Here is a 54,261-nt window from a genome sequence, read left to right as displayed (position 1 = left end):
TCAGGCGAGGGTCGAGCTGGCCTCCACCTCTGATGTGGACATGGAGAAGGTCAACCAGATCCGCCAGGCCATCAGCGAGGGTCGGCTCGAACTGGACATGGATGCCCTGAGCCAGGCCATTCTGGACATGCATCGCCGATGAGTCTGCCTCCCAAACAACGGATCCAGCAGTTGATCATCGGCATCCGGCAGGATTGTGGCCGCTACGCCGACCTGCTGCAGTTGCTGCTCAATCAGTACCGTCTGCTGGCAAGCCACGACGTGGCCGGGCTGACGGAACACAACCGGCAACAGACCCGGCTCATGGGCGAGATCCAGCACCAGGTCAGGCTGCGCTGCGAACATCTCCAGGCACTGGGACTCAAGCCTGACGAACGGGGCATGACCATCCTCATCGGCAAGCTCCCCTCCCCGCTGCGCCAGCAAGTGGACGAGCAGTGGCAGCGGCTGGAGCAGTTGCTGCTACAGTGCCGCCGCCAGAACGAGCAGAACGGCCGCCTGCTGGCAGGCCAGATAGAGACCATCCACACCCTGCTGGGCCAGGAGTCATCCTATGGCAGGCAGGAGCACTTCCCCGACTGACCCTTTACGTTCCCTGCCGGGCACGATGACCCAGTGCGGCGAGTTCGTCGAGCTGCCGCTGCTCACCTGACTCCTGACGCTGACGGGCCGCCAGGGCCCGCTTGTCCAGCAACAGCTCCAGCCCCTTGACCCGACCGAACTGCCTGACGAGCTGCCCCTCGTGATGAGCCAGATCCTGGCTGGCGAGCGCACACTGCTGCAACTGGTGGGTCAGCAGGTGGCGAAGCTGCCCCTGCATCTGCTGCTTGTTCTGCCACAGCAGGGGATGAAAGCTCGACGAGCCCAGATGCATCGTCTCGATGACCTCCTGCAGCCTGAGGGCTCGGTGCTCCTCCTTCATCGCCACCTCGCGCAGACGCTGCCGCTCCTTGCCCATGGCCTCCAGGGCATCCTGCTGCAGACCGAGATAGGATTTCAGCACGCCGCCTCCTTACGCCCTGCCGAGCACATGCTTGAGACCGCCCAGCACCTGGGTGATGGGTGTCTCTTCCTGAATGCCCTGCTGCAGGAAGCTGGCGATGGCAGGATAGCGCTGGACCGCCTCGTCCATCTGGGGATCCGCCCCGGGCTGATAACCCCCCAGGGGCAGCAGCTCACGCACCTGCTGGTAACGGCCCCAGAGCTGGCGCAGATTCACCGCCAGCCCCTGCCATTCGGGAGAGACCACCTGAGGCATCACCCGGCTCACCGAGGCACCGATGTCGATGGCGGGATAGTGCCCCTCCTCCGCCAGGCGGCGGGTCAGCACGATGTGACCATCGAGAATGGCCCTGGCGGAATCCACCACGGGATCCTGCTGGTCATCCCCTTCCGCCAGCACGGTATAGAAGGCGCTCAGGCTGCCCTCGGGGTGCGTGCCGTTGCCCGCCCGCTCCACCAGCTGGGTGAGCAGGCTGAACACCGAGGGCGGATAGCCGCGGGTCGCAGGGGGTTCGCCGATGGCCAGCGCGATTTCCCGCTGGGCCTGGGCGTAGCGGGTCAGGGAATCCATCAGCAGCAACACATCCTGACCCTGATCGCGGAAATATTCGGCGATGCGGTGGCATAGCTGGGCGGCTCGCAGCCGCATCAGGGGGGACTGATCCGCCGGTGCCGCGATCACCACGGCGCGGGCAAGCCCCTCGCTGCCCAGGCTGTGTTCGATGAACTCCCTCACCTCCCGGCCACGCTCGCCGATGAGCCCCACCACCACGATGCGGGCGCTGGTATTGCGGGTCATCATGCCGAGCAGCATGCTCTTGCCCACACCGGAACCGGCAAACAGTCCCAGACGCTGACCCTTGCCCACCGTCAGCAGGCCATTGATGGCCCGGATGCCCACGTCGAGCGGCTCGCGTACCGGGGTGCGCAACAGGGGATTGGGAGGGGAGGAAAACAGGGGAACCCGTTCCCCTTCCTCTTTCAGGGGACGGCCATCCAGCGGTTGCAGCAGGCCATCCACGACCCGGCCAAGCAGATGCTCGCCGACCCGGATGGTCTCCTCTCCGTCGACAGGCAGCACCCGGGCGCCGGCATAGAGACCGCTCATGGGCTGGAGCGGCATCAGGTAGGAAATGTCCCGGTTGAAGCCGACCACTTCCGCCAGCAGGGCGGCGCCGGTGGCGGTCTCCACCTCGCAGCGCTGCCCCATGATGAGCTGGCACCCCACGACTTCCAGAGTCAGGCCGGTCACGCGCACCAACCTGCCATAACGACGATAGCCGGGCACCTCCTCCAGGCTATCGAGGGCACAGGTCAGCGCCTGTTGCAGCGCATCATGCATCCGAAGAGAGTTCCAGGGTCTGGTTGAGTTGTTCGATGCAGCGGCCGAGGCGCTCCCCCGTGTTGATCTCGACCACCGCGGCCCGTGTCTCGATGCGGGCGTCCCCCACAGCCAGTGCCGGGTCCACCTGCAACGGCCACTTCTCGCAGCGGGTCACCCCCTGCTCGGCCAGGCGCTGCCGGTCTCCTTCGTTGAGGTAGATCACCAGCTCTTCCGACTCGCTCGGCAGGCTGGCCATGGCCTGCTCCACCTGCTGGAGCACCTGCTGGGGATTGAGGGTGAACTCGGCCTGGATCACGCGCTTGGCCACCTGGGCCACCATCTGGGCGACCAGGGCCTTCTGTTCCAGCATCCGGGCCCGGGTCAGGGATTCCCACTGCTGCTGCAACGTTGCAAAGGGCACCATGGCCTCATCGAAGGCGGCACGTCCCTCGGCCAGCCCCTGGGCCAGACCACGCACCTGTCCCTGTTGCAGCCCCTTGGCTTCCCCCTCGAACAGGCCACTGGCCAGCCCCTGCTGGTAACCGGCCTGATACCCTTCCGCCTGCCCCTGCTCCAGCCCCTGCTGGTAGCCGTATTCGAACTCTTCCTGCTGGCTTCTGGCCTCTTCCCCGCTCTGGCCCAGCGCCGGGAAGCGGTAGACACGGGTGGCACCTGCCGCCAGTTTGCGCACATGCTGACTCATGCCTGTCTCCTGTTAACTGACGGTGGGCTCTTCGAACAGCTGGAACTCGATCTCGCCCTGCTCCACCAGCTCGCGCACCAGCTTCATGGCCTCTTCCCGGGCCTGCTCCACCTTGCGCAGGGAGACGCTGCCCTGATCCTGGATCTGGGCCTCCAGTGCCTGTGCCATCCGTTTGGGCATGGCGCCAAGCACCACCTTGCGGAAACCGGCATCGGTGTTCTTCAGGGCCAGGGCCAGCAGATCCGCCGGCAGCTCCTGCACCAGACGTTGCAGGGTATCGTCGCTCTGGCGACGCAGGGCCATGAAGTCGAACATGTTCTTCTCGATTTCGAGGGCCAGCTCACCATCGTGCTCCCGCAGCAGGGTGAGCATCTGCTCCTTGTTCCCCTGATAGCGATTGAGGATATCGGCCACCTGGCGCACCCCGTTGACCTTGGCGCCGGACTGATCGGCCACATAGGCGAGGCAGCGATCCAGGGTGAGCCTCAGCTCCCCCAGCACGTGTTCGCTGACCGAGCTGAGGCTCGCAACCCGCACCAGCAGATCGTCGTGCACCGACCCCGGCAGGGCATCGAGCACGGCAGAGGCGGTCTGGGGTGGCAGGAAGGCGAGCAAGACAGCCTGCATCTGGGGATGCTCATTGCGGAAGAAGCGGGCCAGCACATCCGCCGGCACCCATTGCAGACGCTGGATGTCCTGGCTCATCGCATCGCCATAGAGGCTGTCGAGCAGGCTGCGGGAAAGCCGCTGGCCCAGCGCCAGATCCAGGGTCTGTTCCAGATATTCCCGGGAGGCGCTGCCGATGCCGCTCTGCTCGCGATACTGGTTGAAGAACTGCTGCAGCGTCCACTTGGCTTCTATCGAACTCACGCCGGAGAGGCTGGCCATCTTGGAGATGAGGCGCTGCACTTCGTCGCGGGACAACTTCTGCATCACCTTGGCCGCCGCCTCGGTGCCCATGCTCAGCAGCAGGATCGCGGCTTTTTCCAGATTGTCGATGTCGATGTCGACCGCGTTCTGATTCAGATTAACGTTGCTCATTGCCACTCACCCATTGTCTGACCACTTCCGCCACCCGGGCCGTGTCCTTGTCTACCAGCAGTTGCAGGTGCTTGAGCTGGACTTCCAGCTCGGAACCCGGTTCGGGCAGCGCCTCCAGATCCAGGGAGGAGAACTGGGGCTCGAGCCGGAACTCGGACTGAGACTGGGACAGGCTCTTGCCCGTCGCAGACTCTTCCAGTTCCCCATCCCCTTCCCGGCGCATGGAGAGGCCCATGGTCGGCTCCTGCTCCTCGTCCGGCTCCTGTGCGGCATCAGTGTCGGGATATTGCTGGGTACGCACCAGGTGCTTCACCAGAGGACGGATGCCGAAGAACACCAGGGTCAGCCCCAGCAAACCACCCACCAGGTAACGCAGGGAGTCTTGCCAGTAAGGGGTTTCCAGCCAGCTCGACGCTGGCGGCTCCACCGGCACCGCACCGGTGAAATCGAAGACCTGCAGACTGATCTGGTCGCCACGGGTGCCGTCAAAGCCCACCGAGCGCTCCACCATCTGGCGGATCTGCTCGAGCTGTTCCGGACTCCACCCCTCCTTGGGGGCGCTCTGCTGATTGAGCAGGATGGAGACGTTCATCTTCTCCAGTCGTCCCTGCTGATAGCGGGTATGCACTATGGTGCGGCTGCTTTCATACTGCCTGCTGACTTCCTGCCGCTCGGTGCGGGTATCGTTCTTGGCAGGCTCCTGGGCAGCATTCCCCTCGGTGGCGGCCTGATCGGTCTTGGGAGCGGTTTCGGGCGGTCGATTGGAGAGCGCACCGGGGATACCGAGGGCCAGGGCATCGATGGTCTTGTCCGATTTGTTGGACTCCCTAGTCACCACGGCATTGGGATCGAGCTGTTGCTGGGTCTCTTCCACCGCATTGAAATTGACGTCCGCGGCGATCTGCACCCGGAAGTTGCCCGTGCCCAGCATGGGGGAGAGCATGTCGCTGGCACGCTGGCGAATGTACTGCTCCAGCTTGCGCACATATTCCATCTGCTGGACGCTCTGCTTGCCGAAACCGGCCTTGTCGCCGAGCTCGGCACTCAGCAGCTGGCCGCTTTGATCCACCACGGTGACGGCCCCGGGCTTCATGCCGGAGATACTGCCCGCCACCAGGTTGGCAATCGCCTCGACCTGGCCCGGCTCCATGGTCTGGCCCGGTTGCAGATCCAGCATCACGGACGCGCTGGGTTTTTCCTCGTCACGCCCCACGAACAGGGTCCGCTTCGGAATGGCCAGATGCACCCGGGCACTGCGCACCGCATCCAGGGAGATGATGGTTCTGGCCAGCTCCCCTTCCAGGGCATGGCGGTAGCGCGCCCCTTCCATGAACTCGCTGGTGCCAAGGCCGGTGACATTGTCGAGCCCCTCCAGGCCGGACGGCATGGCCGCCCTCACGCCCCGCGCGGCCAGCGCCATGCGGATGTGGGCCAACTGGCTTTCAGGCACCAGGATCTGGCCGGAACTTTTCTCCAGCCGGAAGGGTACCTGCTCCTTCTCCAGCATCTCCATGATGTTGGCGGTGTCGTAAAGCTCCTGCTTGCCGTAGAGGGGCACGTAATTCTTGCTGGAGGTCCAGAGGATGACCACTATGGTGGCGGCAACCACGGCGGCCAGCAGCGCGATGGTCAGAATGGATTTGTTGTCGCGAGACAGGGTACGCCAGTTGCGCACCCCGTCCTGCACCCGGGCCAGCAGGGAGCCCGATGCCCCCGGTGCGGAGGATACCAGTTCAGTCATGATCAACCTCAGAGCGGCATGCGCATGATGTCATCAAAACCCGTCATCAGTTTGTTGCGCACCTGCATCAGGGCGGAAAAACTGAGACCGGCCTTCTGGCTGGCCACCATGGCCCCCACCAGATCGTCGCTCTGACCCGCATCGACGGCGGTCATCAATCGGGAGGCGATGTTCTGCTGCTCGTTGACGCGGCCGACGACGTCGCGCATGGCGTCGCTGAACGAGACGCCTGACGCCTCGTTCGGTTCGATGGAAGGGGCTTGACTGGCGACTCGCTGCATTTCCTGCATCTGCTGCAGGAGCGTCACCTGTGATGACATGATCTCAATCTTCACTCGGTTATCCCTTAGTTTTGTATCTGCTGCTCGACATCGATGCCCTGCTCGCGCATGGCAGCCAGCTTGTATCTAAGTGCCCGGGTCGTCATTCCGAGGGCTTCGGCCGTGCGTGTCCGGTGACCACGGAAACGGCGCAACGTCTCAAGGACGAATTGAAATTCAGCATGCCGCTTGGTCTCGCTGAGCCCCTCGGGGGCCGCAAGCGCCTGCGGTTGCGGGGTGTCGGCTTCGGCGGCGTAATGGGGCAACATCAGATCGACGGCCTGAATATGCAAGCCGCGAGCCATAATTAGCGCTCGCTGAATCACGTTGTCCAGCTCACGCACATTGCCAGGCCAGTCATAGGAGAGCAGTTGCTGACGGGCACTCTCACCGAGGCGATACCCCTGCTGTGCGGCGTAGCGTTCGATGAAGTATTCCGCCAGAGGCAGGATGTCATCCCGCCTCTCCCGCAGTGCCGGCCAGCTCATGGGGAGCACGTCAAGCCGGTAGAAAAGGTCCTCGCGAAACGCACCCTGCAGCACCAGCTCCCTCAGGTCCCGGTTGCTGGCGGCGATGATCCGCACATCCAGCGCGATCACCTGATGACTGCCGAGGCGTTCCACCTCTTTCTCCTGCAACACCCGCAGCAACTTGGCCTGCAGCGCCAGCGGCAGTTCGGAGATCTCGTCGAGCAGCAGGGTGCCGCCCTGGGCCAGCTCGAATTTTCCCTGCTGGTTGGCGGTTGCCCCGGTGAAGGCCCCCTTGCTGTGTCCGAACAGGATGGATTCGAGCATGGCTTCCGGGATGGCCGCACAGTTGATGGCCACGAAAGGCTTGCCGGCCCGGCTGGACATCTCGTGGATGTAGCGAGCCAGTCGCTCCTTGCCTGTCCCGGATTCGCCACCGATGAGGATGGTGGCCGATGTCTTGGCTGCCCGCCGGGCAAGCTGCAACACCTGCAGGCTCTGGGGGGACGTGGCGATCAGATTGGGAATGGCCTGGCGCAGGCGCAGGGCCCCTCTCACCACATCGAGGATCTGGCGCTGGCTGAAGGGCTTGATGATGTAGTCGATGGCGCCGGCCCGCATGGCTTCCGCCGCCAGGTAGGCCTGATGCTCGTTGACCAGAATGACGCAGTCGGTCCCTGCCAGCGTCTGCACCATGGCGGGCCCTGCCTCGGTCATGACCGCCATGTCGAGCAGAATGAGATCGACCGCATGGTTCGAGAGAAATTGCTTGGCCAGCGACACGGAATCGACACAGGAAACACGATAACCGGCACTGAGCAATATACGTTCAACATCGTTTCCATTTGATAACGAAGCGGAAACTAATAATAAATGAGCATGCATTTCAATACCGGTCGGTATTGAATTTTCCTTGCTAGATAAATCAGAAAACATATATCCCGAACCTGTGATTGCACATGAATCAATCAACAGAACTGATGCGTGAAAAATAAAGACACACAAATAGAGACCGCACCCGTTATTGAGTGAATGGTCTATATCGGTATAAAAACAAGGCGGGAAATCATGGCCTTGGTAACCCCGCTATCATTAGCATCAATGCTGTTAGACCGGAGGCTTTGCGTCCTGACTTTTCAGTTCAGTTTGCCTTTATCATGCGACGACCCGTATTTGGATGGCATGGCTACGTTGTCCCTGAAGCCATGTGATACATCCGACTATTTCTATTTTTTTCTTAACTGTCAGTATGTATCGCGTCAAAAGTCGTCACATGATAGCGGCTTTATATGACAATTCAAGCAGATATGCGGAATAGGCGCTTCCTGTCCCTGTGACGCCAAGGCAATTCCACTTCAGCCCAGAGTCCCGATGACTTCGACTCGCAAATCTTCCGGTATCTCGTTATAGGAGAGCACCTTGAGGCCTTTCGAGAAGGAACGGGCATAACGGGCTATCAGCGGTCTGAGCTGGGGCATCACCACCAGCACGGGCGCATATCCCTGTTGCTGCAGTTGCTCCTTCACCAGCGGCATGTTCTGCTGCAACTGCGCCAGCAACTGGGGATCCACCGGGAAGCTGTCCAGCTGGATCTTGCCCTGCTGCTGTGACTGGCTCATGGCCGTCAGCAGGGTCTGCTCCAGCCGGTCATCCAGGGTGAAGGCCGCCAGCACGTCGCGGGACCCTATCGCCTGTCTGACGATCTGGCGCTTCAGTGCGCAGCGCACATCGGACGCCAGCAGGACGGGATCCTTGGTCAGCTCGCTCGCATCCAGCAAGGTGGTGGCGATGGTGCGGATGTCGGTGAGGCTGATCTGCTCCTTGAGCAACTGGCGGAAGACCCGCAGTTGCTGCATCTGGGTCAGGGCCAGATTGAGCTCTTCCGCAAGACGGGGGGACTGGGTCGCCAGATGCTGACCCAGCTTGCCCACCTCGTCATGACCAAACAGGCCGTCGAGCTGTTCCCTGAGCAGCTTGCTGGCGTGAGTCGCGATGACGGTGGCGGAATCCACCACCGAGTAGCCCAGATTGAGGGCCTTGGCCTTGTTGTCCGGCGAAATCCAGACCGCACTCATGCCATAGGCAGGATCCTGTGTCAGCTCGCCATCCAGGGCGCCATAGGTCTCACCGCTGCTGATGGCCATCAACCGCTGGCAATCCACATTGCCCGAGGCCAAAGGGATGCCGGAGAGCTTGATGCGGTACTGGTCCGGCTGCAATTGCAGGTTGTCCCTCACCCGGATCTCGGGCAGCAGGAAGCCGTACTGCTCGGAGAGTGTCTTGCGAATACCGCGCACCCGGGCCAGCAGCTCGGCCCCCTTATCCGCCTCCGCCAGCGGTACCAGGCGATAACCCAGTTCGATGGCGACCGCATCCACCGGGGGCAGGTCCTGCCACTCCAGCCCCTGGGGCTCCGGCTGCACCATCTGGCGCGTCAGCGCCTCGGCCGCATCCAGCGCGGGATCCTGCACCCGGCGCTTGCTGACGCTCCAGCCGGTCCAGGCCAGCACGGCCGCAAAGCTGAGGAAGGCCAGCATGGGCATGCCGGGAACCAGCCCCAGGATCAGCATGACGGTCGCCGCCGTGTAGATCACCCGAGGAGACGCCAGGATCTGCTGGCCAACCTGATCCGACATCTCCCCTTCGTCACTCACGCGGGTGACGATGATGGCTGCAGCCGTGGACATCAGCAGGGAGGGGATCTGGGCGACCAGACCGTCACCTATGGTGAGCAGGGCATAGATGCGGAAGGCATCGGAAACCGGCAGCGAGTGCTGGAAGATGCCGATGGCCAGGCCCCCGACGAGGTTGATGATGAGCACCAGCAGACCGGCGATGGCATCACCACGCACGAACTTGGAGGCCCCGTCCATGGCCCCGTAGAAGTCCGCTTCCCTGGCGATCTCCTCCCGTCTTGCCCGGGCCTGGTGCTGATCCAGGGTCCCCGCATTGAGGTCGGCGTCGATGGCCATCTGCTTGCCCGGCATGGCGTCCAGGGTGAAGCGGGCGGACACTTCCGAGATCCGCTCGCCCCCCTTGGTGATCACCACGAAGTTGATGATCATCAGAATGACGAAGACCACCAGACCCACCACGTAGTTGCCACCGATGACCACTTCGCCGAAGGCCTGGATCACCTTGCCGGCCGCTTCGTTGCCTTCATGGCCGTGCAGCAGCACCACCCGGGTGGAGGCGACGTTGAGGGAGAGCCGCATCAGGGTGGCCACCAGCAGCACGGTCGGGAAGACGGAGAAGTCGAGGGGCCGGCGGGCCGAGACGGAGACCAGCAGCACCAGCACCGCCAGCACGATGTTGAAGGTGAACAGGGCATCCAGCAGCCAGCCTGGCAGAGGCAGTATCATCATCGCCAGGATGGCCAGCAGCATCATGGGGATGGCTGTATAGGATTGGGTAAAGACACGCCAGTTCACAACTTACCTCTCAGGTTGACGTAATTCGGGCGGCACGTGCAGGGGGGCAAGGGGATTGGGTTTCCTGCCCTTGCCAGCCTCATAGGCCCGTAGCTGCAATACATGGTTCAATACATAGGCGACCGCGGTGTACAGACCCGCCGGCACTTCCTGATCCACCCGGGTGGAGTAGTAGATGGCCCGGGTCAGCTCGGGCAGGCTCATCACCCGCTTGTCATGGGCTTTGGCCACCTCGCGGATCCGCTCCGCCATGCCGTCCACCCCCTTGGCAATCACATAGGGGGCGTTGGCCCGCTCGGGATCGTACTTGATGGCCACCGCATAATGGGTCGGGTTCACTATGATGACATCGGCCTGGGGCACCCGCTGTTCGATGCGGGCCCTGGCCAGCATCCCCTGCACCTGGCGGATCCTCGCCTTGATCTCCGGACGCCCCTCGCTGTTCTTGTGCTCGTCCTTGACCTCCTGCTTGGTCATCTTCAACTGCTTGTTCAAGGACCAGCGCTGGTAGGGCACATCCAGCACCGCGATGAGCATCTGCACACTGCCTAGCAAGATGAATGCCTGGGAGAGGATCCGCAGCGCCTGTTCCATGGCCGCCTGGGGCGGCATGCGGTTCATCATCATCAGGGTGGGCCACTGGTGCTGGAGCATCATGGCCAGGGTGCCGCCGATCAGCAGCACCTTGAGCAGGGATTTCAGAAGTTCCATCAGACTGTGGGTGGAGAACATCCGCTTGAGCCCCTTGAGCGGGTTTAGCTTCTCCCCGCTTGGCATCAGCTTCTTCCAGACCAGCACCATGCCGCCAGGCACGCTACTGAGCAGCACCAGCAGCAGGGCCAGCACGCCGAACAGAGGCAGCAGCACCCACAGCATCCCGATCAGGGCGTCCGCGGTCCACTGGATCATCATCTGGGGATCCCGTGCCCCCTGCCAGTTGAAACGCTGAGGCTGCTTCATCAGCTCGGCAAAAAAGAGCCCGAAACTCGGCACCATCCACTGCATGACCAGACCGCCGACGAGCAGCAGGCCGGCCGAGCTCAACTCCCTGGAGCGTGCAATCTGGCCCTCTTCCCGCGCCTTGCGCCGTTTCTGGGAAGAGGCCTCTTCGGTTTTGTCCTGGGCGCTGTGCTGGCTCATGTCGGCGTCAATGCCCTGAGCTGGGTCAGCACGTAACCGACCAGATCCAGATAGCGGGCCGGGACGCCGCTGATGGAGATGGCCATGGTGAGCAGCCCCAGCAGCAACGTCATGGGGAAGCCCAGAGAGAAGATGTTCAGGGAAGGGGCCGTACGATTGAGCACCCCGAAGGTGAGGTTCACCATCAGCATGGCCACCACGGCAGGCAGGGTCAGGATGAGGGCGGCTCCGATGCTCCAGCCAAACAGGCCGATGACCCCCTTCAGATCGAGGACGTAGAGCGATGTTCCCGGCGGCCAGGTGCGCAGGCTCTGCACCAGGACATCCAAAGTCACCAGATGGCCGTTCAGACCGAGGAACAACAGGGAGCAGAATACCAGCATGATCTGGCTGACGATGGGCGCCGTGTCTCCGTTGGAAGGATCGTTCATCACCGCCATCCCCAACCCCATCTGCATGGAGAGGATCTGCCCCGCCATGGTCATCACCATGAACAGCATCTGTATGCAGAGCCCGAACAGCAGACCGAACAGCAACTGCTCCAGGGTCAGCACCATCATGCCGGCACTGAGGGGATCCAGCGCCGGCATGCCTTTCATCATGGGGGCGATCAGCAGACTGATGACGAAGGCCAGCAGGATGCGAACCTGTGCAGGCACCCGGCCGTCACCGAATACCGGCATCACCCAGAAGGCGGCCGCGATGCGAATGAAGGGCCACCACCACTGTCCCAGCCAGGCGGTCAGCTCGGCCGCACTGAACGACAGCAGGGAGTTCATCCGATAAGCCCGGGGATCTTCTGGAACAGGTCGGCGAACAGGGTGGTGATCTGCGACAGCAGCCAGTTTCCCGTGAAGATGAGGGTCAGCAGGGTCACGATGAAACGGGGCAGGAAGCTCAGTGTCTGTTCCTGGATCTGGGTCGCCGCCTGGAAGATGCTGACCACCAGCCCGACGATGAGACCGGGCACGATCAGCACCGAGACCATGATGACCACCAGGTTCACGGCCCCGCCCACCAGGGCCACACTCTGCTCGGGGGTCACGTCAGCCTCCCCCGCCGAAACTGGCCGCCAGGGTACCGACCGTCATGGACCAGCCATCCACCAGCACGAAGACCATCAACTTGAATGGCAGCGAGATGATGAGAGGGGAGAGCATCATCATCCCCATGGCCATCAACACGCTGGCGACCACCAGATCGATGACCAGAAAGGGGATGAACAGCATGAAACCTATCTGGAAGGCGGTGTTCAGCTCGCTCAGCACGAAGGCCGGCAACAGCACGCCGAACGGCACCTCGCTCTTGGCGAGGGTGGTCGGCTCTCCGGAGATGCGCAGCATCTGCTCGAGATCCGGCTCCCGGGTCTGGGCCAGCATGAATTGGCGCAGCGGTTTTTCGGCGCGGGCCAGCCCTTCCGTCAACGTGATTTCGTTCTGGTCGTATGGCACGAAGGCGTTCTGGTACATCTCGGTCCAGACCGGCCTCATGATCACCAGGGTCAGAATCAGGCTGATGCCGATCAGCACCCGGTTGGGTGGGCTTTGCTGCAATCCCAGGGCCTGACGCAGGATGGCCAGCACTATGATGATCCGGGTAAAACTGGTCATCATCAGCAGCAGGGTCGGCAGCAGACCCAGCAGGGTCATGAAAAAGAGGATCTGCAGCTTGACGCTGTAGTCCTCTCCCCCTGCTTCGCTCGGCGATACCGAGAACAGCGTCATGTCCGCGCCCCAGCTCGGCAACGCCAGCAGGAGCAGGGCAACCAGCAGGTAACGCATCAGTCGTTCATGCCGCCCAGCAATTTGGTGTCCACGACATCCACCAGCCGCAGCCCGTATTTGCCGTTCACCACCACCACCTCGCCCCTGGCCAGCAGGCGCCCGTTGACGCGGACATCCAGCGGCTCGCCCGCCAGCTTGTCCAGCTCGATGACGGCCCCCTCTTCCACCTTCATCAGCTCGCCCAGCGCCACCTCGGTGCTGGCCACTTCCAGCGTCACCTTGACCGGAATGTGGTGAAAGAAGGAGAGATCCCGCTGCTTGGTACTGCTGGTCGGCGCCATGTAGTCGGCCGCACTCGGCATGCTGATGTCGTCCCCAAACAGCTGATCCAGGCCATCCAGATCCAGCGGGTCATTCATGTTGTGCTCGTTCACGATTCGACTACTCCTCTACCACTGTTGCGACCTGGTACACCAGGCTGCCTTTATGTTCGGCAATGCGTCCATTGAAACAGGGGCGCTGGCCGATCAGGGCCGGCACCACCTCGGGTAAATCCAGCGAGAGCACGTCTCCCACCTTGAGGCATTCGAGATCCGCCAGCGTCATGGACATCTGCCCCATGACTACCCGCAGCCGCACCGGCACCTGGATCAGCGCCTCTTCCAGTTGCGCCACCTGCACACGCTGACCTTCAGCGATACCGGGCGCCTCTTCGGGGGGCGCCAGCCAGAACTGCCAATCGTGCTGGCTGCCACCGGCCAGCATACTGGCCTGCGCCTTCCAGAGCGGGCCTGCGGGCAGGGCCTCCCGGGAGATCAGATTCAACTGCCAGGAGAGGTCTCCCTGACCTTGACAGGTCGACCAGATTTCCACCTGGTACTGGCACAGCCGCAGCAGCAGTCGCTGTTCGGTGTCGGTCAATCCCCTGCCATGGGGTGCCGTGGCCCCCTTATGTTGCAGAGTGCCGCCGAAAAACAGCACGGCAAGCCGATAGATGACCGCAGGAGAGATGGAGAAAAAGGCGACACGCTGGGCATCCAGAGGAGTACGGGCTTCGACCCAGACCTGATGATCATCCTCCTCTTGCGGCAACGCAGAAGAAAAGTCCTGGTAACCCAGATCGCAATCCGCCGCATTGAACAACTGGGCCATGCAGCCCGACGCCTGCTGGGAAAAGACGCTCAGTTGGGTGTTGAGTTGCCTGAGACGGGCCTGATTGGCCCTCTCGACCCCCAGCAAGTCATATTGAGGCAGGGCTCTGCCCCGCTCGGCACAGATCAACCGGGAAGGGGTGTGCATTACGCCGCTTGATGACATTACAAATCCACCTTTGCCATTTTCATCTCGTCCTGCTGCATGGAGACATGCCGGCTCCATGATCGATACCGATAGCCCAGACGACACAGAGCGACCGAAAGGGGCGAGAACTTTATTACAAAACCCCAAAAGGCGCCACGCGACCGCGTGACCAGCCGAAAATAAAAATCCCGGCACCAAAAGGTGCCGGGATTTCGAGGTAATCACTTACCAGAAAGAGGTCGGAGTCGGCCTGTAAGCCGGGTTCTGTACCGGGTTGCCCCGGGTAGCAATCATTCCTCTAGGCCAGCAATCGCTCGCTGGCTCAAGCAACCTACCCGCCCCCAACGCGGGCCGCGCCAATAGGGGCCTATTTGGTCTTGCTTCGGGTGGAGTTTACCGTGCCACGAACTGTTGCCAGTCGCGCGGTGCGCTCTTACCGCACCCTTTCACCCTTACCTGATCCCTTGCGGGCCATCGGCGGTCTGCTCTCTGTTGCACTGGTCGTAGGCTCGCGCCCCCCAGGCGTTACCTGGCACCCTGCCCTGTGAAGCCCGGACTTTCCTCCCCTCCGCCCGTCTGTCCCGAGGGACACAACGACGAAGCAGCGATTGCCCAGCCAACTCCGAGGCGCGGATTATAGCCTCGCGAGACGGACGGGGTAAACCGTCAATTCCGGTTTACGGCAATTAATAGTGCTCGAGACCGTATTTGTAGAGGGCGTTCTTCTTCACCCCGTGGATCTCGGCGGTGAGGGCCGCAGCCTTCTTGAGGGGCAGCTCGCTGACCAGCAGGCCCAGGGTGCGGATCGCCTCCGCAGGCAACTCGTCATCCACCTTGCTGGCTCCGGCGACCACCAGCACGATCTCCCCGCGGCAACGGTTATCGTCCTCTCCGAGCCAGGCCAGCATCTCGGAGGCGGGCAGACCGTGGATGGACTCGAAGGTCTTGGTCAGCTCGCGGCACACCACCACCTGGCGCTCGCCAAGGATGCGAGCAATGGCTTCCACGGTATCCTGCACCCGGCGCGGCGATTCGTAGAACACCAGAGAGCGGGTGTCTTCGATGACGGCTTGCAGGCGATCATCCCGCCCCTTGGCCTTGGCCGGCAGGAACCCCTCGAAGGCGAAGCGGTCGGTGGGCAGCCCGGCGGCGGACAGCGCCGTGATGGCGGCGCAGGGACCGGGCAGCGGCACCACCTTGACCCCGGCTTCGCGACAACGGGTGACCAGGTGATAACCGGGGTCGCTGATGAGCGGCGTCCCCGCATCGGAGACCAGGGCCACGCTCTTGCCCTCCTTGATGCGGGCGATCAGCACATCCGCCTTTTGCTGCTCGTTGTGATCGTGCAGGGCAAAGGTCGATACCGAGATCTGGTAGTGGCTGAGCAGGATCCCGGTATGCCGGGTATCCTCGGCAGCCACCAGATCGACGCTGCGCAGCACGTCCAGTGCTCGCTGGGTGATGTCGGCCAGATTGCCGATCGGAGTGGGGACTATATACAGGGTTGGGATGTCACTCATGGGAGCTCCGAGTGTCCCGACAATTGTGTCGCCATATTGGCCCGTTTACACTATGGAGAATTTCAACACTGGTCGGGGAATGAACTTGAACCGGGTTATAAAGCAGCTAAGTGTAACACGACTCTTCGGCATCCTACTCGCGGCAGTCCTGCTCGCCGCCTGTGCGTCGGAGCCCAATCAATCTTCCGGACAACCCGGCATGCCGTCAGCCTTCTCGGATCTGACCAAAAATGCCCAGTGGTATCTGGAGCAGGTGGATCCCGCCAAACCGGCAGAGGCCTTCGTGTGGCAGATGATGGCAGCGCGCAGCTATCTGGCGCTCGGCCAGGCCAAACCGGCTGCCGCCCTGTATCAGCAGTTGCAGAAGCAGGCGAAGAGCCCGGAGCAGCAGGCGCAGTTGCAACTGCTGCAGGCACACCTGCTGCTCGCCCAGGGCAACGCCAACCAGGCGCTGATCCTGCTGGAAGGCAAGCCGGATGTGGTGCTGGATGCCGATACCCAGAAGGACTGGTACCGCCAGCGCGTGGTGCTGCAGCTCGACATCAACAACAAGTTTGGTGCGGCCAAGTCGCTGATCCTGCTGGAACCTTATCTGGCCAAGAATGAGCTGGCCACCAATCACCAGCAGATCTGGTCACTGCTGAAAAGCATGACCCCCTCCACCCTGCAGGCGCTCGAAGAGGAGCCAGCTCCCGATGTGACCACCGGCTGGCTGCGTCTTGCTGCGCTGGTGAACGAATTCGGGGCACAGCCGAGCCAGCTGGCCCGCCAGCTTGCCGGCTGGAAGCAGAGCTTCCCTAACCACCCTGCCCAGAGCGACATGCCGGCCGGCCTTGGGGATCTCGCTATCACGGACAACGGTTCGCTGCAGCAGATCGCCGTCTTCCTGCCGCTCTCCGGCAACCTGGAAGCCCAGGGCGCCGCCATCCGCAACGGCATGCTGATGTCCTACAAGGAAAATCAGAGCCAGTTCACCCTGAACTTCTACGATACCCAGGGCAAGGCGATGGGGGATCTCTACAAGCAGGCGATTCAGGAAGGGGCCAACATGATCATCGGCCCCCTGCTCAAGGATCAGGTGGAGGAGCTGCTCAAGTCGAGTCCGACCGTGCCGGTGCTGGCGCTCAACGAGCTGGACAAGCCGATCGTCAACGACAATACCTTCTATTTCTCGCTCTCCGCCGCTGCCGATGCGAGCCAGGCGGCCCAGTACCTCTATGGTCAGGGCTACCGCAAGCCGCTGCTGATCGCGGCACAAGGCCGGATTGGCTACAGCAGTATCAAGGCGTTTGAACAGGCCTGGGCCGGCGTCAGCCAGGAGAAGCCCGTGGTTGCCACCTTCGGGGCACGCAACGAAGTGCAGGGCATGGTCAAGAACGCTCTGAGCGGCCGTTCCACCGCACGAGCCGGGGAGATTGTCCAGCTGTCCGATGCCGCGCCGCGCAGCATCGACGCCGTCTATGTGGTGGCCAACAGCCTGGAAACCCGGATGATCAAGCCCTATGTGGACATCTCGGTCAATCCCATGGGCAGCCTGCCCATCTACAGCAGCTCGCGGGGCTACGACGGCGGGACGACCGAGGTGGCATCCGAGCTCAACGGTATGCATATCTCCGACATGCCACTGCTGCTGGGTGGCTTCGAGACGCAGCGTGAACAGATTGCCCTGCTCTGGCCCCAGACCCAGGGCGACCTGCTGCGCCTGTTCGCCCTCGGTTACGATGCCGTCAGCCTGGCAGGCAACCTGCCGCAAATGCGCAAGGTCAATGCCATGCAGCAACCCGGCATGAGTGGCCAGCTGAGCGTGGATCCCCAGGGCAACATAGTGCGCATGCTGGACTGGGCCACCTACCAGAATGGCAAGCTGGTCAGCGACAGCGCCGCCCCCCAGCTGGAGGATGCGACTCATGAAGAGGCTACTGACACAACTTCACCAGCAGTGGTTGAACCTGTTGCCGTCGGCAGCGACGAGCAAGGGACAACACTTTGAGCAAATAGCGGAACGCTGGTTGCAGGCCCGCGGCCTGCAACCCGTGACCCGCAACTACCGCTGCCGTGGCGGCGAGATCGATCTCATCATGCGCCAGGGAGAGACCCTGGTGTTCGTTGAAGTGAGATATCGCGCCAACGCCACCCATGGCGGAGCCGCCAGCTCGGTCACCCGGCGCAAACAGCACAAGATCGTGCTGGCCGCGCGCCACTATTTCAAGCAACATGCCATCAATGAGGCCAACCAGGCCTGTCGATTCGATGTGATCGCGTTCGAGGGCGACCAGCCGGACTGGATCCAGAACGCGTTTTAAGAGGACCCCATGACTGATCCCATCAAAGAGAATTACACCGAAAGCATCCAGACCAAGATAGCCGCCGCCGAAGCACTGCCGGATGCCATCCATACGGCAGCCCAGATGCTGACCATCTGCCTGCTCAATGGCCACAAGGTGATGGCATGTGGCAATGGTCCTTCCTCGGCATTGGCACAGCTGTTCATTTCCGAACTGGTGAACTGCTATGAAACTCCTCGCCCCTCCCTGCCCGGTCTCGCCCTGACGCCCGACATGGCGACCATCAGCGCCATCGCCACGGATCACGGTTTCGAAGAGGTCTATGCCAAACAGATACGTGCTCTGGGACAACCAGGCGACATCCTGGTGGTCATCACCACGACAGGCAACAGCCGCAGCCTCATCAAGGCTGCGGAGGCCGCCCTCTCCCGCGACATGACCATCATTGTTCTCGGTGGCGGAGACGGGGGAGAGATCGCCGGTCTGCTGGGCCCCAATGACGTGGAGATCCGCGTTCCTTCCGCTCGCCGTCCTCGTATTCTGGAAGTGAACCTGTTGACCCTGCACTGTCTCTGTGATCTCATCGACCAGACACTTTTCCCGCAACAGGAAGACTGAAACCATGAAGAAGCCTATTCTCGCTCTTGCCCTGCTGACCGGCGTCCTGCTGCTGCAAGGCTGTGCTGCCGTGGTGGTCGGTGGCGCGGCTGGCACCGCCAAGGCGAGCGGCGATCGCCGCACCCTGGGTGCCCAGTGGGACGATCAGACCATAGAGCTGAAAGCCGCCAACCTGTTGGCCGACAACAAGCCCCTGAGCGCCGCCAGCAAGATCAGTGTCTACAGCAACAACGGCCGTGTGCTGCTGGTGGGTCAGACACCCTCTGACGCTTACAAACAGGAAGCGGGCAGAATCGTGAGCCGGATTGAAGGGGTTCGCCATGTCTACAACGAGCTGCGCCTTGGCAAACCAGTCAGTATCGGCGTGCGCAGCAATGACACCTGGATCACCTCCAAGGTGCGGGCCGACATGCTGGGCACCAAGAACTTCGACAGCGCCAAGGTGAAGGTTGTCACCGAGAATGGCGAGGTGTTCCTCATTGGGTTGGTCACCCGCCAGGAAGGGGATCAGGCCGTAGAAATCGCCCGCCACGTCAGCGGCGTTAAGCAGGTGATCAAAGCCTTCGAGTTTGCCCAGAATTGACCATCTGGCAGGATGAAAAAACGCAGCCTTCAGGCTGCGTTTTTTATTTGATGACTTTCAGGGTCGGGCGACCGCTCGGGCGCGGTGGTTCCGGCTCGGGGTCAACCGGCGTGGGTGTCTGTGCCTGTTCCAGCCAGAGGTCATACCCGGGCTCCGGCGGGAACAGGGTGCCCACTCCGTTCTCCCTGGCATGGATGGCCAGTACGGCCGCCATGGGGATATAGACCTGCTGCGATACGCCACCGAAACGGGCGCTGAAGCTGACAGCGTCATTGTCCATGTGGAACTGGCCCACGGCCCGGGGGGCGATGTTCAGAACAATCTGGCCATCCTGCACGAACTGCATCGGTACCATCACATGGGGAATGTTGGCATTGACCACAAGATGGGGAGTCAGATCGTTATCCAGCAACCAGTCAAAAAACGCCCGCAGCAGATACGGGCGACTGGGTGTCATTGTCGGTTCCATGCTCATACGCCGGCACGGATCTCGCGCTCGGCCTCGGTCAGGGAAGCCTGGAAGGATTCACGCTCGAACAGGCGTACCATGTAAGCCTTCAGCTCTTTGGCGCCACGGCCGGTGAAATCGATGCCCAGGCTCGGCAGACGCCACAGCAACGGCGCCATGTAGCAGTCGACCAGACCGAACTCTTCGCTCATGAAGTAGGGCATCTCGCCGAAGATGGGAGCGATGGCCAGCAGGTTGTCGCGCAACTCGGCACGGGCGGCTTCGGTATCGGTGCCCGCCATGATCTTGTCGGCCAGAGAGTACCAGTCCAGCTCGATGCGGTGCATCATCAGACGGCTGTTGCCGCGCGCGACCGGATAAACCGGCATCAGGGGCGGATGCGGGAAACGCTCGTCCAGATACTCCATGATGATGCGCGAGGTGTACAACGCCAGCTCGCGATCCACCAGAGTCGGTACAGTGTTGTACGGGTTCAGCTCGGCCAGCTCATCCGGCAGGTTGGCAGGATCAACCTGGCAGATATCCACGCTAACACCCTTCTCCGCCAGGACAATACGCACCTGATGGCTGAACATATCGTTGGCACCGGAAAACAGCGTCATTACCGAACGCTTATTGGCAGCTACAGCCATTGAACCCTCCCGTCATTAAAAAGCAGAAACGGCAATGAAGCATGTCTGTCTTCATTGCCGTGCGTCATATTACTCCGATCTGGTCGCTTAGTGAACGTCGCGCCAGAATTCCTTCTTCAACAGCACAGTGAAGATGAAGAAGATAGCGATGAATCCGAGTACCCAGAAGCCCATGCGTTCGCGCTCCTGCTGCACCGGCTCAGCCGAGTAGACCAAGAAGTTTACCAGATCCAGTACCGTCTGATCATATTCTTCGTTGTTCATTTCACCGTTGCCGTCAGATTTGATGCTGACGACTTGCTGCATCTCCACGCCATCCAGGGTGTGCGTCTCGAACTCGGCGCGGGGCGTCCCCTGCAACGGCTCCAGCACATGGGGCATACCCACGGACGGGAAGACGGCGTTGTTCACCCCGAATGGACGGGTCTCGTCCACGTAGAAGGAACGCAGATAGGTGTAGATCCAGTCTGCACCACGCACCCGGGCAACCAGGGTCAGGTCGGGGGGCGGCGCGCCGAACCAGCGAGCAGCATCCTTCTCGGACATGGCGCTCTTCATCAGATCGCCGATCTTGGCGCCGGTGAAGACCAGGTTCTCCTTCATCAGATCGTCCGGAATGCCGATGTCGGCCGCCACCCGGTTATAACGCTGGTACTGGGTGGAGTGACAGCCGGCACAGTAGTTCATGAAGGTGGCGGCCCCCCGTTGCAGGGATGCCTTGTCACTCAGATCGTACTCCGCCTTGTCGAGGGGGAAGCCACCGCCAGAGGCCAACACCAGACCAGGCAGCAGGGCCAGCACTGCAAAAATTATTCTTTTCATTTGAATGTCACCCTCTCCGGCAGCGGCTTGGTGTTCTCATTCTTGCTGTAGAAGAACAACAGGACGAAGAATCCGAAATAACCCAGAGTACAGAGCTGTGCAATCAGCGTCAGGGTCGGGGTTGATGGCAGCACGCCCAGCACCCCCAGGATAATGAAGCAGACCACGAACTGGGCGATGTTCAGCTTGTGCAGGGTGCTGCGGTAACGCACCGAGCGCACCTTGCAACGATCCAGCCAGGGCAACAGGAACAGCACCACGATGGAGAGGCCCATCATGATGACCCCCAGCAGCTTGTCCGGCACCGCACGCAGGATGGCGTAGAAGGGGGTGAAGTACCAGACCGGGGCGATATGCGCCGGTGTCTTCAGGCCGTTGGCCACCTCAAAGTTCGGTTTCTCGAGGAAATAGCCCCACATATCCGGCTTGAAGAAGATGATGGCACAGAAGAAGAACAGGAAACCGGCTACCCCGATCATGTCCTTCACGGTGAAATAGGGGTGGAACGCGACCGCATCCAGTGGCCAGCCGTTCTCGTCCTTGTGCTTCTTGATGTCGATGCCATCGGGGTTGTTGGAGCCCACTTCGTGCAGCGCCAGGATATGCATGGCCACCAGCATCACCAGTACCAGCGGCAGAGCGATGACGTGCAGCGCAAAGAAGCGGTTCAGGGTCGCACCCGAGATGACATAGTCCCCCCGGATCCACAGGGTCAGATCGTCACCGATAACGGGGATGGCACCGAACAGCGAGATGATGACCTGGGCCCCCCAGAACGACATCTGCCCCCAGGGCAGCAGGTAACCCATGAAGGCCTCGGCCATCAGCACCAGGAAGATCAGCATGCCGAAGATCCACAGCAGTTCCCGTGGCTTCTGGTAAGAGCCGTAGATCATGCCGCGGAACATGTGCAGGTAGACCACGATGAAGAAGGCGGATGCCCCGGTGGAGTGCATGTAGCGAAGCAGCCAGCCGTAATCCACATCCCGCATGATGTACTCCACGGAAGCGAAGGCACCTTCCGCCGAAGGGTTGTAGTTCATGGTCAGCCAGATGCCGGTGATGATCTGGTTGACCAGCACCAACATGGCAAGAGAGCCGAAGAAGTACCAGAAGTTCAGGTTCTTGGGCGCCGGATACTTGGCCATATGGTCGTTGTACATGGCCGTGAGCGGGAAACGATCATCGATCCAGCCCATGAGTTTGGCAAACATGGTCAGGCCTCCTTGCCATCGGCACCGACCAGAATGGTGGTGTCGCTAAGAAATTGGTATGGCGGAATGACCAGGTTCAGCGGTGCGGGGACGCCCTGGAACACTCGACCGGCCATGTCGAATTTGGAGCCATGGCAGGGGCAGAAGAAGCCGGAAGTTACCCCTTGAACCTGCTCGCCGAAGCTGTCGGGCAGATAGGAGGGGGAGCATCCCAGATGAGTGCAGATGCCAACGGCCACGAAGATTTCCGGTTTGATAGATCTGTAGCCATTGTGGGCATAGTCCGGTTGCTGTGGCTCGTCTGACGCAGGATCCCGCAGCTTGTCATCGTGTGCAGCCAGAGCATCCAGCGTCTGCTTGGTGCGCTTCACCACCCAGACCGGTTTGCCACGCCACTCGACGCGGATCAGCTGACCCGGCTCCAGCTTGCTGATATCCACTTCAACCGGGGCCCCTGCCGCCTTGGCTTTGGCACTCGGATTCCATGACTTAATAAACGGCACTGCGGTAAAAGCAGCTCCTACACCGCCAACGGCAACCGTTGACCAGGTAAGAAATCTGCGGCGACCGGTATCAACTGGCGCATTGCTCATCCAAAAACTCTCCCATGTGGACTCCGCTCATTCTTATAGTGTCCCTGTTTACTTCTCCTCTCCCTCTGACAACTGCGATGGAAGCGGAGTGGCAATTGACACAGAAAGACCATGGAAATTTTAAAGAAAAGATAACAATTTGACAAGAAAGGGAGTCGATGGGCAAAAACAATAAATACACAATTTTTTGTCTTTTGTGACGTATGCTTAGCATTGTCACATGTAACATTACCAATAAAAAAAGCCTGGCAAATTGCCAGGCTTTTTTGACACTCCTGAGAGTGCGTACCAAAAGCGAATTAACGCTTGGAGTACTGCGGACGCTTACGCGCTTTGTGCAGACCGACTTTCTTACGCTCAACCTTACGGGCATCACGAGTAACAAAGCCAGCTTTACGCAGTTCGGAACGCAGGGTCTCGTCGTACTGCATCAGAGCACGAGTGATACCGTGGCGGATCGCACCAGCTTGACCGGAGATGCCACCACCGTTAACGGTGATGTACAGATCCAGTTTCTCGGTCATCTCGACCAGTTCCAGCGGCTGACGAACTACCATGCGGGCAGTCGGACGGCCGAAGTATTGCTCCAGGGAGCGCTGGTTGATTACGATTTTACCGCTACCCGCTTTGATGAATACGCGAGCAGTGGAGCTTTTGCGACGGCCGGTACCGTAGTATTGATTTTCTGCCATGTTGCCAGTTCCCGTTAGATATCCAGTACTTGAGGTTGCTGAGCAGCATGAGCGTGCTCTGCGCCTGCGTAAACTTTCAGCTTACGGAACATGGCACGGCCCAGCGGACCCTTCGGCAGCATGCCCTTGACGGCAGCTTCGATTACCATTTCCGGCTTACGCTGAATCAGCTTGTCGAAGCTGATGGACTTGATACCACCCGGGAAACCGGAGTGAGCGTGGTACATTTTGTCGGTAAATTTCTTACCGGTTACGTGTACCTTCTCAGCGTTTACAACGATGATGTAGTCACCGGTGTCAACGTGCGGAGTGTACTCGGCTTTGTGCTTACCACGCAGACGAGCAGCGATCTCGGTTGCGATACGACCCAGAGTTTTACCTTCTGCGTCCACAATGTACCAGTCACGTTTTACGGTTTCTGGCTTGGCAACGAAAGTTTTCATTAAGTTAAACCCAATTACCTGTTACAGACCCAATTGCTTATGGGGGCTCTCCCACAAACAACAAACGATGGCCTACCTGTACCCCTTCGAATACAAGTAAAGCTTAAAGTGTTGCTGTCTTATCGACAGCTGTAACGTGGGCCGGGCGATTATAAGTGAAGTTGCCTTAAATATCACCTGCTAATTTCACTGCCATGAAGCTAGCAAATGTCGCCCGGCCCTACCTGCCGCAGATGCCCATCCGACTGGCAGGCGCGGTATTGTGACTAAGGAAGGTGCACTCTGGCAAGGTATTCGTGCGATTGCATCTCCTGAAGCCGTGAAAGGCAACGCTTGAATTCGAAATTCAGCAAGCCTTCGCCATAGAGCCCGGTCATGGGGACCGCCGCCGATATGATGAGCTTGACGTGCCGTTCATAAAACTCATCCACCATGGCGATGAAGCGGCGGGCCGCGTCATCCGTGCCGCTGCCCATGGGTTGCACATTGGCCAGCAGGACAGTGTGGAACTCACGGGCCAATTCGATGTAGTCGCCCTGGGAGCGTGGAGTACAGCACAGCTGTTCAAACTCCATATAAAGCACCCCTTCCCCCACGCCCAGTGCACTCAGTTGGCGATGGTTGATTTCCAGTGCGGCGGCAGTCACCTGCCCAATCCCGGTCAACTGGCTGAAATAACGATCCAGGTTGCTCCTGGCCTGATCATCCAGCGGGAAGTGATAGATCTCTGCCTGTTCCAGGGTTCGCAGCCGGTAATCGACACCGCCATCGACATTGATCACCTCGCAGTGGCGCTCGATAAGCGCGATGGCAGGCAGGAAGCGAGCACGCTGCAACCCGTTGCGGTAGAGATCCTGAGGGGGGATGTTGGATGTGGCCACCAGCACCACGCCATGGCCAAAGAGTTCCTGGAACAGAGTGCCGAGCAGCATGGCATCCGTGATATCCGAGACGAAAAACTCGTCGAAGCAGATGACGTCGGTCTCGTCGGCCAGCTTGCGGGCGATCAGCTTGAGCGGATCGGACTGACCGGTCAGCCCTTTGAGCTCATCGTGCACCCGGTGCATGAAACGGTGGAAGTGGATGCGCAGTTTGCGCTCCCCCGGCAGGCTCTCAAAAAAAGTATCCATCAGCCAGGTCTTGCCTCTGCCCACACCGCCCCACATATATAACCCCTGGACGGGGTCACGGGTTTTCGGCTTTTGCAGCCAACCCAGCAGGCCACGGGATCTGGTCGGAGTCGGGCTTACGCACAGATCCTGATAGAGTCGCTCCAGGCGGGCGATTGCCATGGCCTGGGCCGGATCGGCCACAAAGCCGGGGCGCTGCAAATCCTGCTGATATTTTTGCTGCGGGGTCATCCTGTAAACCGCCTCCAAGTCCCTGAATGAGGGACAAAATGGTATCACGCTCTTGGGGGGCACGGTATAGTGCCAACGAGGCGTTGCGGTCCATCCGACCGCTTCAAATTCATCGTGTTAGCTGTAACAAGGAGCTTCTATGACTCTGTTTAACGGGATCCTGCTGGCGATCGCCGCCCTGATCATCGGCGTGCTGATCGGCCGCTTCTCTGTCCGTAGCCGGGATGCCGGACGCCTGGAACAGGAGCTGAAAAAAGCCCACAAGGAGCTGGAAAGCTACCAGGGGCAGATCACCACCCACTTCGCCGACAGCGCCGCCCTGATGGAGCAACTGGCCGAACAGTACCAGACCCTTTATCGCCACATGGCGGAACAGAGCAAGTTCCTGGCCAAGGTACAGGAACCACTGTTCCGCGAACCCGAAGTGGAAGAAACAGGCGATGCTGCCAACAGCGAGGAGCCGGGCCTTCCTCCCCGCGATTACGCCGGTGCGTCCGGCCTGCTCAAGCAACCGGGCTGATCGTCGGTTGAACTAATTACGCTTTATCGTGGTCAGACCTTGACGATTGCACTGCAACTTTTTCTGGGAGCTGTTTCTCATATGCGTAAATCTCTTTCTGTATTCAGTGTCTTAGCCCTCAGTGTCGGTATCGCCATGTCCTCAGCACCGGCGCAGGCCGCACTGCCCCTGATGGCGAACAACCAGGAGATGCCGAGCCTGGCCCCCGTCCTCGAGCAGGTGACCCCTGCCGTGGTCAACATCTCCGTCTCTGGCAAGAAGATCACCCGCCAGCGCCTGCCGGAACAATTCCGCTTCTTCTTCGGCCCCAACATGCCTGACGAGCAGGTGAGCGAGCAGCCCTTCCAGGCGCTTGGTTCCGGCGTCATCATCGATGCCAAGAAAGGCTACGTGATCACCAACGCCCACGTGGTCCACGAGGCGGACGAGATCAAGGTCAACCTGAAAGATGGCCGTGAGTATGCGGCCAAGAAAATAGGGGAAGACAAACAGTCGGATATCGCCCTGCTGCAAATCAAGGCCGAGGATCTGGTGCAGATCAAGTTCGCCGACTCCGACGAGCTGAGAGTCGGTGACTACGCGCTGGCCATCGGCAACCCGTTCGGCCTGGGCCAGACCGTCACCTCCGGCATTGTCAGCGCCCTGGGTCGCAGCGGCCTCAACATCGAAAATCTGGAGAACTTCATCCAGACCGATGCGGCCATCAACTCCGGCAACTCGGGCGGCGCCCTGCTCAACCTGCGCGGGGAGCTGATCGGCATCAACACCGCCATCCTGGGCCCGAACGGCGGCAACATCGGCATCGGCTTTGCCATCCCGTCCAACATGGTGCGCGATCTCTCCGAGCAGATCGTGAAATACGGCGAAGTACGCCGTGGCCAGCTGGGGATCACCGGCACCGAGCTCACCAGCGAAATCGCCAAGACCTTCGGCTACAACAAGAAGGACGGTGCCTTCGTCAACCAGGTCATGCCTGACTCCGCCGCCGCCAAGGCAGGCATCAAGGCAGGTGACATCATCATCAGCATCGACGGCAAGCCCATCCGCTCCTTCGGCGAGCTGCGTGCCAAAATCGCCACCATGGGGGCCGACAAGCAGGTCTCGCTCGGCCTCATTCGTGACGGCAAGGAGCAGAGCGTCAAGGTCACCCTGAAGAAAGCGGATGACAGCGAGATCCTGGCCAGCGCCCTGCATCCGGCACTGGAAGGGGCCAAGCTGAGCACCATCACGGACCCCGTGACCGGCGTGGCCGTCTCCGACATCGATCCCCGCTCACCGGCAGCCGCCTCCGGCCTGCAAAAGGGCGACATCATCATCGGGGTCAACCGCCAGCGCATCAACTCCATGGGTGAACTGACCAAGGTGTTGAAAAACAAGCCGGAAGTCCTGGCGCTGAACATCCAGCGCGGTGACTCCTCGCTCTATTTGGTGATCCGTTAAGCCCCTCACACCCGCGGCAACCGCCGCGGGTGATTTTTATCCATCGATAATGTTATTCTCTGCCCGCAGCCTGTACGGACGAGAAAGACATGAAAATCCCACCTCTGATCAGCTACTTGGGCAAGTCCGTCGGCTTTGGCCTCGCCATGGCTGCGCTTTTGTTGCTGGTGTTTCCCAATTTTCGAGGCGGCGCTCCCCTGCCGGGCCTCATCACCAATGCCCGCGAGCTGAGCTTCTCCTACGCGGCCCATCGCGCCGGCCCTGCCGTCGTCAACATCTACACCCGCAGCTTCGCCGGCAATCGCGGTGAAAAAGCCGAACTCAGACCCCAGGGGCTGGGCTCCGGCGTCATCATGAACCAGCGCGGTCACGTGCTCACCAACTATCACGTCATCGCCGATGCGGACCAGATCATCGTCGCCCTGCAAGATGGCCGGGTGTTCAGTGCAGAGCTGGTCGGCACCGACAAACTGACCGATCTGGCGGTGCTCTACATCGAATCGGACAACCTGCCGGTGATCCCGCAGGACCCGGATCGTCTGCCGGACGTGGGAGACGTGGTGCTCGCCATCGGCAACCCCTACAACGTCGGCCAGACCATCACCCAGGGCATCATCAGCGCCACCGGGCGTATCGGCCTCTCCAGCATGGGGCCGGACAGCAACGGCCGGCAGGATCTGCTGCAGACCGATGCCGCCATCAACGAGGGCAACTCCGGAGGCGCCCTGGTCAATGGCCGTGGCGATCTGGTGGGTATCAATACCGCCGCCTACCACCTCAACGGCAATCAGGAGAGCTATGGCATCAGTTTTGCCATCCCCTACAAGCTGGCCAAGCGCATCATGGACGAGCTGATCGCCAACGGTCGGGTCATCCGCGGCTACCTCGGCATCTCCAGCGTCGAGATCAATCCCATCGTCGCGCGCATGCTGAACCTGGGGGACTTGCAGGGGTTGGTGGTGGAGAGCCTGGATCCCAATGGCCCAGCCACCAAGGCCGGTCTCAAACGTGGGGATGTGCTGCTCAAGATCAACGGAGAGGCCATCACCGGCGTGCGTCCCGTCATGGACAAGATCGTCGAGAGCCGCCCCGGCACCAAGCTCACCATCTCGGTGATCCGCAACGGCAAGCCGCTGGACGTCGATGTCATCATCGAAGAGGACCTGCGCTACCAGAATCAGACCCTGCCGACCAGCAGTGCGGCACCCGCCACCTGAGGGGCGGATCCTCGCAGGGCCCGACAGGGCCCTTTTTTGTGCCCGCTTTCCTCCGGCTCCCACCTGTGCGTGAGACAGCTCACACATTGCGCCAATGAGCAATCGGGCGAAGGCGACGTCAAAACGCGCCACCGATCACACTCCCTTGCCGCCAGTCCGCTCCTTTCCTCTTATTGATCGCCAAAAGGACTTCTTTGGATGCCTTTCCCTCCGGATTTCCACTTCGAATCGGAAAAAACCTGCCTCCTCCCGCACTCTCCTCCGCTTTATGGTGATCCCATCCTTTCTGCCAGCCTGGAGAGCAGACCTTGAATACCGACACCCATGACGCCCCCCTGACCCCGGACAGCCCGGCACTGCTGCGCAAGACCGACCTGACCCTGGCCCGCATTCACAACCTGCTGGCGGATCAGGGCATATGCCCCAACGACGTGCAGCAACAGATGCTGGCCTCCCACGTCAAGGCCATGGTGTGGCGCTCCTACAGCGGGGAATCCCTGCCGGAGGTCGACCTCAGCCTGTTCGAGGAGATCTCCCCCCTCTCCCTGCGCCTGGCAGAGCAGGTCGTCGCCTGGCTCGACCGCCTCGCCTACGAGGAGGCGCACCTCTTGTCCGTCCATTTTGAAGTGGCCAAAGAAAACGAACTCAGCTCAGTAAAAGGAGAAAGCTAAATGACTGCCATCAAACTCGTGATTGGAGATCGTCTCGGCAAGGGTCAGAAAGTGGGGGCGGGCGCAGAAGCCGCCGGCGCCACCGTGACCGTCATCCCCGGCATGGCCGCCGACATGAAGCTCGGTGATGTGATGAACAAGGAGCAGGCCGACCTTGGCATCTCCTTCTGCGGCAGCGGTGGCGCGGGCGCCATCACGGCCCAGACCAAGTACGGCTACAAGTGCCGCTACGGCATGCGATCCATCGAAGAGGGTGTCACCGCCATCAACGAGGGGTGCGTGGTACTGGGCTTCGGCTTCATGGACAAGGAAGAGCTGGGCCAGAAGCTGATCGAAGCCTTCGCCAAGAAACACGGACGCGCCTGATGAAAGAGCACTTCACCACCCGGATCACGGTCAACGGCAAGGGGGCGACTCGCCAGCAGGCGTTCGCCGCCGCCCTCAGCCAGGTGCAACCCAGCCTGCTCAAGGAGAGCCCCAAGGTGATGCTGCGCATCGAACCCCTCGAGGTCGAGGTGCTCGAGGCCGAGGAGTCGGTACGGGTGGAGAAGTTCCTGTTCTTCTTCCTGCCACGCCAGCGCCATGAGTTCCGGGTCCGGCTGGCGATCACCGTCAAGGTCACCAGCCTGGATGTCGACAAGGTGGATTTCACCCGGGCCTGACCCCACAACCAAAAGGACAAGTTGGATGTTTCTAATCATTTTGATGAAGTCACTCATCATCGGCGGCCTGGTAGGCGTCGGGGTGGGGGCTGGCGCGGCGCGGATGTTCCACGCCCCGACCGTGCAGGGGATGGGCGCGTTCCGCACTCTGGGCGAACTCAACTCCTGCGAAGGGGACCCCGCCTCCCACTTCTCGTTCGGTCTTGGCTTCTTCTTCAACGCCTGGGCCTCCACGGTCGCGGCCGGCGCCTTCACTCAGGACGTGGATCACCGCATCCTGCCGAACTGGGGCGCGGCAGCCCTCATGATCAAGAACCGGGATCTCGCCACCACCCTCCATGACCCCAAAAAAATGGCCATCGCCTGCGGCATCATAGGTGCCATCGTGGTCGCCTTCCTCAACAGCACGGCCGCCGCCGTGCCAGCCGCCCTGCAGGTCACCGCGGTCAAGGTACTGGTGCCCGCCGCCAACCTGCTGGTCAACACCGTCATGCCGGTGATCTTCTGGCTGGCCGCCATCGAGGCAGGCAAGAAGTCCGGCTTCTGGGCCACCATCTTCGGCGGTCTGGCCCAGCTCATCATGGGCAACGCGGTACCAGGCCTGGTGCTTGGCATCCTGATCGGCAAGGGGGTGGAAGAGAGCGGCTGGAACCACGTCACCAAGGTGATGATGAGTGCCATCGTCCTGCTGTTCGTGCTGAGCGGCTTCTTCCGCGGCTTTGACATGAAACTCATTGAATCCTTCCACCTGGGCGTTCCCCTGTGGCTGGAAAACGTCCACAACCTCATGAGCGGCAAATAAGGGAGCACACCATGGATGAGAAACTGAGAAACAACTTCTGGTATGCCGACTGGTCCTTCCCCATCTTTGTCGGTCTGCTCTCTTCCGGCGTCTTCGCCGGTACCCACATGTTCTACCTCTACGGGGTCGGCGCCTTCAACGAGGTGGCCTTCGTCGCCATGCTGAAAGCCGGCATGGACACGGGGGCCTATGGTGCAGTCGCCGCCTTCGGTGCCAGCTTCCTGTTCGCCCGCATCATCGAGGGCTCCCTGGTGGGGATCCTCGACATCGGCGGCGCCATCCAGACCGGAGTCGGCCTCGGGGTGCCCGCCCTGCTGCTGGGGGCCGGCATCGTCTATCCGGTGGAAAATTTCACCGCTTCCCTGATCACCGGCATGGGGATTGGGATGGCCATCGGCTACGTGATCATCTTGGCGCGCAAGTTCACCATCAACCAGAGCAACTCCACCTACGGGGCGGACGTCATGATGGGGGCTGGCAACAGCTCGGGCCGCTTCCTCGGTCCCCTCATCATCCTCTCCGCCATGGGCGCCTCCATTCCCATCGGGATAGGCTCCCTGCTGGGTGCCCTGCTGTTCTACATCTGGGAGAAGCCCATCACGGGTGGTGCCATTCTGGGGGCCATGCTGTTCGGGACCTTCTTCCCCATCGCCCTGGCTTAATCCAAGGCCGTCTCTTGGGCGGCATTCAAGAACCTGTTTGCGATCTGTCGCGAGAGGTCGTCAGCAAGGTGAAGAGCAACACATGAGCCTTGGAAGCGGCCTCGCAGTAAGAGCGCAAGCAGGTTACAAGAGGGATATCAGCATGTACGACATGATCATCAGGGCGGGACGCCTGGGAAACGGGCAGCTCGTCGACGTCGCCATCAAGCATGGCAAGATAGCGGCGCTGGGTTCGCTGCCAGAGAGCACGGAGGCGAAGCAAACCCTCACTCTGGGCGGGCAGGTCCATGTGAGCGCCGGCTGGATCGACGGCCATACCCACTGCTACCCCGCCTCCCCCCTCTATCACGATGAGCCGGACAAGGTGGGGGTGGCGTCCGGTGTCACCACCGTCATCGACGCCGGCAGCACCGGAGCCGACGATGTGGACGACTTCCAGCGCATAGCCGCCACCTGCAAGACCCGGGTGCACGCCCTGCTCAACATCTCCCGCATCGGCCTGCTGCGCCAGAACGAGCTGGCGGATCCGGCAGACATCGATCCCGCCCTCGCCCAGGCGGCCATCCGGCGCCATCCCGGCTTCATCGTCGGCATCAAGGCGCGCATGAGCGGCAGCGTGGTGGGTGAAAGCGGTCTGCAACCCCTGCGCATGGCCAAGCAGATCCAGCAGGCCAATGGCAACCTGCCACTGATGGTGCACGTGGGCAACACGCCGCCGGATCTGGACGAGATCGTCGCCCTGCTGGGGGAGGGCGATCTGCTGACCCACTGCTTCAACGGCAAGCCCAACCGCATCCTGACCCCGGCCGGCGAACTGCGCCAGGCGGTGCGCGAGGCGATGCGGCGGGGACTCTTGCTCGACATCGGCCATGGCGGTGCCAGCTTCAGCTTCGAGGTGGCAGAGCTGGCCATTGCCCAGGGCATCCTGCCCCACACCATCAGTTCAGACATCTACTGCAAGAACCGCATCAAGGGGCCCGTCTACAGCCTTGCCCACGTGATGTCGAAGTTCTTCGCCATCGGCATGACCCTGGAGCAGGTGCTCGCCTGCGTCACTCACCAGGCCGCTGATGCCCTGCGCCTGCCCGGCAAGGGGCGACTCGAGGTGGGCGCCGATGCAGACATCACCCTGTTCGAGGTGAGCTGCGGCCCCACTCTCTTTACCGATACCGAGGCCGGCGCCCGCAACGGTGACCGGCAACTGCTCCCTCTCGCCGCCCTGGTGGGCGGCGAACTGGTTCTGACTCACTACGGGAAATCACACCATGCCTTCTGTGTATGAGAAATACCGGCTCAAACCGGTGATCAACGCCTCCGGGCGCATGACCATCCTCGGCGTATCCACTCCCGAGCAGGAGGTGGTCGACGCGGTCAACTTCGGCCTCGGCCACTACTTCGAGGTGAAGGATCTGGTCAACAAGACCGGCGCCTACCTGGCCGATCTGCTGGGCGTTGAAGATGCGGTGGTGGTCTCCTGCGCCAGCGCCGGCATCGCCCAGTCGGTGGCCGCCGTGATCGTGCGCGGCGACCCCTATCGCCTCGAGCAGTTGCATGCTCATGCCCACGACGTGCCGAGCGACATCGTGCTGCCCAAGGGCCACAACGTGAACTTTGGTGCCCCCGTCGGCACCATGGTCAACCTGGGGGGCGGCAGGGTGGTGGAGGCAGGCTACGCCAACGAGTGTTCACCCGCCCAGCTGGCCGCCGCCATCCATGCCAATACCGCCGCCATCCTCTACATCAAGTCCCACCACTGCGTGCAGAAGAGCATTCTGTCGGTGGCCGAGGCGGCCGAGGTGGCCAAGGCCCACGGGATCCCGCTCATCGTCGATGCAGCGGCCGAAGAGGATCTGCGTCTCTACTACAACCAGGGTGCAGATCTGGTCATCTACAGCGGCGCCAAGGCCATCGAAGGGCCAACCAGCGGCCTGGTACTCGGCAGACGTCAGTATGTGGAGTGGGTCAAGCAGCAGGCTGGCGGCATAGGCCGTGCCATGAAGGTGGGCAAGGAGGGGATCCTCGGCCTGACCCACGCCATCGAGCGCTACCTGGCCAAAGAGAAGGAGAGCGGCACCGCCATGGTCGCCAAGATGACCCCCTTCATCGAGCGCCTCAACCAGCTGCCCGGCGTCACCGCCAAGGTGGTGTGGGACAGCGCGGGGCGCGACATCGCCCGCACCGACATCGCCTTCGACCACCAGCAGATCGGCATGACCACGGTGGAAGTGGTCTCCCGTCTGCAACAGGGCACACCTGCCATCTACTGCCGCGGCTACAAGGCCAACGAGGGGCACATCGAGATAGACGTGCGCAGCGTCACCCTGCCCCAGCTCGACCAGATCCACTCCGCCATTGCCCACCTCGTTCAGGAGAACAACTGATGTCTCTTACCCCCAATTACTACAGCGATCGGGTCTGCCTCAACGTGCTGGCTGGTTCCAAAGAGAATGCCGTCGACATTTATGAGGCCGCCGAGGGTCATGTGCTGGTCGGCGTGCTCTCCAAGAACTACCCGGACATTCCCTCTGCCGTCGCCGACATGCAGGCCTACGCCAAGCTTATCGACAACGCCCTCTCCATCGGGCTGGGAGCCGGTGATCCGCGCCAGTCCACCATGGTGGCCGAGCTGGCCCGCCAGCTGCAGCCCCAGCACGTCAATCAGGTGTTCACCGGGGTCGGGGCCAGCCGGGCGCTGCTCGGTCAAGCTGACACCCTGGTCAATGGCCTTGTCTCCCCCACCGGCACCCCCGGCATGGTGAAGATCTCCACCGGCCCCCTCAGTAGTCAGCAGCCCGATGGCATCGTCCCCATCGACACCGCCATCGCCCTGCTCAAAGACATGGGCGGCAGCTCGGTCAAGTTCTTCCCCATGGGGGGACTCGCCTGCCGCGCCGAGTATCAGGCTGTGGCCGAGGCCTGTGCCCGCCACGGTTTCTGGCTGGAGCCCACCGGCGGTATCGATCTTGAGAACTTCGAGGAGATAGTGCGGATCGCGCTGGAGGCAGGAGTCGAGAAGGTGATCCCCCATGTCTACAGCTCCATCATCGACAGCGAGAGCGGCCAGACCCGGCCGGAGGATGTGCGTACCCTCCTCGCCATGGTGAAGGCACTGCTGGCATAGCAACCCCACAGGCACCGGTCCGATCACTGGGCGGTGCCTAGCTTGTTAATGACACCCTTGTTAACATCGGCCCACCATCCGCGACAGGAGTCCCCACCCCCTCATGACCAAGCTGCCCCACCCCAGACTCCAGCAACTGCTCGCCCTGCTTCACGCCGAGCCTCTGCCACAGGAGGAGCTGGCTCGCCGTCTCAATGTTTCCACCCGCACGGTGCGCACCGACGTGGCGACCCTGAACGAGCTCATCGCCACCCGGGGCGCCCACCTGATCCATCAGCGGGGCAGCGGTTACCAGCTCAAGATCTACAATCAGGGACTGTTCGATGCGCTGCTGGCCGCCCAGGGGCAGGAGAGCCCCCTGCCTCGCACCAGCCGCGAGCGGGTGCTGCACCTCCAGGTCTTGCTGCTGACGGCGGAACAGGGGATCAAGCTCGACGAGCTGGCGGACACCTGGTATCTGAGCCGGGCGGCTTTGCAAGGGGACATGACGGAGGTGCGGGAGCGGCTCGCCCACTTCGGGCTCACCATCGACAGCAAACCCAGGGTGGGGATGCGCATTGCGGGAAGCGAGATGGCGATCCGCGCCTGCCTCACCCAACTGCTCTGCCAGGAGCTGCTACACCAACATCCGCTCCAGAGCCTGTTGCCCACCCTCTGCCCCAGCAAGACGCTGGAGGTAGTGGGCAACCACATTCACGAGCAACTCGGTCGCCATCAGCTGCGCCTGGCCGACGAGAGCCTGCAGCAAGTCACCGTCTACTGTGCCGTCGCCCTGCTTCGCCAAGCGTCTGGCCACGAGTTGCGCCAGTTTGCCAGCGACGACATCACCCCGCCCCTGGCAGTGGTGGCCCGCGACATCTATGCCGAGCTGCCGACCCTGACTTCACCGGTGCAGGAAGAGATCGCCTGTCTCGCCATCCAGATCCAGGCTCGCCTCACTGCAGAGACGCCCCTGCTCAGTCCGGCCATGGCGGCCGAGAGCGAGCAACTGACTGCACACCTGCTGGGTTACATCCACCAGCACTACCCCTATGACCTGCGCGGCGACCCGCAATTGCGAGCCGACCTGCAGACCCACATCGGCGCCATGCTGCTGCGGGTCAAATACCAGATTGGCAGCCACAATCCCCTGGCGGATCACATCAAGCAGTATTACCCCCTCGCCTACGACATCACCCTGGCGGCCATCTCTGAGTGGATCAGGCAGACCCCCTACCGATTGACCCACCACGAGATCGGCTACCTGGTGATCCACATCGGGGTAGGCCTGGAGCGCCACTACGACATCGGTTACACCCGGCGCCCCCAGGCGCTGCTGCTGTGCGATGCGGGCAACGCCACCTTCCGGGTGCTGGAAGCACGCATCCGGCGGGAATACCCCCAACTGCAGCTGACCACGCTGGAGTCGGTGCGGGACTATGAAGGACTGGTGCGAGTCGAGCAGGATTTCGTCATCAGCACCCTCAAGGTGAGCGAGAAGAATGCTCCCGTGGTACAGGTCTCCCCCTTCCCGACCCAATACCAGCTGGAGCAGCTCGGCAAGCTGGTGCTCGTCGATCGCACCCGTCCCTATCTGCTCGACAAGTATTTCGATGCCGACCACTTCATGGTGCTTGATGAACCCATCAGCCAGGGGGTGCTGTTTGATCGCATCTGCAGTCAGCTTGAGGCGGAGGATCTGGTGGAGAGCGGATTCCGGGGATCCTTGCAGGAGCGGGAGCGGATCGTCTCAACCATGCTGGGGGACGGCATCGCTCTGCCCCACTCCCTCGGCCTGCTGGCGCGCCGCACTCTGGTCTATACCGTGCTGGCCCCCCAGGGGATCGACTGGGGCAACGGCGAGAGCGCTACCCTCATCTTCGTGCTGGCCATCGCCAAGGCGGATTATGAGGAAGCCATGGGACTTTATGATCTGTTTCTGGCACTGATGAACGAAAAAGCCAGCAGAAGTCTGCTGGCTTGTCGGGATTTTGCCGCTTTCAAGGCGCTGGCTCGCAGCGCACCTTGAGCACGCCGAGGCGTATTACTCCTCATTGAAGCCCGAGGTGAACAGCGCCACCACGGCGGCCAGGGCCTCCACCTCTTCGGGGCCCTCCACCTGCACCTCCACCTGTTTGCCCTGGGCGGAGTCCAGCATCAGCAGGCCGATCACGCTGTCCGCGTCGGCCTCGACCCCCTCTTCGTTGCGCAGCAACACGTGGGCATCGAACCCCTGCACCAGCTCGAACAGCATCATGGCCGGTCGCGCGTGAATGCCTAACTTGTTTTTGACTTCTACCGAGGCGGAAACGGTCATCTGAGCATCCTGTGGATCTGTCAGGCGGGGTTTGAACGCTTGTCCAACGTGCGATGGCGGATCTGCACGTTCTTGCCAAGCAACCGGAATGCGCTGGCCAGCCGCTCGGCGATGAACACCGAGCGGTGTTGTCCGCCGGTACAGCCGATCCCGACGGTCACATAGCTGCGATTGTTGCGCTCCAGGTGGGGCAACCAGGTCCCCAGCATATTCTCGATCTGCTGGATGAACAGCATGACATCCGGCTGGCTGGAGAGGTAGTTGGCCACGGGCTCATCCTTGCCGGTGAAGGGCTTGAGCTCCGGGATCCAGTGCGGGTTGGGCAGGAAACGGGCGTCGAACACGAAGTCCGCATCCTTGGGAATGCCGTACTTGAAACCGAATGACTCGAACACCAGCACCAGCTCGTTCTCTTTCTTGCCGAGCACCCGGGTTTTGATGAGCTCGCTGAGATCGTGAATGCTGAGGTTGGTGGTGTCGATGCGCAGGTCGGCGGTCGAGGAGAGCGGTGCCAGCAGATGGGTCTCTTCCCGGATCGCCTCGTCCAGCGAAAGCTTGTTGCGGGACAGAGGATGCAGACGGCGGCTCTCACCGTAGCGTTTGAGCAGGGTCGCGTTGTCCGCATCGAAGAAGAAGCTCGAAAACTTGACTCGCCCCTCGTTGCGCACCTGGCTCAGCAGGTTCTCCAGCCTGTCTGCCTGGGCAGGCAGGTTGCGCACGTCGATGCTGACAGCCAGCTTGTCATACTGGCTCTCCACCGACACGATCAACTGGGGCAGCAGGTTGACCGGCAGGTTGTCCACGCAGTAGTACCCGAGATCCTCGAGCACCCTCAGGGCCACCGTCTTGCCGGAGCCCGAACGACCGCTTACTACTATTAACTGCATCTTGTCCCCTCACGCCAACGTGGCAGTGTCAGACCCGGCCTCAGGCCGACGTCATGATCTGATAGAGTTCTTCGTCGCTGGTCGCCTGGCGCAGCTGGCGGCAGACGGCCTTGTCACCCAGTTTGGATGCCATCAGGGAAAGAGTCTTGAGGTGCTGCTTGCACTCGCTTTCCGGCACCAGCAATGCAAAGAGCAGGTCAACCGGTTGATTGTCGATAGAATCGAAAGGGATGGGCTCGGAGAAGGTCATCAACACGGCGGTCGGCGCGAAGGCGTCGTCAATCCGGCCGTGGGGGATGGCGATACCGGCTCCGATCCCGGTACTACCCATCTTTTCTCGCGCCAGCAGGCTTTCAAACAGGACCTGGCGGGAAGCGCCAAGGCGCTCTGCGGCCAGTTCACTGATGATCTCGAGCGCGCGTTTCTTGCTGGTACAAGGGACCGCACTCTTGGTGCAGTCCCGACTCAGTATGTGTTCAAGTTGCATAGTTATTTTTGGTTTAACTTATCTTTGTGCTTGATGATCTGCCGATCCAGTTTATCCAGCAGGGTATCAATCGCCGCATACATGTCGGCATGCTGCGAATTGGCGAACACCTCTCCCCCGCTGACATGCAGCTTGGCTTCGGCGATCTGGTTCAGTTTTTCGACGCTCAACACCACGTGTACGTTGTTGATATGGTCAAAGTGACGCTCGAGTTTGGCAAATTTGTTGTTCACATAATCACGCAGAGCTTCGGTAATCTCGACATGGTGTCCGGTCAGGTTAATTTGCATAACGTCTTCCTTTTGTTTGCCTAAACCAGGCGTTTGCGCTGATTGGATGGCGGGATCAACAAGGATTCACGGTACTTTGCGATCGTGCGTCTCGCCACCATAATACCCTGTTCGGCCAGCAAATCCGCGATCTTGCTATCACTAAGCGGCTTGGCGGGGTTTTCCGCCGTCACCAGCTTCTTGATCAGTGCGCGAATAGCGGTCGATGAGCACTCTCCTCCTCCCTCCGTATTGACGTGACTGGAGAAAAAAAACTTCAGTTCAAAAATGCCGCGGGGCGTATGCATGTACTTCTGGGTCGTGACCCGTGAAATGGTCGACTCATGCATCTCCACCGCTTCCGCGATGTCGTTGAGTACCATGGGTTTCATGGCCTCTTCGCCGTACTCGAAAAAGCCCTGCTGCTGCTCGACGATGCAGCTGGCCACCTTGAGCAGGGTGTCGTTACGACTCTCCAGGCTCTTGATGAACCACTTGGCCTCCTGCAAATGAGAACGGATGAACTGGGTATCCGTGCTGCTGCGGGCATTGCGCGCCATGGCCGCATAGGCCTCGTTGACACGGATGCGCGGAGCAGAATCCGGATTGAGTTCAACCACCCACTTGCTGCCCTTCTTGACCACGGACACATCCGGGATCACGTACTGGGATTCACTCTGGATGATGCCGTTGCCGGGTCTGGGCTCCAGTTGCTGGATGAGATCCAGCACCTCCTTGAGATCGCTCTCCTTGAGGCGGGTCTTGCGAGCCAGGGTGCGGTAGTCGCGATTGCCGAGCAGGTCCATGTGTTCGCGGATCACCTCTCTGGCTTCGTCGAGCCAGGGCAGGTCCGGCGAATACTGGCCGAGCTGGATCAGCAGACACTCTTGCACCGAACGGGCGGCGATGCCGACCGGATCGAAATGCTGCACCCGCTTGAGCACGGCTTCGATCTCATCCAGTTCGACTTCTACCTCCTCGCTGCTGACTGCAGCCTGAATATCCTCGAGGGTGGCAGTCAGATACCCGGATTCGTCGATGGCATCGATGATGGCAAGTGCGATGGCAGCATCCACATCACTGAACGGGGTGAGCCGCATCTGCCACAGCAGGTAGTCCTGCAAGTTTTCGGTGGTCTGCCCCTGATAGACGCTGTCTTCCCCGTCATGGATGGGGCCTGCGCTCTGGGCCGTACCGGCCGAGTAGACATCGTCCCAGGTGGTGTCCACCGGCAGTTCATCCGGCATGCTCTCCTGGGCCATGGCATCGCTGGAGTCGAGTTGACTGGCGTCCTGTGTCTCTGTCTGACTGGTTTCCTGCGCCTCGTTCTCCTCTTGCTCCAGCAAGGGGTTGTTGTCGAGCGCTTGCTGAATTTCCTGCTGGAGTTCCAGGGTGGAGAGCTGGAGCAGACGAATCGCTTGTTGTAATTGTGGCGTCATGGTCAGGGACTGACCGAGACGCAACTGTAATGTCGGCTTCATCTACGTCGGGATATCCTTATGTTCAGCGAGGCAGTCACCTAACAAAAATGAGGGGTGCCCCCTTACTATAGACTGAATTGATCGCCCAAATAGACGCGCTTGACCTGCTCATCGGCGAGGATATCGGCCGGCGCGCCCTCGGCAATCATCTTGCCGTGGCTGACGATGTAGGCCTTCTCGCACACATCCAGCGTCTCTCTGACGTTGTGGTCCGTTATCAGCACACCCAACCCGCGTTCTTTCAGATGCTGGATGATCTTTTTGATATCGATGACTGAAATAGGATCAACACCTGCGAAAGGCTCATCGAGCAGAATGAATCTCGGCTCTGCCGCCAGCGCCCGGGCGATTTCCACCCGGCGCCGCTCCCCACCCGAGAGGCTCTGACCCAGGCTGTCGCGGATATGGGTGATATTGAACTCTTCCAGCAACTGTTCGACCTTATCCTCCCGCTCTTCGCGGCTCAACCCCTTGCGGGTCTGCATGACCCCCATCAAGTTGTCGAACACCGACAGGCGCCGGAAGATGGAGGCCTCCTGGGGCAGATAGCCGATGCCATTGCGGGCACGGATATGCATGGGCTGCAGGCTGATGTCCTGCTCGTCGATGGTGATGAGGCCGGCATCTCGCTGCACCAGGCCCACGATCATGTAGAAGGAGGTCGTCTTGCCCGCGCCGTTCGGGCCGAGCAGGCCCACGATCTGGCCCGTACCCACCTCCAGGCTCACATCGCTGACCACCATGCGGCGCTTGTAGCTCTTTTGCAGACCCGTTGCTTTTAACACTGCCATGGCTGTTGTTTCCTACTTCTTCTGATCGGCGGGTTTGTCAAAGTTCTCCACCTGATCCGGCAGGAACACCGTCTTGACGCGCTGGGTGGGCCCCTTGCTCTCGGCAATCATCTTCTGCTTGACGATGTCGTAGCGAATGAGATCGCCGGTCACCTGGCTGTCTTCCTGCTTGAGCTGGCCATTGCCGGTGATGGTCACCAACCGGTTCTTAAGCTCGTAGCGGATGCTGTTGCCATGGGCATTGACCGGTTTGCCGTTGTCCAGTACCTGGAAGAAAGTGGCTGGGTTGCCATACGCGGTCATCACCTCGGCGCCCTTGTCGCCGGAGCGGATCACCACCACCTTGTCGGCCTTAATCTTGATGGTGCCCTGGGTGATGATGACATCCTCGCTGAAGGTGATGCGGTTGTCCTGCATCTCGGCCACCTGCTTGACCGCATCCACATAGACCTTATCGGCGAAATCGGACTCTTTGGCATTCAGGGAACCGCACAGCAACAGGGCCGTGAGGGCCAGATTAACGTTTTTCATTGAAATAAGTGGCATGGCCTTTATCCAGTAACTCGAAATATTTACGTTCCAGGTGACCCTTGAGGCCAACGCCCTCGGTCTGGAACTCCTGGCCCACAATGCTGATGTGCTGGTTGCTTCTCATCCCCTGCGTCACCAGATCCAGCTCCAGATAGGAAGTATCCAGCGTGGAGATGAAGGACGCGGGCAGCAGACCGTCCAGATGCACCTTGTCACGGAGGATCACATTGTCATCGGTGTTGAGCACCCCGGTTTCGGCCGTCAGCTTCCATTCGGCCGCGCCCTTGTCATCGAACATGTAGACCACCGGCTTGGTGAAAGTGGCCTGCTCGAGTACCTGGTAGTACTCCGCATATTCGGATTCCAGCCGCTCGGTGCGCTTGCCCTGCTCGTTGAAACGGGTCGTCACCAACTCTCTGGCGGTGAAGTCCGGTTGAAAATTTTCCGTCTTGGTGGTCGGCTCGGGGACCAGCTCGATCTCCCCCAGCTGCCAGGCCGCCAGCGCAGCCAGAAACAGCAGGCCGAACAGCACAGTCTGTTTGTTCATCGCGACGCCTCGGGTTGATAGTCAGCCAATCCCTGGGCCTGCAAGATCAGGTCGCACACCTCGCGCACGGCCCCGACGCCACCGCCAAGCCGCGTCACCAGATCCGCCTTCGCCAGCACAAGCGGATGGGCATCGGCAACGGCGATACCCAGGCCGCAAGCCTGCATCACCGGCAGATCGATGGTGTCATCTCCCATATAGGCGGCTTGCGATGCATCCAGCCCGAGCTTGGTCAGCAAGGCCTCGAAGTGGGGCAGCTTTTTGTCTGCCCCCTGCACCAGGTGCTGGACTCCCAGACTCTTCATGCGATCGCTGACGATGCGGGAGTTTCGCCCCGTGATGATGGCAATCTCGATGCCCGCATTGAGCAGGGCACGCATGCCGGCACCGTCACGGGTGCAGAAAGTCTTCAGCTCTTCGCCGTTATTGCCCATATAGATGAAGCCGTTGGAGAGCACCCCATCCACATCGCACACCAGCAGGCGGATCTGCGCCGCCTTCTCGTACTGGCTGCGCGTCACCGGACCATAGAGGGTCGGTACGTCTTGCATCAAATTACTCCGGCTTTCAGCAGGTCATGCATGTTGAAGGCACCCAGCGGGTGTCTCTCCCCATCCACGACCAACAACCCGTTGATTTTCCTGGTTTCCATCAGCTTGACGGCCTCGGCAGCCATCATCTCAGGCCCTACGGTAACACAGTTCACCGTCATGACGCGGCTGATGGGGGTGTGATGAATATCCACCTGCAGGTCCAGAATGCGGCGCAGGTCACCATCGGTGAACAGACCGGCAAGCAGCCCTTGATCGTCCACCACCGCCGTCATGCCGAGCCCCTTGCGGCTCACTTCCAGCAGCGCCTGGCTGATGGTGGCATCTATCCCCACCTTGGGCAACAGCTCGCCGCTGTGCATCAGATCGCCCACTCGCAACAGCAACCGCTTGCCGAGGGACCCGCCCGGATGCGACAGCGCAAAGTCATCGGCGGTGAAGCCACGGGCCTCCAGCAGGGCCACGGCCAGCGCGTCCCCCATCACCAGGGTGGCGGTAGTGCTGGAAGTCGGGGCCAGACCGAGGGGGCAGGCCTCTTTCTCCACCTTGATGCACAGGTGCACGTTGGCCTCTTTCGCCATGGTGGAAGCCGGATTGCCTGTCATGCAGATGAGTGGAATGCCGCGGCGCTTGAGCACCGGCAGCAGGGCCAGGATCTCGTCGCTCTCGCCGGAGTTGGAAATGGCGATGATGAGATCCCCGGCTGAGATCATGCCGAGATCCCCGTGGCTCGCCTCGCCCGGGTGCAGGAAAAAGGCGGGCGTTCCCGTGCTGGCCAGGGTCGCGGCAATCTTGTTGCCGATATGACCCGACTTGCCCATGCCGGTCACCACTATCTTGCCGCCACAGCGCAGCACCATCTCGCAGGCGCGCTCGAACGCCTCGTCAAGGTACTGGTAGAGTCCATCAATGGCTTGTTTTTCTATGTCCAGCACCGCTCGGGCGCTGCGACGGAAATCGAACAATTCAGACACTTTTTCAGGCTTTACAGACATAAAGGCACAGCTCCGGGCCGAAATTTGCTGCGGGATTATAAAAAAGTCTGCCGAGATAAGCGAATCGGATGCGGAATGGGCGGTCATTGACGCAGGTTGTTACATAAAACTGTCGCGTACTTGGGGGGGAAACCCGCTCAATAGTTGTTCCTCGCTGTTGCTTAGACCTAGACTAGCCCATAAAATTCGCTCTTCATTTATACCGGATGGACAATTGTTTGAACGATGACCTGATCACCATCTCCGACCTGACCTTCAGTCACGGGGATCGGCTGCTGTACGACAGGATCAACCTGACCATTCCCCGTGGCAAGGTCACCGCCGTCATGGGTCCGAGCGGGATCGGCAAGACCACCTTGCTGCGCCTGATCGGGGGCCAGCTCAAGCCTGAGTCCGGTCACATCCTGTTTGACGGGGAAGACGTTCCCACGCTCTCCCGTTCACGCCTGTATGAAGTGCGGAAACGGATGAGCATGCTGTTCCAGAGTGGCGCATTGTTCACCGGCATGACCGTCTTCGACAACGTGGCCTTCCCGCTGCGGGAGCACTCCGGCCTGCCGGAAGAGCTGATCCGCACCATCGTCATGATGAAACTGCAGGCTGTCGGTCTGCGCGGGGCGGCCAAGCTGATGCCGTCCGAGCTCTCCGGTGGCATGGCGCGTCGCGCGGCCCTGGCGAGATCCATCGCGCTGGATCCGGATCTCATCATGTATGACGAGCCCTTCGTGGGGCAGGACCCCATCACCATGGCGGTGCTGGTGAAGCTCATCAAGGAGCTCAACGATGCCCTCGGCATCACCTCCGTCATCGTCACCCACGACGTGAAAGAGGTGCTGAGCATCGCCGACTACGCCTACATCATCGCCAACCGCAAGGTAGTGGCACACGGCACACCGGAGCAGCTGCGCGAGGAGCACAATCCCGAAGTCGAGCAGTTCCTCAAGGGATTGCCCGACGGTCCTGTTCCGTTTCATTTTCCGGCAGGTGACCTGCTACAGGATCTGTGATGTTGACAAGTCAGATAAGCAAGCTGGGCCGCAGCGGTGTGCGTTTCATCAACGCCGTCGGCCGGGCAACCATCATGCTGTTTCATGCACTGGCAGGACGGCCCCAGCCACGCAAGCACTTCCCGCTGCTGGTGCAGCAACTGTATGTGGTGGGAGTGCAATCCGTCGCCATCATACTGGTGTCCGGCCTCTTCATCGGCATGGTGCTCTCCCTGCAGGGTTACAACGTATTGAAGGATTTCGGCGCAGAGCAGAGCCTGGGGCCTCTGGTTTCCCTCTCCCTGCTCCGTGAGCTGGGCCCTGTGGTCACAGCCCTGCTGTTCGCCGGTCGTGCGGGCTCCGCCCTCACCGCCGAGATCGGCCTGATGAAGGCCACCGAGCAGCTCTCCAGCCTGGAGATGATGGCGGTCGATCCGCTGCGTCGGGTCGTGGCGCCCCGCTTCTGGGCCGGAGTCATCAGCATGCCGCTGCTGGCCTTCATGTTCAGCCTGATCGGCATCTTTGGCGGCAAGCTGGTTGGTGTCGACTGGCTGGGGGTGGACGAAGGCAGTTTCTGGTCCGCCATGCAGGCCTCCGTCGACTGGCAGGACGACATCATGCAGGGCGCCATCAAGAGCCTGATCTTCGCCCTGGTGGTGACCTGGATAGCGCTCTTCAACGGCTATGATGCCAAACCGACCTCGGCCGGGATCAGTCAGGCGACCACCCGTACCGTGGTTCACTCATCCCTGGCCGTGCTCGGTCTGGATTTTATACTCACCGCAGTCATGTTTGGATAAGGGAAAGATGAAGTTCAGCAAAGTAGAATTTCTGGTTGGCGCCTTCATGCTGGCTGGCATCGCGGCCATTCTGGCATTGGCACTGCAAGTGGCGGGATTGAGTTTCAAACCGGAAGGAGAAACCTATACCCTGCGCGCCCATTTCGATAATATCGGCGGCCTGAAAGTGCGCTCGCCGGTCAAGGTCGGCGGCGTCGTCGTCGGTCGTGTCAGCGACATCACCCTGGATCCCAAGAGCCAGGTCCCCATCGTTTCCCTGCAGATGCAGAAGAGTGCCGGCGAGTTCTCCGAGACCAGCACCCTCTCCATCCTGACTTCTGGCCTGCTCGGTGAGCAGTACATCGGTCTGGCACCGGGGTTCAGCGATGAGGAGATGGGCACCAGCATGCTCAAGGATGGCGACATGATCGAAGACACCAAGTCCGCCATCGTGCTGGAAGATCTGATTGGCAAGTTCCTCTACAGCCAGTCCTCTCCGGCCAACACACCCGCAACCAAGGAGTAACCATGTTCAAGAAGATCGCCCTGATGCTGGGTCTGATGACCAGCATGCTGTTCTCCCTCGTCGCCCGTGCGGATGTCAACACTTCGGACCCCTATGCCCTCGTGGATCAGGCCGCCCAGCAGACCTTTGCCCGCCTGAAAGCCGATCAGGCCCAGGTAAAGAGCAACCCAGATCACCTGCGCGTCATCATCCGCGAGGAGCTGCTGCCCTACGTGGACAACCGCTTCGCCGCCTACAAGGTGCTCGGCAACCAGATCAAACAGACGACCCCTGCCCAGCGTGACGCCTTTGTGGACGTCTTCACCGAGTACATGGTGAGCTCCTACGCCGACGCCCTGGCACACTTTGACAAGCAGACCGTCAAGGTCCAGCCCGGTAAAGCCGCCGAGAGCAACATCACAGCCGTCAACGTCAGCGTGAAAGAGGCCGGCAAGCCGGACATCTTCCTCGAGTTCAAGCTGCGCAAGAACAACAAGACCGGCGAGTGGAAAGCCTTCGACATGGTTGCCGAAGGGATCAGCCTGCTCTCCGCCAAGCAGAACGAGCTGGGCGGCCTCATTCGCCAGAACGGCATCGATGCGGTGATCGCCCAGCTGCGTGAACACAACGCCAAGCCGCTGGTGATCAAGTCATGATCCTGAGCGGTGACTTGCAGGCCCCGCAGGTCAACGATCTGTGGCAACGCCGCGCCGACTGGTGGCAGGACGACCGGCTCGAACTCGGTGCCGTCACTACCCTGGATTCCGCCGGCCTTGCCCTGCTGGTCAAGTGGGCCAAGGCGGCACTGGCACGGGGTGCCACTCCGACACTGGTGGGTGCCTCCAACGATTTCCATACACTGGCCAACCTCTACGGGGTGGCCAGCCTCTTTCATTCAACCCCGCTCACAACTGAGGACTCATAATGCAAGTCTCTGAAATTGAAGCGATACTCCTCGAGGCTTTGCCATTGTCCGAAGTCCATGTCAAAGGGGACGGCAGTCACTACCAGGTGATCGCCGTCGGCGACATGTTTGACGGCATGAGCCGGGTCAAGAAACAACAGGCCATCTATGCCCCGCTGATGGACAAGATCGCCACCAACGAGATCCACGCTCTCTCCATCAAGGCCTATACCGACGCCGAGTGGAAACGCGAGCGTAAATTCCAGCTGCCCTCCTGATTTGGTAAAGAAGTAAACCATGGACAAATTCAAGATCACCGGCCCCTGCACCCTCTCCGGTGAAGTGACCATCTCCGGCGCCAAGAATGCCGCCCTGCCCATCCTGTTTGCCACCCTGCTGTGTGACGAAGAGGTTCAACTCTCCAACGTACCGCGCCTGAAAGACGTGGGTACCACCCTCAAGCTGCTGGAGATGCTGGGCGCCACCACCAAGGTCAACGGCAACGTGACCGTGCTGACCGGCGCGGTAAACAATCATGTCGCCCCCTACGAGCTGGTGAAGACCATGCGTGCCTCCATCCTGGCATTGGGCCCGCTGGCAGCCCGCTTCGGTGCAGCAGACGTCTCCCTGCCCGGCGGCTGTGCCATCGGTGCCCGCCCGGTCAACCTGCATGTCCACGGCCTGGAGCTGATGGGTGCGAAGATCGTCATCGAAGAGGGCTACATCAAAGCCCGCGTCGACGGCCGCCTGAAAGGTGCCCACATCCTGATGGACATGGTTTCCGTGACCGGTACCGAGAACCTGATGATGGCCGCCACCCTGGCTGACGGTCGCACCGTGATCGAAAACGCCGCCCGTGAGCCGGAGGTGGTCGATCTGGCCAACTTCCTCAACGCGCTGGGCGCCAAGATCCAGGGCGCGGGCACCGATACCCTGACCATCGACGGCGTAGAACGTCTGCACGGTGGCAGCTACAGCGTGCAGCCCGATCGCATCGAGACCGGCACCTTCTTGGTGGGCGCCGCCGTGACCGGTGGCAACATCACTTGCCGCAACACCGACCCCAGCCTGCTGGAAGCCGTACTGGTCAAACTGGAAGAGGCTGGCGCCCTGATTGAAAAGGGTGACGACTGGATCACCCTCGACATGACAGGTCGCACCCTGAAACCTGTCACCATCAAGACCGCCCCCTACCCGGCGTTCCCGACCGACATGCAGGCACAGTTCACCGTGCTGAACGCGGTCGCCCAGGGCACCGGCATGGTCACCGAGACCATCTTCGAGAACCGCTTCATGCACGTGCCCGAGCTGGTTCGGATGGGTGCCGACATCGAACTGCAGGGCAATGTGGCCATCTGCCGCGACACCCAGCAGCTCAAGGGTGCCCAGGTGATGGCGACCGATCTGCGCGCCTCCGCCAGCCTGGTGCTGGCCGGCTTCGTGGCCGAAGGGGCCACCATCGTCGATCGCATCTATCACATCGACCGTGGCTACGAAGACATCGAGCACAAGCTGCAAGGCCTGGGTGGTCGCATCGAGCGCATCAAGGAATAAGCTGGCTTCACCATGAGCCGACCATAAAAAGGCCCCCTCGCCAGGCGAGGGGGCCTTTTTCATGGCCGGGACGGAGGGGATCAGTGCCCCGCCAGTTTCATCTGCTCGACCAGTACGGAGCCGGTCTTGAGGCTGGAACGCTCATCCTCATCACTGCCCACCGCCACGATATGGCTGAACATGTCGGCTAGATTGCCTGCAATGGTGATCTCCTCCACAGGATAGAGGATCTCTCCATTTTCAACCCAGAAACCGGCTGCGCCGCGGGAGTAATCACCATTGACGATGTTGACCCCCTGCCCCATCAGCTCGGTCACCAGCAGGCCGGTACCCATCTCCTTGAGCATGCCCTGGAAGTCCTGGCCGGTATTGGAAACCTGCCAGTTATGGATACCCCCGGCATGGCCCGTGGTGGTCAGGCCCAGTTTGCGGGCGGAGTAGGAGGTGAGCAGCCAGCTCATCAGCTCGCCGTTGCGGATGATGTCCATGTCGCGGGTGCGAACCCCTTCCCCGTCGAACGGGGTGCTGGCAAGTCCTCCCGGCAAGTGGGGGAACTCCTGGATGGTGAGCCACTCGGGCAGGATCTGCTTGCCCAGTTTGTCCAGCAGGAAGCTCGACTTGCGATAGAGGTTGCCCCCGCTGATTGCCATCACCAGATGGCCCCACAGACCGGCAGCGGTATCGGGGTGGAACAGCACAGGGGCATGGCGGGTGCTGATCTTGCGAGCCCCCAGGCGGGAAACAGTGCGCTCCACCGCCTCGTCAGCGATGCGCTGGGGGCTCCACAGCCCGTCCAGGGAGCGGCTGGAGGAGTAGCCGTAGTCGCGCTGCATGTCGCCATCCTGCTCGCCGATCAGTACGCAGCTCAGGGAGTTGCGCGACGCCGCATAACCTTTGACGAAGCCGTGGCTGTTGCCATAAACCTTGACGCCCAGGTGGCTGGAGAAACTGGCTCCGTCAGAGTGCTTGATGCGGGCATCCCGTCCCAAGGCCAGCCGCTCGCACTCGATGGCCAGCGCGATGCCACGCTGGGGATCCAGCTCGATTTGGTGGCACAGTTGCAGGTCCGGGGCATCCCAGGCCAGCAGGTCCGCATCCGCAAGACCGGCGCAGTCATCGGGAGAGGTATGGCGGGCGATCTCCATGGCCGCTTCCACAGCGGCGCGAATGGCCGGCTTGGTCAGATCCGTGGTGGAGGAGGAACCCTTGCAACCGTCGCGATAGACGGCGATGCCGAGTGCGCCATCCTTGTTGAATTCGATGCTTTCCAGCTCGCAGCCCCGGGTGTTCACCGAGAGGCCGGTCTGTTTGCTGATGGAGACTTCGGCAAGCCCGGCGCCCAGCCCTTTCGCTATCTCAAGGGCCTCGGCGACCACGGCCTCGAGATGGGATTGATCCTGGCGGATTTGATCTTGCTGGTCCATAACTCACATCTGTATGAAGGGAAGGAAAGGGGCTAAGCATATCAGACCCCTGCGCCCAGCGGGAGAAGCTGGTAACATATCCGCCAAACGTGAATGACAGGAATACAGAGACCGATGAGTCAATATCAAGACGACAACGAGTGGGAAGACTGGGGCCCCAGCAAGAGCCAGCTCAAGCGTGATGCCGAGGCCTTGCAGAAGATGGGGGAAGAGATCGTCTCCCTGAGTCACAGCGAGCTGGAGAAGATCCCCCTGGATGAAGAGCTCGCCGAAGCGGTCGAGCTGGGTCGCAAGCTCAAGCCGAAGAAGGATGAGTCCTTCCGTCGCCATCTCCAGTTCATCGGCCGTCTGATGCGTAGCCGCGATGTGGCCCCCATCGAAGAGGCCCTCTCCATCATCAAGATGCGTCACTCCACCGTGAACGCCCGCCTGCACCGCCTCGAACAGTGGCGCGAGCGGCTGATCACCGAAGGCGACAGCGCCCTCAACGAGCTGATGTCCCAGTTCCACGAGTTGGATCGCCAGAAGCTGCGTCAGCTGATCCGCACCGCCAACAAGGAGCGGGAGCTGAACAAGCCGCCGGTAGCCTATCGCGAGATGTACCAGTACCTGCGCGGTGAAATTGAAGATCTGTTGTAAGTGATGACTCACGTCCGCCTCAGGGCGGCGTGCAGTACACAATCAAACGGGGCCGAAATGGCCCCGTTTTTTCATGCGATTTCCGCTCAGCTGCCCGCCATGCACTGGGTGTGAGTAGCGGGTTGCAGATAGGGGACCAGCAGGGGGGCCATCCCCTTGAGCACCTGTACAGGCAGCGCCGACGTGAAGCGGAACTTGTCGGACTGGCTGCCGGGTACATAGGCCGTCAGCGTGCCGAAGTGATCATCCCCGATGTAGAAGACGAAGGTCGCAGTCCGGTTGCGAGCCAGTGAACTGGTCACATTGCCGTAGCGACCCACCGTCTCGATCCGGTTGTCCCCGGTCCCCGTCTTGCCCCCCAGGGCCAGGACAGTACCATCCTGCAAGGCGAAGGCCCCGGCGATGCGCCGCGCCGTCCCCCCTTCCACCACCTTGGAAAGTGCATTGCGCAAGGCGTTGGCCACCTCGGCAGGCATCACCCGTTCCCCCTGGGTGTTCGCCGGCTCAAAGACGGTGGCGAAGGGGGTCCCCTTGGCAAAGGAGAGGTGCTCGATGCGCAGGGTCGGTGCACGAATGCCGCCGTTCTGGATGATCCCCATCAGCTCGGCCAATGCAGCAGGACGATCGCCCGAGCTGCCCAGTGCGGTCGCCAGGGACGGAACCAGGTGATCGAAGGGGTAACCCAGGCGAGCCCAACGCTGATGGATGTCGAGGAAGGCCTCAACCTCCAGCATGGTGCGGATCCGGCTATCCCGGGCACTGCGATGACGGGTCTTGAACAGCCAGCTGTAGACCTCCTGACGCTCGTCACGGCTGGCGGTTACCGCCTCGGTAAAGGTGGCCTTGTCAAACTCCTTGAGATAGGCAAGCAACCACAGCTCGAGTGGATGCACCCGTGCGATATAACCTTGATCCGGCAGAGAATATTTGCCGGGGCCGTAATTGGTATAGAGCTGCTCTATGCGCTTCTCGGTCAATTTCTCCCGCGGCAGGCGCTTGGCCAGGAAAGCGGCAAAGTCGGCCTGGGAGGCTTCCGGCATCAGATAGCGATGCACGGCGGCGAGACGCACCGCGCTGGGTTTGAGACCATCGAGGAAGGTATCGAGCTGCTCTTCTGCACTCTTGCCACGATATTTGCGCCAGAACCTCAGCAGATAGGTCTGGCCCTCTTTGTCAGCAAACTTGGCCAGGTACTCGGTACGGCGAGGATCCCTGTCATCTTTCAACAACTGGGCACGATTTCCCTCCTTGTAGAGGCTGTAGCGGACGATGTCCCGCATCAAGCGCACGAAGGGCAGGTTGATGGATTCCCGCAGCGCATCGCGAATGGGCGGGATGCGGCCGTTGTCTTCCTTGCGGAAGTTGTTGAAGGTGTGCATGCCACCACCGGTAAAGAAGCCTTCATAGGGGCTTGCTGAATACTTGCGGTCCAGCGCGGCCTCCAGCATCACCGGCAGGCTTCTGTCCTTGGTACTCATCAGATAGGCGATGGCCCAGCGGCTGATGTTGTCCTGATCGGACACTTCGATCTTTCGCAGGCTCTCCACCGGCATGTTGCCGTAGCTGTCATGCAACTCGGTGACAATCTCGAGATAGGTCGTCAGCACCCGCAACTTGGCGGTGGATCCCAGTTCAAGCTTGCTGCCCTCATTGATGTCGAACGGCTGGTCCGTGTTGTCGGTCTGCACCCTCACCTTGACCCCTTCCGGCGTCTTCTCGAACAGGGTAAAGCTGTACTTCACATCCCCCGTTTTCTCCGGCGAGAGCAGGCGCTCACCAAACAGGCCCACCTGGGCTGCGAATGCAGGGTCTGCCAGTTGCTGCAGATAGCGTGACACCTCGTTCTGCAGCGGCATATTGAGGGTGGTGTTGGCCGTCAGATCCATGCGGTCCAGATCATAAAGCTGCACCCCGAGCTGACGACTGAGACGAGTGCGAGCCACCTGCAGCCCCTTGTTGTTGTTGACTCGAGTGATGGCTGGTGCCTGCAGGAAATCGCGGAAGACCAGCTTGGCCTTGAGAGCCGACTCCATCAGGGGGGGCGTGATCATTCCCTCCTGCACGAAGAGTCGCAGATAGCTGTCTGTCAGGGTAGACAGTGCTTCTCTACCCTGCGCTAGGTAATAGGAAGGACGGCGGTGGGCGATCATCAGGGAGACAACCTGGCGCAAGGCAAGGCCCTGCTCGGCCAGGGTAGAATCCTGGTTGCGAGCGGCATCCAGCAGTCGATTCACCTCATCGACATTGGCGCCAAACCAGACCCAGAGGCCATCACCGAGACCGTGCACCTCGCCATAACCGGGCGCCGCAGAGAGCGGGACCGAGTTGAGGTAGGCCCAGGCAACCAGCTTGCGGGCCTCCAGGGTCTCGGGCCCCAGCCGATAGGCACGAACGCTGGCCGAGACCATTTGGCGGATCTTCTCGGTCGGCGAAACGGTCAGTCCATCAGGAGAATGACGATATTTCTCCACCTGGGTCGCCAGGGTGCTGCCGCCAGCGGATTGATCTTGCATATCCAGCGCCTTGCCCACCTGAGACAGCGCAGCCTTGGCAAAGCGCGGCCAGTCTACGGCCGGGTTGGCCAGCGGTTCCTTGTTGCTCAGGAGCTCACGGTTCTCGATAAACAGCAGAGACTGGATGACCAAGGGCGGTATGGCATTGAAATCCGGATAGTAATGAGTCGGATACTTGTACTGGTAGAAAGGTTCTGCACGGCAGTCATAGAGTGTCAATCCTGCCTGGACCTTCTCGGTATAAGGCACGAAGAAACCGTGGCTGGCGTAGTTGTAGAGCGCATCGGAAAAACGGACCTGTTCGCTCACCTGGTAGCCACGCTGAACGAGACGTTCCTGGATCATGGGCATCAGCACATAACCGAGTCGCTTGTCGAACGGGCCGTCGTCGGGGAAGGCTATCTGCTTGCTGGGGCCGGGTTCGAGCTGATAGGTCAGGGTGGCCGCATAGCGGGAGATCTCCTGTGACTGCAGTCGGGAGGTCTTCATTTCATAACCCACCAGGGCGATCACGGCAGCCAAGCAAAGCAAGAAGATAAAACAGAACAACCAGCGCCACCAGGGTCGGCGTTTACGCGGTTGTTGCCCGTCCGCATTAGGTACGGATGAATCCTGAGATGCCACTTTATTTGAATCCGTCTGTTTTGATGCGCCCATATCAGCCCCACCATGGTTGCGCAATTTATTGTCTTTCAATCAAGCTTAGTCGTTTCAAGTCAAGGGCTTGAAATCTATTGACCGCTTTGCAGCGATGTTAACAGGGCGATTGTGAAAATGGGAGCCGATTGTTGCAACGCGGCAAGAGATCCGAGCTGCGCCATGAAAATGAAACACCGGCCAGAGGCCGGTGTTGACGAGAGCGGGGTGGGGTTATTTGCTGGTGCTCATACTCTTCAGCTTGGTACTCAGCTCCTTGCGCTCCTTGGAAAGCTCGGCATTTTTGATGATATGGTCATCTACGCGCTCTTCATAATCGGTCCGCATGTTGGCGATGATGGCCTGAACCTCGTCAATGCTCATGCCGGGTTTGATATAGTCACTCAGGTTGTCGAGCAACAGTACCCGCTTCTGGTTGTCACGGATCTTTTTCTCGTTGTCCGCGATTTCACGCTTGAGCTTGTTCTGACGACGGGACATACGCACATATTCCAGCACATCGTTGAAAGTTGACTTGTTTACTTGTTCCATATCGGTACCACTGAGTGAAGGTGAATGAAAACAGGCGGAGAGTCCCATACCAGAAAAAGAAACCGAAACCATGGCACGGGCAAACCCGGAATGCCCCTTACTCTACCGAGTTATGATTCAGATACAACCCCAATCGCAGCGCGGGCGGCGGGTTTAGACAGAACGGCTCCGACTGGGTTATTACGCTAAAAATGATGAGAACGGAGAGAGCCAACATGTGGGTTCAATGCGGCCAGAGCAGGCGCAACTTTTTCCGGTACAGGCAACAAGTGAACGACGAACAGCACCATAGTGCCCGCTTGCACTCCAGTGAGTGGCTGAATTTCAGGCAATAAAAAACCCCGCTCGAGTGAGCGGGGTTTCTTGTATTGGGTGCCTGGCAGTGTCCTACTCTCGCATGGCGAATGCCACACTA

62 protein-coding genes, 1 other RNA gene and 1 riboswitch (1 of these 64 only partly in view) are annotated in these 54,261 nt (G+C 60.8%); of the genes, 26 read left to right on the top strand and 37 right to left on the bottom strand.

Features of this window, described 5'->3' with window-relative positions; genetic code table 11:
- Positions 1–142: the 3' portion of a flagellar biosynthesis anti-sigma factor FlgM gene (gene flgM / locus AB5Y80_RS02690; protein ID WP_041211822.1), read on the top strand. It extends 131 nt beyond the left edge of the window; the window shows 142 of its 273 coding nt (coding positions 132–273); the start codon falls outside the window, past its left edge; it ends in the stop codon at positions 140–142.
- The gene (gene flgN, locus AB5Y80_RS02685; protein WP_368172494.1) at positions 139–582 is read left to right on the top strand and encodes a flagellar export chaperone FlgN; all 444 of its coding nucleotides are present in this window, start codon (positions 139–141) and stop codon (positions 580–582) included. The genes flgM and flgN overlap by 4 nt, the downstream gene beginning before the upstream one ends.
- 4 nt (positions 583–586) lie before the next feature.
- Here flgN and lfiJ read toward each other — a convergent pair whose 3' ends face one another.
- The 16 genes from lfiJ to rsmI form a co-directional block, all read right to left on the bottom strand.
- Positions 587–1,003 carry a lateral flagellar protein LfiJ gene (gene lfiJ / locus AB5Y80_RS02680; RefSeq protein WP_368172493.1) on the bottom strand — a complete coding sequence of 139 codons (417 nt, stop codon included), beginning with the start codon at positions 1,001–1,003 and terminating at the stop codon, positions 587–589.
- Positions 1,004–1,012: 9 nt separating this feature from the next.
- Positions 1,013–2,344 carry a lateral flagellar FliI-like assembly ATPase LfiI gene (gene lfiI, locus AB5Y80_RS02675; protein ID WP_323881933.1) on the bottom strand — a complete coding sequence of 444 codons (1,332 nt, stop codon included), beginning with the start codon at positions 2,342–2,344 and terminating at the stop codon, positions 1,013–1,015.
- Positions 2,337–3,029 (bottom strand): lateral flagellar assembly protein FliH, encoded by a 693-nt coding sequence (gene lfiH / locus AB5Y80_RS02670; protein ID WP_368172492.1) that lies wholly within the window; start codon positions 3,027–3,029, stop codon positions 2,337–2,339. Before lfiH ends, lfiI begins: the two co-directional genes overlap by 8 nt.
- Before the next feature lie 12 nt (positions 3,030–3,041).
- Entirely contained in the window at positions 3,042–4,070 is a 1,029-nt protein-coding gene (gene fliGL, locus AB5Y80_RS02665; RefSeq protein ID WP_041211827.1) for a lateral flagellar motor switch protein FliGL, read from the bottom strand.
- Positions 4,057–5,811 carry a lateral flagellar M-ring protein FliFL gene (fliFL, locus tag AB5Y80_RS02660; RefSeq protein WP_082180905.1) on the bottom strand — a complete coding sequence of 585 codons (1,755 nt, stop codon included), beginning with the start codon at positions 5,809–5,811 and terminating at the stop codon, positions 4,057–4,059. Before fliFL ends, fliGL begins: the two co-directional genes overlap by 14 nt.
- 8 nt (positions 5,812–5,819) lie before the next feature.
- Complete coding sequence (lfiE, locus tag AB5Y80_RS02655) at positions 5,820–6,146, bottom strand: lateral flagellar hook-basal body complex protein LfiE (RefSeq protein ID WP_128271445.1); 327 nt, start codon at positions 6,144–6,146, stop codon at positions 5,820–5,822.
- A gap of 11 nt (positions 6,147–6,157) precedes the next feature.
- Complete coding sequence (gene lafK / locus AB5Y80_RS02650) at positions 6,158–7,420, bottom strand: lateral flagellar response regulator transcription factor LafK (protein ID WP_269475233.1); 1,263 nt, start codon at positions 7,418–7,420, stop codon at positions 6,158–6,160.
- Between the two features lie 251 nt (positions 7,421–7,671).
- Positions 7,672–7,759: riboswitch (cyclic di-GMP riboswitch) on the bottom strand.
- A gap of 194 nt (positions 7,760–7,953) precedes the next feature.
- Positions 7,954–10,029: a lateral flagellar biosynthesis protein LfhA gene (lfhA, locus tag AB5Y80_RS02645; RefSeq protein ID WP_041211829.1), complete on the bottom strand. Its 2,076-nt coding sequence runs from the start codon at positions 10,027–10,029 to the stop codon at positions 7,954–7,956.
- 3 nt (positions 10,030–10,032) lie between these two features.
- The gene (gene flhB, locus AB5Y80_RS02640; RefSeq protein ID WP_041214022.1) at positions 10,033–11,169 is read right to left on the bottom strand and encodes a flagellar biosynthesis protein FlhB; all 1,137 of its coding nucleotides are present in this window, start codon (positions 11,167–11,169) and stop codon (positions 10,033–10,035) included.
- A complete protein-coding gene (gene lfiR / locus AB5Y80_RS02635) occupies positions 11,166–11,948 on the bottom strand; it encodes a lateral flagellar biosynthetic protein LfiR (protein ID WP_104452187.1) in 783 nt (260 codons plus the stop codon). The genes flhB and lfiR overlap by 4 nt, the downstream gene beginning before the upstream one ends.
- A complete protein-coding gene (fliQ, locus tag AB5Y80_RS02630) occupies positions 11,945–12,214 on the bottom strand; it encodes a flagellar biosynthesis protein FliQ (protein ID WP_041211832.1) in 270 nt (89 codons plus the stop codon). Before fliQ ends, lfiR begins: the two co-directional genes overlap by 4 nt.
- Before the next feature lies 1 nt (position 12,215).
- Entirely contained in the window at positions 12,216–12,950 is a 735-nt protein-coding gene (fliP, locus tag AB5Y80_RS02625; RefSeq protein WP_041211833.1) for a flagellar type III secretion system pore protein FliP, read from the bottom strand.
- The gene (gene lfiN, locus AB5Y80_RS02620) at positions 12,950–13,327 is read right to left on the bottom strand and encodes a lateral flagellar motor switch protein LfiN (RefSeq protein ID WP_041211834.1); all 378 of its coding nucleotides are present in this window, start codon (positions 13,325–13,327) and stop codon (positions 12,950–12,952) included. Before lfiN ends, fliP begins: the two co-directional genes overlap by 1 nt.
- A 7-nt stretch (positions 13,328–13,334) precedes the next feature.
- Positions 13,335–14,210, bottom strand: a complete 876-nt coding sequence (lfiM, locus tag AB5Y80_RS02615) for a lateral flagellar motor switch protein LfiM (protein WP_183148999.1) — start codon at positions 14,208–14,210, stop codon at positions 13,335–13,337.
- A gap of 219 nt (positions 14,211–14,429) precedes the next feature.
- Positions 14,430–14,816: RNase P RNA component class A (rnpB, locus tag AB5Y80_RS02610), an RNA gene on the bottom strand.
- 62 nt (positions 14,817–14,878) lie between these two features.
- Positions 14,879–15,712 carry a 16S rRNA (cytidine(1402)-2'-O)-methyltransferase gene (gene rsmI, locus AB5Y80_RS02605; RefSeq protein ID WP_039040488.1) on the bottom strand — a complete coding sequence of 278 codons (834 nt, stop codon included), beginning with the start codon at positions 15,710–15,712 and terminating at the stop codon, positions 14,879–14,881.
- A gap of 199 nt (positions 15,713–15,911) precedes the next feature.
- On the opposite strand from rsmI, the gene AB5Y80_RS02600 reads away from it, so the two are divergent.
- From AB5Y80_RS02600 to dolP, 4 genes are read left to right on the top strand one after another with little or no spacing between them, the layout of a single operon-like run.
- A complete protein-coding gene (locus tag AB5Y80_RS02600) occupies positions 15,912–17,702 on the top strand; it encodes a penicillin-binding protein activator (protein WP_234916868.1) in 1,791 nt (596 codons plus the stop codon).
- Positions 17,620–18,015, top strand: a complete 396-nt coding sequence (locus tag AB5Y80_RS02595; protein ID WP_080770042.1) for a YraN family protein — start codon at positions 17,620–17,622, stop codon at positions 18,013–18,015. Before AB5Y80_RS02600 ends, AB5Y80_RS02595 begins: the two co-directional genes overlap by 83 nt.
- Positions 18,016–18,024: 9 nt before the next feature.
- Positions 18,025–18,615, top strand: coding sequence for an SIS domain-containing protein (locus AB5Y80_RS02590; protein WP_010675848.1), 591 nt, complete (start codon positions 18,025–18,027; stop codon positions 18,613–18,615).
- A 4-nt stretch (positions 18,616–18,619) separates the two neighbouring features.
- Entirely contained in the window at positions 18,620–19,198 is a 579-nt protein-coding gene (gene dolP, locus AB5Y80_RS02585; protein WP_010675849.1) for a division/outer membrane stress-associated lipid-binding lipoprotein, read from the top strand.
- A 43-nt stretch (positions 19,199–19,241) separates the two neighbouring features.
- Here dolP and AB5Y80_RS02580 read toward each other — a convergent pair whose 3' ends face one another.
- The 8 genes from AB5Y80_RS02580 to zapE all read right to left on the bottom strand — a co-directional run bounded on the left by AB5Y80_RS02580 (position 19,242) and on the right by zapE (position 25,424).
- Complete coding sequence (locus AB5Y80_RS02580; RefSeq protein WP_042015062.1) at positions 19,242–19,673, bottom strand: ClpXP protease specificity-enhancing factor; 432 nt, start codon at positions 19,671–19,673, stop codon at positions 19,242–19,244.
- Positions 19,670–20,299 (bottom strand): stringent starvation protein SspA, encoded by a 630-nt coding sequence (gene sspA, locus AB5Y80_RS02575; protein WP_039040485.1) that lies wholly within the window; start codon positions 20,297–20,299, stop codon positions 19,670–19,672. Before sspA ends, AB5Y80_RS02580 begins: the two co-directional genes overlap by 4 nt.
- A gap of 87 nt (positions 20,300–20,386) precedes the next feature.
- Positions 20,387–21,121 carry a cytochrome c1 gene (locus tag AB5Y80_RS02570; RefSeq protein WP_039040484.1) on the bottom strand — a complete coding sequence of 245 codons (735 nt, stop codon included), beginning with the start codon at positions 21,119–21,121 and terminating at the stop codon, positions 20,387–20,389.
- Entirely contained in the window at positions 21,118–22,335 is a 1,218-nt protein-coding gene (locus tag AB5Y80_RS02565) for a cytochrome bc complex cytochrome b subunit (protein ID WP_010675853.1), read from the bottom strand. The genes AB5Y80_RS02570 and AB5Y80_RS02565 overlap by 4 nt, the downstream gene beginning before the upstream one ends.
- A gap of 2 nt (positions 22,336–22,337) precedes the next feature.
- Positions 22,338–22,928 carry a ubiquinol-cytochrome c reductase iron-sulfur subunit gene (gene petA, locus AB5Y80_RS02560; protein WP_010675854.1) on the bottom strand — a complete coding sequence of 197 codons (591 nt, stop codon included), beginning with the start codon at positions 22,926–22,928 and terminating at the stop codon, positions 22,338–22,340.
- A gap of 299 nt (positions 22,929–23,227) precedes the next feature.
- The gene (gene rpsI, locus AB5Y80_RS02555) at positions 23,228–23,620 is read right to left on the bottom strand and encodes a 30S ribosomal protein S9 (RefSeq protein ID WP_005336286.1); all 393 of its coding nucleotides are present in this window, start codon (positions 23,618–23,620) and stop codon (positions 23,228–23,230) included.
- A 14-nt stretch (positions 23,621–23,634) separates the two neighbouring features.
- Positions 23,635–24,063 (bottom strand): 50S ribosomal protein L13, encoded by a 429-nt coding sequence (rplM, locus tag AB5Y80_RS02550; RefSeq protein WP_005336289.1) that lies wholly within the window; start codon positions 24,061–24,063, stop codon positions 23,635–23,637.
- A 266-nt stretch (positions 24,064–24,329) separates the two neighbouring features.
- The gene (zapE, locus tag AB5Y80_RS02545) at positions 24,330–25,424 is read right to left on the bottom strand and encodes a cell division protein ZapE (protein WP_368172491.1); all 1,095 of its coding nucleotides are present in this window, start codon (positions 25,422–25,424) and stop codon (positions 24,330–24,332) included.
- Between the two features lie 139 nt (positions 25,425–25,563).
- Between zapE and AB5Y80_RS02540 the strand changes: the two genes are divergently transcribed.
- From AB5Y80_RS02540 to AB5Y80_RS02485, 12 genes are all read left to right on the top strand, one after another.
- Positions 25,564–25,944 (top strand): YhcB family protein, encoded by a 381-nt coding sequence (locus AB5Y80_RS02540; protein ID WP_010675856.1) that lies wholly within the window; start codon positions 25,564–25,566, stop codon positions 25,942–25,944.
- 81 nt (positions 25,945–26,025) lie between these two features.
- Positions 26,026–27,384 (top strand): Do family serine endopeptidase, encoded by a 1,359-nt coding sequence (locus AB5Y80_RS02535; RefSeq protein ID WP_041214027.1) that lies wholly within the window; start codon positions 26,026–26,028, stop codon positions 27,382–27,384.
- 89 nt (positions 27,385–27,473) lie between these two features.
- The gene (gene degS, locus AB5Y80_RS02530) at positions 27,474–28,601 is read left to right on the top strand and encodes an outer membrane-stress sensor serine endopeptidase DegS (RefSeq protein WP_010675858.1); all 1,128 of its coding nucleotides are present in this window, start codon (positions 27,474–27,476) and stop codon (positions 28,599–28,601) included.
- A 308-nt stretch (positions 28,602–28,909) separates the two neighbouring features.
- Positions 28,910–29,272 carry a transcriptional regulator gene (locus AB5Y80_RS02525; protein WP_041211840.1) on the top strand — a complete coding sequence of 121 codons (363 nt, stop codon included), beginning with the start codon at positions 28,910–28,912 and terminating at the stop codon, positions 29,270–29,272.
- Positions 29,273–29,638, top strand: a complete 366-nt coding sequence (locus AB5Y80_RS02520) for an SFCGS family glycine-rich protein (protein ID WP_010675860.1) — start codon at positions 29,273–29,275, stop codon at positions 29,636–29,638. It abuts the gene before it with no gap.
- Complete coding sequence (locus AB5Y80_RS02515) at positions 29,638–29,934, top strand: DUF4312 family protein (RefSeq protein ID WP_041211841.1); 297 nt, start codon at positions 29,638–29,640, stop codon at positions 29,932–29,934. Before AB5Y80_RS02520 ends, AB5Y80_RS02515 begins: the two co-directional genes overlap by 1 nt.
- Positions 29,935–29,959: 25 nt before the next feature.
- Positions 29,960–30,736 carry a DUF4311 domain-containing protein gene (locus AB5Y80_RS02510; protein ID WP_010675862.1) on the top strand — a complete coding sequence of 259 codons (777 nt, stop codon included), beginning with the start codon at positions 29,960–29,962 and terminating at the stop codon, positions 30,734–30,736.
- Positions 30,737–30,747: 11 nt separating this feature from the next.
- On the top strand, positions 30,748–31,398 hold the full coding sequence (locus AB5Y80_RS02505; RefSeq protein ID WP_041211843.1) for a DUF4310 family protein: 651 nt from the start codon (positions 30,748–30,750) through the stop codon (positions 31,396–31,398).
- A 142-nt stretch (positions 31,399–31,540) separates the two neighbouring features.
- Positions 31,541–32,680, top strand: a complete 1,140-nt coding sequence (locus AB5Y80_RS02500; protein ID WP_368172490.1) for an amidohydrolase/deacetylase family metallohydrolase — start codon at positions 31,541–31,543, stop codon at positions 32,678–32,680.
- Complete coding sequence (locus AB5Y80_RS02495; RefSeq protein ID WP_324021729.1) at positions 32,664–33,779, top strand: DgaE family pyridoxal phosphate-dependent ammonia lyase; 1,116 nt, start codon at positions 32,664–32,666, stop codon at positions 33,777–33,779. The genes AB5Y80_RS02500 and AB5Y80_RS02495 overlap by 17 nt, the downstream gene beginning before the upstream one ends.
- The gene (locus AB5Y80_RS02490; RefSeq protein WP_277856353.1) at positions 33,779–34,519 is read left to right on the top strand and encodes a KDGP aldolase family protein; all 741 of its coding nucleotides are present in this window, start codon (positions 33,779–33,781) and stop codon (positions 34,517–34,519) included. The genes AB5Y80_RS02495 and AB5Y80_RS02490 overlap by 1 nt, the downstream gene beginning before the upstream one ends.
- A 103-nt stretch (positions 34,520–34,622) precedes the next feature.
- The gene (locus tag AB5Y80_RS02485) at positions 34,623–36,527 is read left to right on the top strand and encodes an HTH domain-containing protein (RefSeq protein WP_323909025.1); all 1,905 of its coding nucleotides are present in this window, start codon (positions 34,623–34,625) and stop codon (positions 36,525–36,527) included.
- Positions 36,528–36,542: 15 nt separating this feature from the next.
- Here AB5Y80_RS02485 and npr read toward each other — a convergent pair whose 3' ends face one another.
- From npr to AB5Y80_RS02435, 10 genes are all read right to left on the bottom strand, one after another.
- On the bottom strand, positions 36,543–36,815 hold the full coding sequence (npr, locus tag AB5Y80_RS02480) for a PTS phosphocarrier protein NPr (RefSeq protein ID WP_010675868.1): 273 nt from the start codon (positions 36,813–36,815) through the stop codon (positions 36,543–36,545).
- A gap of 20 nt (positions 36,816–36,835) precedes the next feature.
- Entirely contained in the window at positions 36,836–37,702 is an 867-nt protein-coding gene (gene rapZ, locus AB5Y80_RS02475; protein ID WP_010675869.1) for an RNase adapter RapZ, read from the bottom strand.
- Positions 37,703–37,742: 40 nt separating this feature from the next.
- Entirely contained in the window at positions 37,743–38,189 is a 447-nt protein-coding gene (gene ptsN / locus AB5Y80_RS02470) for a PTS IIA-like nitrogen regulatory protein PtsN (protein WP_010675870.1), read from the bottom strand.
- Between the two features lie 2 nt (positions 38,190–38,191).
- Positions 38,192–38,479: a ribosome hibernation promoting factor gene (hpf, locus tag AB5Y80_RS02465; protein WP_005305957.1), complete on the bottom strand. Its 288-nt coding sequence runs from the start codon at positions 38,477–38,479 to the stop codon at positions 38,192–38,194.
- Positions 38,480–38,499: 20 nt separating this feature from the next.
- Complete coding sequence (locus AB5Y80_RS02460) at positions 38,500–39,939, bottom strand: RNA polymerase factor sigma-54 (protein WP_324047111.1); 1,440 nt, start codon at positions 39,937–39,939, stop codon at positions 38,500–38,502.
- A 65-nt stretch (positions 39,940–40,004) separates the two neighbouring features.
- Positions 40,005–40,730: an LPS export ABC transporter ATP-binding protein gene (gene lptB, locus AB5Y80_RS02455; RefSeq protein WP_010675872.1), complete on the bottom strand. Its 726-nt coding sequence runs from the start codon at positions 40,728–40,730 to the stop codon at positions 40,005–40,007.
- A 12-nt stretch (positions 40,731–40,742) separates the two neighbouring features.
- Positions 40,743–41,261: a lipopolysaccharide transport periplasmic protein LptA gene (lptA, locus tag AB5Y80_RS02450; protein WP_368172505.1), complete on the bottom strand. Its 519-nt coding sequence runs from the start codon at positions 41,259–41,261 to the stop codon at positions 40,743–40,745.
- Positions 41,248–41,808 carry an LPS export ABC transporter periplasmic protein LptC gene (gene lptC, locus AB5Y80_RS02445; RefSeq protein WP_039040473.1) on the bottom strand — a complete coding sequence of 187 codons (561 nt, stop codon included), beginning with the start codon at positions 41,806–41,808 and terminating at the stop codon, positions 41,248–41,250. Before lptC ends, lptA begins: the two co-directional genes overlap by 14 nt.
- Positions 41,805–42,359 carry a 3-deoxy-manno-octulosonate-8-phosphatase KdsC gene (gene kdsC, locus AB5Y80_RS02440; RefSeq protein WP_042864828.1) on the bottom strand — a complete coding sequence of 185 codons (555 nt, stop codon included), beginning with the start codon at positions 42,357–42,359 and terminating at the stop codon, positions 41,805–41,807. Before kdsC ends, lptC begins: the two co-directional genes overlap by 4 nt.
- Positions 42,359–43,354 (bottom strand): KpsF/GutQ family sugar-phosphate isomerase, encoded by a 996-nt coding sequence (locus AB5Y80_RS02435; protein WP_029314845.1) that lies wholly within the window; start codon positions 43,352–43,354, stop codon positions 42,359–42,361. The genes kdsC and AB5Y80_RS02435 overlap by 1 nt, the downstream gene beginning before the upstream one ends.
- A 206-nt stretch (positions 43,355–43,560) precedes the next feature.
- On the opposite strand from AB5Y80_RS02435, the gene mlaF reads away from it, so the two are divergent.
- The 7 genes from mlaF to murA are packed head-to-tail and all read left to right on the top strand — an operon-like array spanning position 43,561 to position 48,082.
- Positions 43,561–44,361: a phospholipid ABC transporter ATP-binding protein MlaF gene (gene mlaF, locus AB5Y80_RS02430; RefSeq protein ID WP_029314846.1), complete on the top strand. Its 801-nt coding sequence runs from the start codon at positions 43,561–43,563 to the stop codon at positions 44,359–44,361.
- Positions 44,361–45,140, top strand: coding sequence for a lipid asymmetry maintenance ABC transporter permease subunit MlaE (mlaE, locus tag AB5Y80_RS02425; protein WP_010675878.1), 780 nt, complete (start codon positions 44,361–44,363; stop codon positions 45,138–45,140). Before mlaF ends, mlaE begins: the two co-directional genes overlap by 1 nt.
- Before the next feature lie 7 nt (positions 45,141–45,147).
- Positions 45,148–45,645 carry an outer membrane lipid asymmetry maintenance protein MlaD gene (mlaD, locus tag AB5Y80_RS02420; protein ID WP_010675879.1) on the top strand — a complete coding sequence of 166 codons (498 nt, stop codon included), beginning with the start codon at positions 45,148–45,150 and terminating at the stop codon, positions 45,643–45,645.
- 2 nt (positions 45,646–45,647) lie between these two features.
- Positions 45,648–46,280, top strand: a complete 633-nt coding sequence (mlaC, locus tag AB5Y80_RS02415) for a phospholipid-binding protein MlaC (protein WP_039040470.1) — start codon at positions 45,648–45,650, stop codon at positions 46,278–46,280.
- Positions 46,277–46,549: a lipid asymmetry maintenance protein MlaB gene (locus AB5Y80_RS02410; RefSeq protein WP_010675881.1), complete on the top strand. Its 273-nt coding sequence runs from the start codon at positions 46,277–46,279 to the stop codon at positions 46,547–46,549. Before mlaC ends, AB5Y80_RS02410 begins: the two co-directional genes overlap by 4 nt.
- On the top strand, positions 46,549–46,806 hold the full coding sequence (gene ibaG, locus AB5Y80_RS02405) for a BolA family iron metabolism protein IbaG (protein ID WP_010675882.1): 258 nt from the start codon (positions 46,549–46,551) through the stop codon (positions 46,804–46,806). The genes AB5Y80_RS02410 and ibaG overlap by 1 nt, the downstream gene beginning before the upstream one ends.
- A 19-nt stretch (positions 46,807–46,825) precedes the next feature.
- Positions 46,826–48,082, top strand: a complete 1,257-nt coding sequence (murA, locus tag AB5Y80_RS02400) for a UDP-N-acetylglucosamine 1-carboxyvinyltransferase (protein ID WP_368172489.1) — start codon at positions 46,826–46,828, stop codon at positions 48,080–48,082.
- 80 nt (positions 48,083–48,162) lie between these two features.
- On the opposite strand, the gene pmbA is transcribed toward murA, so the two are convergent.
- Positions 48,163–49,506, bottom strand: coding sequence for a metalloprotease PmbA (gene pmbA, locus AB5Y80_RS02395; protein ID WP_010672690.1), 1,344 nt, complete (start codon positions 49,504–49,506; stop codon positions 48,163–48,165).
- A gap of 114 nt (positions 49,507–49,620) precedes the next feature.
- Between pmbA and yjgA the strand changes: the two genes are divergently transcribed.
- Positions 49,621–50,145 carry a ribosome biogenesis factor YjgA gene (gene yjgA, locus AB5Y80_RS02390; RefSeq protein ID WP_010672689.1) on the top strand — a complete coding sequence of 175 codons (525 nt, stop codon included), beginning with the start codon at positions 49,621–49,623 and terminating at the stop codon, positions 50,143–50,145.
- A gap of 86 nt (positions 50,146–50,231) precedes the next feature.
- Here yjgA and AB5Y80_RS02385 read toward each other — a convergent pair whose 3' ends face one another.
- A complete protein-coding gene (locus tag AB5Y80_RS02385) occupies positions 50,232–53,315 on the bottom strand; it encodes a transglycosylase domain-containing protein (RefSeq protein ID WP_368172488.1) in 3,084 nt (1,027 codons plus the stop codon).
- Between the two features lie 213 nt (positions 53,316–53,528).
- A complete protein-coding gene (gene tmaR, locus AB5Y80_RS02380) occupies positions 53,529–53,846 on the bottom strand; it encodes a PTS system regulator TmaR (RefSeq protein ID WP_010672687.1) in 318 nt (105 codons plus the stop codon).
- Positions 53,847–54,261: the final 415 nt, after the last annotated feature.

The sequence above is a fragment of the Aeromonas sp. R2-1 genome, from assembly GCF_040908425.1.
Classification (GTDB): Bacteria; Pseudomonadota; Gammaproteobacteria; order Enterobacterales; family Aeromonadaceae; genus Aeromonas; species Aeromonas caviae.
Note: the sequence above shows the minus strand (reverse complement) of the source record. Positions and strands in the feature narration are given on the sequence as shown.

Excerpts from the sequence above, each read along its gene's own strand:
- flgN (WP_368172494.1), top strand. The coding sequence starts at position 139 with ATGAGTCTGCCTCCCAAACAACGGATCCAGCAGTTGATCATCGGCATC.
- lfiI (WP_323881933.1), bottom strand. The coding sequence starts at position 2,344 with ATGCATGATGCGCTGCAACAGGCGCTGACCTGTGCCCTCGATAGCCTG.
- lfiH (WP_368172492.1), bottom strand. The coding sequence starts at position 3,029 with ATGAGTCAGCATGTGCGCAAACTGGCGGCAGGTGCCACCCGTGTCTAC.
- fliGL (WP_041211827.1), bottom strand. The coding sequence starts at position 4,070 with ATGAGCAACGTTAATCTGAATCAGAACGCGGTCGACATCGACATCGAC.
- fliFL (WP_082180905.1), bottom strand. The coding sequence starts at position 5,811 with ATGACTGAACTGGTATCCTCCGCACCGGGGGCATCGGGCTCCCTGCTG.
- flhB (WP_041214022.1), bottom strand. The coding sequence starts at position 11,169 with ATGAGCCAGCACAGCGCCCAGGACAAAACCGAAGAGGCCTCTTCCCAG.
- lfiR (WP_104452187.1), bottom strand. The coding sequence starts at position 11,948 with ATGAACTCCCTGCTGTCGTTCAGTGCGGCCGAGCTGACCGCCTGGCTG.
- fliP (WP_041211833.1), bottom strand. The coding sequence starts at position 12,950 with ATGCGTTACCTGCTGGTTGCCCTGCTCCTGCTGGCGTTGCCGAGCTGG.
- lfiM (WP_183148999.1), bottom strand. The coding sequence starts at position 14,210 with ATGTCATCAAGCGGCGTAATGCACACCCCTTCCCGGTTGATCTGTGCC.
- rsmI (WP_039040488.1), bottom strand. The coding sequence starts at position 15,712 with ATGAGTGACATCCCAACCCTGTATATAGTCCCCACTCCGATCGGCAAT.
- AB5Y80_RS02600 (WP_234916868.1), top strand. The coding sequence starts at position 15,912 with ATGCCGTCAGCCTTCTCGGATCTGACCAAAAATGCCCAGTGGTATCTG.
- AB5Y80_RS02595 (WP_080770042.1), top strand. The coding sequence starts at position 17,620 with ATGAAGAGGCTACTGACACAACTTCACCAGCAGTGGTTGAACCTGTTG.
- AB5Y80_RS02590 (WP_010675848.1), top strand. The coding sequence starts at position 18,025 with ATGACTGATCCCATCAAAGAGAATTACACCGAAAGCATCCAGACCAAG.
- dolP (WP_010675849.1), top strand. The coding sequence starts at position 18,620 with ATGAAGAAGCCTATTCTCGCTCTTGCCCTGCTGACCGGCGTCCTGCTG.
- AB5Y80_RS02580 (WP_042015062.1), bottom strand. The coding sequence starts at position 19,673 with ATGAGCATGGAACCGACAATGACACCCAGTCGCCCGTATCTGCTGCGG.
- sspA (WP_039040485.1), bottom strand. The coding sequence starts at position 20,299 with ATGGCTGTAGCTGCCAATAAGCGTTCGGTAATGACGCTGTTTTCCGGT.
- AB5Y80_RS02570 (WP_039040484.1), bottom strand. The coding sequence starts at position 21,121 with ATGAAAAGAATAATTTTTGCAGTGCTGGCCCTGCTGCCTGGTCTGGTG.
- AB5Y80_RS02565 (WP_010675853.1), bottom strand. The coding sequence starts at position 22,335 with ATGTTTGCCAAACTCATGGGCTGGATCGATGATCGTTTCCCGCTCACG.
- petA (WP_010675854.1), bottom strand. The coding sequence starts at position 22,928 with ATGAGCAATGCGCCAGTTGATACCGGTCGCCGCAGATTTCTTACCTGG.
- rpsI (WP_005336286.1), bottom strand. The coding sequence starts at position 23,620 with ATGGCAGAAAATCAATACTACGGTACCGGCCGTCGCAAAAGCTCCACT.
- rplM (WP_005336289.1), bottom strand. The coding sequence starts at position 24,063 with ATGAAAACTTTCGTTGCCAAGCCAGAAACCGTAAAACGTGACTGGTAC.
- zapE (WP_368172491.1), bottom strand. The coding sequence starts at position 25,424 with ATGACCCCGCAGCAAAAATATCAGCAGGATTTGCAGCGCCCCGGCTTT.
- AB5Y80_RS02540 (WP_010675856.1), top strand. The coding sequence starts at position 25,564 with ATGACTCTGTTTAACGGGATCCTGCTGGCGATCGCCGCCCTGATCATC.
- AB5Y80_RS02535 (WP_041214027.1), top strand. The coding sequence starts at position 26,026 with ATGCGTAAATCTCTTTCTGTATTCAGTGTCTTAGCCCTCAGTGTCGGT.
- degS (WP_010675858.1), top strand. The coding sequence starts at position 27,474 with ATGAAAATCCCACCTCTGATCAGCTACTTGGGCAAGTCCGTCGGCTTT.
- AB5Y80_RS02520 (WP_010675860.1), top strand. The coding sequence starts at position 29,273 with ATGACTGCCATCAAACTCGTGATTGGAGATCGTCTCGGCAAGGGTCAG.
- AB5Y80_RS02515 (WP_041211841.1), top strand. The coding sequence starts at position 29,638 with ATGAAAGAGCACTTCACCACCCGGATCACGGTCAACGGCAAGGGGGCG.
- AB5Y80_RS02510 (WP_010675862.1), top strand. The coding sequence starts at position 29,960 with ATGTTTCTAATCATTTTGATGAAGTCACTCATCATCGGCGGCCTGGTA.
- AB5Y80_RS02505 (WP_041211843.1), top strand. The coding sequence starts at position 30,748 with ATGGATGAGAAACTGAGAAACAACTTCTGGTATGCCGACTGGTCCTTC.
- AB5Y80_RS02500 (WP_368172490.1), top strand. The coding sequence starts at position 31,541 with ATGTACGACATGATCATCAGGGCGGGACGCCTGGGAAACGGGCAGCTC.
- AB5Y80_RS02495 (WP_324021729.1), top strand. The coding sequence starts at position 32,664 with ATGCCTTCTGTGTATGAGAAATACCGGCTCAAACCGGTGATCAACGCC.
- AB5Y80_RS02490 (WP_277856353.1), top strand. The coding sequence starts at position 33,779 with ATGTCTCTTACCCCCAATTACTACAGCGATCGGGTCTGCCTCAACGTG.
- AB5Y80_RS02485 (WP_323909025.1), top strand. The coding sequence starts at position 34,623 with ATGACCAAGCTGCCCCACCCCAGACTCCAGCAACTGCTCGCCCTGCTT.
- npr (WP_010675868.1), bottom strand. The coding sequence starts at position 36,815 with ATGACCGTTTCCGCCTCGGTAGAAGTCAAAAACAAGTTAGGCATTCAC.
- rapZ (WP_010675869.1), bottom strand. The coding sequence starts at position 37,702 with ATGCAGTTAATAGTAGTAAGCGGTCGTTCGGGCTCCGGCAAGACGGTG.
- ptsN (WP_010675870.1), bottom strand. The coding sequence starts at position 38,189 with ATGCAACTTGAACACATACTGAGTCGGGACTGCACCAAGAGTGCGGTC.
- hpf (WP_005305957.1), bottom strand. The coding sequence starts at position 38,479 with ATGCAAATTAACCTGACCGGACACCATGTCGAGATTACCGAAGCTCTG.
- AB5Y80_RS02460 (WP_324047111.1), bottom strand. The coding sequence starts at position 39,939 with ATGAAGCCGACATTACAGTTGCGTCTCGGTCAGTCCCTGACCATGACG.
- lptB (WP_010675872.1), bottom strand. The coding sequence starts at position 40,730 with ATGGCAGTGTTAAAAGCAACGGGTCTGCAAAAGAGCTACAAGCGCCGC.
- lptA (WP_368172505.1), bottom strand. The coding sequence starts at position 41,261 with ATGAAAAACGTTAATCTGGCCCTCACGGCCCTGTTGCTGTGCGGTTCC.
- lptC (WP_039040473.1), bottom strand. The coding sequence starts at position 41,808 with ATGAACAAACAGACTGTGCTGTTCGGCCTGCTGTTTCTGGCTGCGCTG.
- kdsC (WP_042864828.1), bottom strand. The coding sequence starts at position 42,359 with ATGCAAGACGTACCGACCCTCTATGGTCCGGTGACGCGCAGCCAGTAC.
- AB5Y80_RS02435 (WP_029314845.1), bottom strand. The coding sequence starts at position 43,354 with ATGTCTGTAAAGCCTGAAAAAGTGTCTGAATTGTTCGATTTCCGTCGC.
- mlaF (WP_029314846.1), top strand. The coding sequence starts at position 43,561 with ATGGACAATTGTTTGAACGATGACCTGATCACCATCTCCGACCTGACC.
- mlaE (WP_010675878.1), top strand. The coding sequence starts at position 44,361 with ATGTTGACAAGTCAGATAAGCAAGCTGGGCCGCAGCGGTGTGCGTTTC.
- mlaD (WP_010675879.1), top strand. The coding sequence starts at position 45,148 with ATGAAGTTCAGCAAAGTAGAATTTCTGGTTGGCGCCTTCATGCTGGCT.
- mlaC (WP_039040470.1), top strand. The coding sequence starts at position 45,648 with ATGTTCAAGAAGATCGCCCTGATGCTGGGTCTGATGACCAGCATGCTG.
- AB5Y80_RS02410 (WP_010675881.1), top strand. The coding sequence starts at position 46,277 with ATGATCCTGAGCGGTGACTTGCAGGCCCCGCAGGTCAACGATCTGTGG.
- ibaG (WP_010675882.1), top strand. The coding sequence starts at position 46,549 with ATGCAAGTCTCTGAAATTGAAGCGATACTCCTCGAGGCTTTGCCATTG.
- murA (WP_368172489.1), top strand. The coding sequence starts at position 46,826 with ATGGACAAATTCAAGATCACCGGCCCCTGCACCCTCTCCGGTGAAGTG.
- pmbA (WP_010672690.1), bottom strand. The coding sequence starts at position 49,506 with ATGGACCAGCAAGATCAAATCCGCCAGGATCAATCCCATCTCGAGGCC.
- yjgA (WP_010672689.1), top strand. The coding sequence starts at position 49,621 with ATGAGTCAATATCAAGACGACAACGAGTGGGAAGACTGGGGCCCCAGC.
- AB5Y80_RS02385 (WP_368172488.1), bottom strand. The coding sequence starts at position 53,315 with ATGGGCGCATCAAAACAGACGGATTCAAATAAAGTGGCATCTCAGGAT.
- tmaR (WP_010672687.1), bottom strand. The coding sequence starts at position 53,846 with ATGGAACAAGTAAACAAGTCAACTTTCAACGATGTGCTGGAATATGTG.